This window comes from Nostoc sp., assembly GCF_036917935.1.
Taxonomy (GTDB): Bacteria; Cyanobacteriota; Cyanobacteriia; order Cyanobacteriales; family Nostocaceae; genus Nostoc.
The window spans coordinates 1-43,526 of record NZ_JBALEL010000023.1 but is presented as its reverse complement, the minus strand read 5'-3'; the positions used below and the strand labels follow the sequence as shown (position 1 = coordinate 43,526).

Below are 43,526 nucleotides of genomic sequence, written 5' to 3'. Positions count from 1 at the left end.
ATTTTGTCTTGCGGATAAAAAATAATTGTCAACTAGAATTTGAGGACTCAACTGGGTTGGTTAAAGTTGGTGCATCTGATGATGCTCAAGCCTATCCAACACCTTTAATTAGTCCACTCCCGAGATATTTCTCAATTCCGGTGAGAGTGGCTGGTTTGGTTTCTTGGTAATTGATGACTTGGAACTGTGGCCCAAACTGGGGATGATCACGCCAAAAACCCGTAAGTTGCAGAGTTTGACCTGGTTGAATATTAGCAAAGCTGCCGACAATTGTTGTGAGTTCAGTGCAACGGGGGCGGGTCAGCCTTGCAACGGTGTAGCCTGACTCAGCAGAGTAAAAAGTTAAACGTTCTACGACTCCGGTGATTGTTTCGTGTTGAGGAAAGGCACTTACTTGTTGAGGGGAAAGATTAGGGGGAGTGGACATTGCCTGTTAGAAGAGGCCGCACATTATTATAATATTGGAAGTCAGTTAATTATAGTACATAAATACTAACTGAGATGCCCGGTATTAGAAGTTCGAGATAAGAAATCCTCGAAACCCTTGATTCCTGATTGTTCGATCTGAAGCTCTGTTTTCACCTATTCTCAATAAGGCATATTGTTCATATTTGACAATTACCGCTCATACTGCAACATTTTACTCAACTACTTGATATAAGGTCACAGTCAATCCCCCAAATATTAGTGGTATAAGATCAAATTTTTTTATCAGTTTTAGCTAATTCATTTTTCTCAATTTGTGAAGTCATTTTTCATCAATACATCCAACTGAGCCAACAACTTCTCTAGCTTTGCTTTTTTTTTCGGATCATCCCATACCTTGGACTGCTTAAAACGGCGGAGTGTGTCCTCAACACGGTCTTTCAGAGATGTTGACTCTGTTTGAGTACGAGACTCTGATTCCGGCTTCTGCTCAATTTCTGGAATCTTCCGTTTAATTTCGCTCAATGAGAGATTGTAGGCGATCGCGTCTTCTAGTAGTTGAATTCTTGTTTTTTCATTTTTAACCTTAGCGATTGCCCGTGCTTTGGTGTACTCAATTTTTCCTAAACGCAATACTGAAAGCACATCCAGAGGGAGATTGAGTAAAGGCAAGCGATTGCGAACAAATGAATCCCACTTCATGCCTCCTAACGCTGTAAATATTTCCTCCACAAGTAGAGTTTGAGAATTACCCGTAACGTTACGGGTAATTTTTCCTTTAGCTTCGTTCTCCATTTTTTGAAGCAGTTTGACAGTTTCTGACGTACTTATTGACAACCGAAATGCCAATAGTTCAAGAATACCTTCAGTCTCTTCTAGTGGATTGAGGTCTTCGCGTTGCAGGTTTTCAACGAGGCGCACTTGGTACGTAGTCGCATCATTATGCGGACTACTACAGGAACCTCATTTAAAATAGCCATCAATGCCGCTCTGTAGCGTCTTTCCCCGGCTACTAATTCATAATCGCCCTCAGAGATCGGACGCACTAACAGAGGTTCAAGAATACCCAATTCTTTGATTGAGTGTGATAGTTCTTCAAGCTTCTGCTCGTCGAAATAGCGCCTTGGCTGTGAGGAAGGTAGCTTGATTTTGGCAATTGCAATTGTGTTAGTAGCGCTGGCTTGATCATCAGATTGTGACCCAGTTACAGTGCCAAACAGCAGATCGACAGGCTTTTTGATTGCAGCGTAAGGTTCGTTACGTTTGCTATTCACGGTTTTAATTCAAGTTTATCTATGCTATTAGCAATCTTTTTGAGTACATCCACGGCTGGATGGTTTTTATCAAATAATGCTAGTGGAACTCGGCGCTCAGAAGCATCGGCAAAGGCAATAGTTTTTGGGATTGGTGGGTATACAGGAGCAATCTCTGATAGTTGTTCTTGTACAGCTTTAAGTGTACGCGACTCCTGGGCAGTCCGACCATCGAACATTGTAGGAACAAATCCAGCAAATTGCAATCTGGGGTTGGTATGACTGCGGACTTGGGTGATCGTACTGAGTAAAAGTTCAGTTCCCTTAAATGACTTAAATTGACATTGGATAGGAACGAGAATATGAGTAGCAGCAGTCAGGCTGATGATACTAAGTAACCCCAAAGAAGGTGGACAGTCAATGAGAATGAAGTCGTAATTATCTGGCACATTTAAGAGTCCATTTTTTAGGCGATATTCTCTAGCGATCGCACTACTAAGTTGCATTTCACTAGCCGCAAGATTAATGTCAGCAGGGACAAGCGCCATACTATGAATCGGTTCAGGATAGATAGGTAATGGTCTGTTATCAACTATTGTTTGTTGAATACTGATACTCAATTCGTCTGGTTCGAGTCCCATAAATGTAGTGAGAGATGCCTGCGGGTCCATATCCACAAGCAAAACACGACGTTTTTTAAGTGCAAGGTGGTAGCCCAGATTTTGAGTAAGTGTTGTCTTGGCAACCCCACCACTTTGGTTAAATAGTGCAATAATCCGGGTTTGGCTCACTTTAATAAATTGTAGTTATCGCAAAAAGTACTTCTAATACAGGCAGATTGTAGCGCTTGATTAGGGGGAATACAACTCTTAGAGGTTGCAAGATTACTTTCCATTCCATACTGCCTAGAAGTTGCCTGTAGCAAGAGTATACAAGTTATCATTTAAATACCGCGAACGCGGATTGTATTTGGTGGCAGCAGAGAGAGTAGATGAACTAGAAGCAATTGTCTTAGATGCAGATACACGAACAAAAGGCGACTAACTTCTGCCAGTGTTAAAAAAATCCGAATCTGATTCTGATAGCTTATGCACGCTACCAATATTGCACTTTTTATTTCCAGCAACGCCAATGATTTGCACTGCTGACATCTGAGAAATTGCATGGGTAATCTTGCTTGAAAATACAACAGTACAACAAATATTTCTAGCCGATATCTGATGAAAGATATCTAAGATAAACGCTTTTTTGGTACTACCAACAGGGAATAAAAGTGCGAGTTTACAAAAGAGCTAGTAATGGGAGAATATAAAGAACATCCTTCACTGATTAAAGTGAAAGTCCAATACCCCAACTGTGAGCAGAGTGGTATCAGATTAAAAACAGGAGAAGTGATTTCGACAACAGCGATTCCTTCTCCTTGGCAGCAATGATGGCACACTCCCTTTTCAAGAGTGATTAGTAAGAGATATTTACGATTGATAATGCAAAAGTTGAAAATTTTACCCTCAATAATGACTGCACTAACGGCGCTCACACTAACTAGTTGCAGCACTACTATTGCTGAACAGTATGAAGCTACAGCACTCACCAGTTACACTTGGCAAGTTAAGTATGCGAATAACCTAACTAGTCAACCACAGCCACGAATTGAAACTTTTGCGAATACTTCAGTGTTGAATCGGAATGGTTTGAAACCGCCAGGAGCAGTTATTGGCCCAGATGACCGAGGGGTATGGTGGCCTACTTTACCGCCGCGACCAGGTGTTGATGAAGTTGAACAACGCAAAAGACCTCAATAAGAGGTAGGTAAACCTGAATTGGTGAAAGATGTAAAGTACAAACTGACCTATGGAGTGGGTAATACTCAGCAGACACTACCTACTAATTATGATGTTTATCGGCAAGTAGTAAAAGCGTACCCCACACGGCAGGCGTTGGAATTGACTTTGGGCGTGAATGATAATTCAGTTGAGAAAGCTGAACCTGTAAGCAAGTAATAACGCTAAGTTACGTAAGAAACAAGAAGTTATAGATCAAGACTGAATTGCTTTTCAACTACCAGTATTGACCTTATAAGCCCAAATGGCAATCTCAATTCTTGCAATAGCCTGTCCAAACGAGCAATTTATCGTAGGTAGATTGCAAGTCGATCAGAACCTTGGCTCGACATCTTGCAGAGAACTAAATTACTAAATTTGGTAATAAAAAATTGACAGTAAAAGTATAAATCCAATAGTCAACCATCTAAATTAATTTCTACTGTGTTGATAAAAAAGATTTCAAAAATTGTTAGTGGGGGCTATATGGGGGCTATATGTACCCCAAATATAGTCCAGGACTTTCGAGAGAAAATGACCCCTATATAGGGTATATATAGGGGCTATGTGGGGTATATTTGACTGTATTACATTTTGTACCCCACTTAGCCCCCAAGGGGTTATGATAAGCTCTTGAGACTGGAGAAAAAAGCAGGGGGGCGGAGGGGAAAATTTTATAGCAATTTATTTTTATCTGCCTTACTCTCTTGCTCCCCCAGTTCACCTGAACAGATAACTTTCACAAATCAAAGTGTATAGACTTATCCCTCATGTCAAACATTCACACATTGCAAAAAATTTTTCCTGCGGGTTTTGATAACGGTTACGGAAGCTTGAAACTTTTAGTCGAAGGGTTTGAAGTGGTTCGTGTGCCCAGTTATATAACCACTGCGGAAATGGAAGATGTGCCAGGACGGGTAGTTTTTAACGGCGCTGCTTACACAGTTGGAGAATCAGCTTACCGTACAGGAAATTATTTTGACCGCAACACCGACAACAATAAAAATAAAGTCAACAACGCATTATTGACATTATTGGGTGCATTGGCACATCTGCCACACCGTAAGGCTTGGCACTTAAAATTAGTCGTCAGCTTACATGATGTTGGTCTGGCTGATGAACTACAAAAAGTACTAAGTGGAAAATATCAGCCGATACTTGCTGGCAAGCAATCAGACGTGAAGGTAGAAGTGCTAAAAATTGTACTAGAAGGGATGGGTGCATTGTTCGGGCATCCACTACCGAAAAAGCTAACGATTTTAGACTTTGGCAATGGTACGACTCTATATTCTCGTTACAACCAAGGGAAACGAGAAGTTCACACCGCCTACCCGATAGGTGTAGAAGTTCTCATCGATGATATTTCCCAAAAGATGAAACATTTAAATGGCGGAAAAATCGGGGATGCATCCATTATCCGATTTTGCTTGGAAGTGGGGCATACCCGATACAGTCGTGACATCGATATCAAAGATATATACAGCGCGTGTTTGAAAGATTGGTATGAAAAATACTTGAAGAAAGTGGTGAATCTGACACTTGATGCCAAGCACCAGGGGGATGAAATCTGGGCGATAGGTGGAGGCTGCTTGTTATCAGGATTTAGGAAACTGTTAGAGAAGAACGGGTTTAAAATCCTGGACAATCCAGTAGAAGCCAATGTCTTTGGGCTTTTAGAGATGGCAAAAACTATTATGGGCAAAAATCCAACAAGCACATCTGGGAAACTATAGCAATGGCAGATAAACAAGATTTAGCACCGGAAAAAGTTCGCCTCAAAGATAATTACCGAGAGCGGATATTTGCAGAATCGCAACAACTAGGTAAAAGTTACCTGGAGACGCTTTACTTTATAGTTGATTGCTATTTTGTTTTCATCAAGGCTGGATTACCTGTACAACAAATAGCTTCCACCCCGATTAATACTGAGTCGAACAACTTGCGGGGGGACAAAATGGTTTAGAATGCTTATATTGCAAAGAGTGTAGCAATTTGTGGTAAAAGAAAAAGAGCATTCATTCGCAACAAGCTCTATTTAATGATAATATTACCAGAATTCTACGAAACAAACCTCAAGCGAGAATTGGGACGTGCAGAATATTTATTACTAAAAATTCTGATGAATTTATTACAATCAATAAAAACTGTAAGCCTTGAAGCATTGGCTACTGGTTTACCTATACCAATATTATTTGAAAGTAGAAGAAAGAAAATCCAACGATTCTTATCTTTAAATTATATAGATGTTGAAGAAATATGGTTCCCAATTATTAAAAGTTGGCTAAAAATATATTTTCCTTTAAATAAAGTTGTTTATTTAGTAATAGATAGGACAGAAACGTTGAATCCTGATACAAAACTTTACATACACAGTTACACTAACTCTCTTAAGCCTAAAATAGTCAACATGACATCATCTCCTCAAACCAATGAACATAACTGATTTTCTGACACATACAAGATTGTAAATAACGGAATTTATCTAATAGCGTATGTCCCCATTGTTGTGGGATAGATAATATCTGTAAAATTAGATAAGCTATTAAACTAATACCAATTTAATATGAAGCTGCATAGAAAAGGGCTTCTAAAATAAAGTTATAGGAGGAAACAGACATTACCTGCTCAAATGTAAGTTCATTGAACAATTGCTGTATGCGCTCGCGTAAATTTTGTAGAGAAGAAAATAGTTCATTTTTGAGTGGTTTTTTCAATAACTCCCAAAGCCTTTCGATCGGGTTAAGCTCGGGAGAATGAGGTGGTTGAAGCAGAGGAATAATAAATTCTTGCCAGCGAATCGCAGAACTTGTATGAGCGGGAGCTTGGTCAATCTGTAAAATTGCATAGTCGTCGCCTAATTGCTGAGATAACCAGTCTAAAAACTGTTGAAAATATTCACCATTGAGTTTGGGGTATTCATATTGAAAATGTTTTCCACTCATTGGCTCAATTGCACCATAAATCCAAAAATTGTCTCGTTGCCATTTAACCTCAACAGTGGGCTTAATTCCAGCAGCAGTAATTACTTTCCCCGTGAGGGTTTTCAGCCCAACCCTAGTTTCATCCTGACAGAGGTAGCGGACACACTTTCCTTGTGCCAGAAGCTTTCCCTTGACTATTCAGAATGACACCGAGTTTTTTTTTAACTCAGATACCAACTCTTCATCCTGCTTGTAGCTTTGAGGACGCGGTACTTTTAGTTTTGCTCCTAACCGATATCGAACCCATGCATAAACTGTTCCATACTCGATATCAAGTCCATGTTCTTTTTTCAACCACTCACCTATCGCACCATAGCTACTAAACCCTTTTCCTGTTTTTAACTCATCCTGAAGTGCTGTGATCGCTGCGTCATGAATTTTCCGTTTTGCCCCTGGTGCTTTTTTGATTTCTAATAAGCCTGACATCCCATCATTTCTGTACTTCTGCAACCATCTCGTGACTGTTGAAATATCTCTTGCCAAGCGTTTTCCGATTTCTTTCTGTTCCTTAACCTGCCCGCTTTTTATCCACCACAGCATCTGTAGTTTTTCTTTTTAGTTTCCTAAGTTGGCTGTTTGTAAACGTTTTTTAAGTTCTTCTTCGCTCTCTGCGATTTCAATCTTAAAAGGACGGCTCATGGTTATTTTAATTTATCGAGTTTGTTTTCTGTATTATATGCAGCTTCATATTAAATTGGTATAAGGTATTAAACAGCAACAGATGCTTCTTTACGTGGTCGTGTTACTGTTTTTTTAACAATCGGACATCGGTTTTTACGGTGACGCTTTTTTCCTGCTTCCCAACCAGGGGACTTTCCGCGAGGTTTGGGTGGAAGGGCTGGAGTACCAATCACCGCAAAAACTCCACCCATAGCTTGAGCGACTCGTCCAGCCAGGAGTCAAATTATCGAGTGACTTCTGCCAAGGTAAAGGATTATCAGTCACAATATCACGAGCTAACCACAACTCCCAAGTCATAAAAGACATTAAGTCACTCCACCGCTCGAACCGAATTACTCATTTCCACAGGAGAAGGTTAAAATCGGGCACCGCCATCCACTTCTATGACGCTACCAGTAAAGTAATCACATTCAATAATAAAACGCATCGCCTGCCAGATTTCATAAGGTTCAGCTATGCGGCCAATAGGTATTTTGGCAGTCATCTCTGCTAAGGCTTCTGGAGAGACGCGACTGAGGATTGGGGTATTCGTCAATCCAGGTGCTATGCCCGCTACCCTAAATCCGAAGGATGCCAATTCTAAAGCCCATGTCCGTGTGTCTGCATCTAATCCCGCCTTGGAGGCACTATAATTTGACTGTCCGGGATTGCCTGACCTAGTTACAGAAGAGATATTTACTATTAAAGCTGGGGAAATATTTTTCTCAATCGCTACAGCCGCAAATTCCCGCGACATGAAAAAAGCACCGGTCAAATTCACATCAATTACCCGCTTCCATTGTGCCGTCGGCAGTTTACGTAACCACCCCTCTTCGTCGCGTGTAACTAGTAACCCATCACGGAGGATACCCGCATTATTAACTAAGGTATTAGCATCTCCAATCTTTTCAAAAGCGAGAAGAATAAATTCTTTAACAATTGATTCATTTGCTACATCAAGCTGTAACCCGTAGATATTTCCTGGTAAACCAATACCTTCTGCTTCCAAGGCTTTCAGCCCATCCACATCCAAATCACCCCCAACCACTTGGGCCCCAGCACGAGCCAACTCTAGAGTGATGCAACGTCCGATTCCACTGGCAGCCCCGGTCACTATTGCTTTAACATTTTTTAACTGCATATAATTTTACAGAACATGGTATGATCAGCAAATAAAATGTCATTAGACATCTTGCAAAAGCCCAAAAATCAAAAATGGCATTGGGAGCCAGATATAAGTTAACAAAGAAAATCGCAAGATAATTTAACGTTTTGCACCAATCTAGGTTTAACTTCACGCTCTACATAAACATTCCAGCTTTTTGAGTATTTTTCCAAGAAGTCTATAAAAATATAAACAAATAAAATCAAGAAACAAGATACTGCAAAATGTTTTTTGAATCAAATCAGTTTGCATTTATCGCAGATTTAGAAGCCAACTGGCTACTAATCCGAAAAGAATTAGAGCAACTCCAGCCGAAAAATTTTATTGATTGGCCAGAAAAAAATATTTATAACCAAGGATGGGAAGTTTTTGGACTATATGCTTTTAGCAATAAAATTGAGGAAAACTGCCAATTGTGCCCTGATACAACTCGGTTAATTGAGATGATACCAGGGATGACAACGGCGGGGTTTTCTTCTTTAGCTCCAGGAACCTATATCGGGCCACATTTTGGCGCAACTAAAGCTGTTTTGCGCTGTCATTTGGGCTTAGTTGTGCCCGATGAATGTGCGATTCGGGTAGATAGTGAAACTAGAAGTTGGCAAGAAGGTAAGTGTTTAGTTTTTGACGATACATTTGAGCATGAAGCTTGGAATAAATCTGACAAAACTAGAATCGTCTTACTTATCGACTTTAATCGACCAGAGTCAACTTTAACCGAGCTGTTGGAACTCAACCAAACTGTTGATGAAGAGTATTGGTTAAAGATTTTATCCCAAAGTGAAACCTCCGCTAATTATTAATATTAATTCTGTTCTTCGCAAACGAATTTGATTTATGGAAGTTTATGTATTGCCTCTATCTCTCTCTCAAAGGCAACTCTGGTATCAGGAAATAGTTTCTTCTGGTAACATTGCATATAATATTCCGATCGCCTTGGATTTATTGGGTAATCTTGAACGAGTATCGCTGGAAGATTCTTTCCGAGAAATTATCAACCGTCATGAAATTCTCCGAACAACGTTTGCTCTAGAAAATGGGGAACCTGTTCAATTAATTCATCCAGAACAGGAATTTAATCTCGAATATAAAATAATAGAATCACTTTTAGATAAACAAGCAGAAAACCTCAAAATAATCTTAGAAACAGAATCGCGTCGCCCCTTCAACCTCGTCAAAGGGCCATTGATGAGAGCGATTTTGTATCAGATATCAGCACAAGAGTATATTCTCTTGGTGAATCTGCATCATATTATCAGTGATGGCTGGTCTTTAGGGATATTTGTTAAGGAACTGACCGAATTTTATAGTGCTGCTGTTCAAGGTTCACAAGTTTCTTTGCCAACATTACCAATTCAATACGGTGATTATGCTGAATGGCAACAAAATTGGCTGCAAGCAGAGTCAATCCAACAACAATTAGCTTACTGGGAACAAGCACTAAAATCACCTCTACCGGTGCTTGATTTACCTCTAGATAAATTACGTCCAGCATCACAAACTTTTAATGGCGCAGTGTTGCGCGAACCTCTGTCAGCATCTCTTACTGCTTCTGTAGAGGCATTAGCGAAATCAGAAGGTGCTACCTTTTTTATGGTAGCATTGGCAGCTTATCAAATTTTACTATTTCGTTATTCTGGTCAAACCGATATTATAGTCGGTAGTGCGATCGCTAATCGCAAACGTAGTGAAATTGATCACCTCATTGGTTGTTTTGTTAATACTTTATCCCTACGCGGCGATCTTTCTGGACAACCTTCATTTTGCCAATTTCTGCGCCGAATATCCCAAACCTGCGTTGAAGCTTACACTCATCAAGATGTCCCTTTAGAACTCCTGGTAGAGAAGCTGAAAATTAAGCGCGACCCTAGTCGTTCACCCATTTTTCAAACCCTTTTCGCCCTGCAAAATGCACCCATCGGCAAAATTCAGTTACCAGGAATCACTGTTACACCTATCTATATAGATAATGGTGGTGCTAAATTCGACCTCAGTTTGATGTTAGAACCTGCTGCTGAGGGATGGTTAGTAGCACTGGAATATAATAGCGACTTGTTCACACCGGAAACAGCCCAGCGGTTACTAACTCATTATCAACAAATATTAATCGCTGCCGTTAATACCCCTGATATTAGCATTAACGCTTTACCTCTGTTAACAACCAGCGAACGACAGGAACTTTTAGCATTAGGTTATACATCAGAATATACAAAATTCGAGCCAACAAATTTAGTTGAACTTTTTATTAAAAGCGCCCACACTCATGGCGATAGAATTGCTCTGATTGCATCAGACAAAAAATTAACTTATCAAGAATTAGACCAACGCTCCAACCAACTAGCTGCTGTTTTACAACAAAAAGGAGTAACTACCGAAACACGAGTAGGCATTTTTCTAGAACGGAGTGCAGAGTTAGTAATTTCCTTACTTGCAGTCCTCAAAGCAGGTGGTACTTATGTACCGCTAGACCCTCAATATCCGAGCGATCGCCTACGTTTTATTGCGGAAGATAGTGGTATTATTTTGTTGTTAACAGCAGAAGCTTTGGTATCTGCAATTCCGGTGGTGGGAACCGAATTATTGGTGATTGACAAGATAGAATTCTCACCAAATTTAAACTTTGCTTCCCAAATTTTCCCTAATCAAGCAGCCTACATTATTTATACCAGCGGTTCCACAGGAGAGCCAAAAGGTTGTGTAGTAACTCACAACAACGTTGTCAGACTCATGCAAAATACAGCAGCGTGGTTTGACTTTAATGAAAATGACGTATGGACACTGTTTCACTCCTTCGCTTTTGACTTTTCCGTTTGGGAAATTTGGGGAGCCTTGGTATATGGTGGCAAACTAGTTGTAGTTCCTTATTTAGAAAGTCGTTCTCCCGAAGCCTTTCGCAACCTTTTACAACAAGAAGGCGTTACCATCCTCAATCAAACTCCTTCCGCCTTTCGCCAACTTATTCGATCTGATAGAGAATTTGCAGATAAACTCGCCTTACGAGCAATTATTTTCGGTGGGGAAGCATTAGAATTACAAAGCCTCAAGCCGTGGATAGAACGCTATGGCGTTCGCGGAGCGTCTCTGCAGGAGAATCGCAATCCGCGTTTAATCAATATGTATGGGATTACAGAAACCACCGTTCACGTTACTTATCGTCCCATTCTAGAAGAGGATATTTTACAAAATCGCGGTAGCGTCATTGGTGTAGCCATCCCAGACTTATCTCTATATATACTAGATGATGCCCTAGAACCCTCACCGTTTGGTGTCTCAGGAGAAATTTATGTAGGTGGTATGGGTGTCTCTAGAGGATATCTCAACCGCACAACATTGACAGCAGAAAGGTTTATTCCCGATCCATACAGCCAACAACTGGGAGCTAGACTCTATCGTACAGGGGATTTGGGCCGACGTTTGCCCAATGGCGATATTGAATATTTGGGACGCTGCGATTTGCAAGTGAAGGTACGCGGTTTTCGCATTGAATTAGGGGAAGTTGAAGCCGCTTTAGCCGCACTCCCACAAGTAACAGAAGCGGTAGTTATTGTCTACTCAGAAGCTGAAAAAGATCAGCGTTTGGTGGCCTATATTGTACCGAATGACCAAACGGATCAAAATCAGTTGCGGACAGCCCTAAAAGAGCGTTTACCCGATTATATGATTCCGGCGGCCTTTATGTTATTGGATGCTATGCCCTTGACCGCCCAAGGGAAGATTAACCGCAAAGCATTACCTGCACCAAATTGCAATCAAGCTACTGCTAGACGCAGTTTAATACCACCACAAACTGATGCTCAAAAGGTAATTTGTCACGTTTGGGAGCAAGTTTTAGGTTTAGATTCTATAGGGATTGAGGATAATTTTTTCGATTTAGGTGGTGATTCCATCTTGGCGTTGCGAGTCGTCACCGAAATGCGTCGCCAAGGGTGGATATTAACGCCAAAAGAAATATTTCAAGAACAAACAGTCCAACAGTTGGCTATTGTAGCGCAAATGATGCGAACGCCAGCACTACTAACGGCGATCGTTGCAGGTGAAGTTCCCCTCAGTCCCATCCAAAAATGGTTTTTTAACTTCAATCTTCCCAATCCTCACCATTGGAATCAAGCCATACTTTTGGAAGTCCATCAATCCCTAGAAGCGCCAACAGTTGCAGCCGCGATTCAAGTTATTTCCTCACATCACGATAGTTTGCGATTACGGTTTCAAGAAGACAAAGGAGTTTGGCGACAATTTCATACAGAAAACGAAGCCGCCTTTTCTTGGGAAATAGTTGATTTAGCTCTCGAAACAGAGTCTGAACAAAATATTACCATGCGGGAAGTTGGGGAACGAGTACAGCGATCGCTTGATTTGACTAACGGCCCCCTGGCTCGTGCTGTTTGGTTTAATCTGGGACAAAATCGCCTATCTCGACTCTTAATCGTTATTCATCACTTGATTGTTGATGGCGTTTCTTGGCGGATTTTACTTCAGGATTTAGTAGAAGCAATTAGTGGTAGCCAAATTTCATCACCTCCAACATCTTTCCAACAGTGGAGTCAATTTCTCCACACCTTTGCCAACTCAACAGATATCCAAGCAGAAACACAGTTCTGGCTAGATACTATCAAAGGAGAAACTGCAAAATTACCGCTAGATTTCGCCAACTCTTTAACAGACAACTTAGAGTCATCTGTTAAAACAGTTTCCTTGAAATTAACCAAAGAACAAACTCAGATATTTCTTACTAAAGCCAATAAAGCTTACCGCACCCAACCCCAAGAATTATTAATTGCCGCTTTAGGTAAAACTTTGAAGAATATTACCCAAGGGCAAACATTGCAAATTCTCATGGAAGGGCATGGTAGAGAAGAATTATCCTCAGATTTAGATATTACTCGCACCCTTGGCTGGTTTACTACTCTTTATCCTCTGCGTTTAAAATTGCCAGCCATTAATCTAGAGACAGATATAATTAAAACCGTCAAAGAACAACTGCGTTCCATTCCCCAGCGAGGGTTTGGTTATGGTCTTTTAAAATATCTCAATAACGAAATTGCTAATAGTTTTACTGAAACTTTCCCAGCACCCATTAGCTTTAATTATCTTGGTCAAGTACGAAGCGAAAGTGGCAAAAATACGTTATTCCGCTTACTGAATGAAGACACGGAAGTAACACGAAATCCAGAAGGTTTGCGCCCCCACATCATTGATATTAACAGTATTGTCGTTGAAGGAGAATTGCGCGTTGATTGGTTGTATAGTTCCAGCTTGCATAACCAAGAAACAATTGTTAAATGGGCTGGTGAGTTTCAACAAAATCTGCTAGGTATTCTCAACCATTGTAGAGAAATAGGTATAGGTGGATATACACCATCAGATTTTCCTTTAATTAGGATTCCCCAATATTATATAGACATTCTGCAAAAGAAATATTCCAAATTAGAAGATATTTATCCCCTATCTCCTTTGCAGGAAGGGATGCTATTTCACACTATATATAACCCAGAAGATGGAATTTACTTTGAACAAGTAACAGGCAAAATCATTGGTAAATTCGATATTGAAAATTTTAATTTTGCTTGGCAAGCCGTCGTAGATAGACATCCAATTTTACGTAGCGCCTTTGTTTGGGACAATCAAGATTCGCCACTACAAATTGTTAGTAAATTTATCCAATTCTCCATTTTACAACAAGACTGGCGCGATTTATCACCTGCACAGCAAGAAGATAAACTTCAGCAATATCTGATAGAAGATCGTCAAAATGGATTTTTATTGGATAGATGCCCATTGATGCGGTTTAGCGTCATTCAGTTAGATAATTTTACCTGGCAATGGGTTTGGAGTCATCACCATATCATCCTTGATGGCTGGTCATTACCATTAATATTTAAAGAAGTTCTCGCTATTTATCAATCAACCTGTCAACGAGTTCCCCATTCCCTACCTCCCGTTCCACCTTATCGCAATTATATTCAGTGGCTAGCAACTCGAAATCGTGAAGAAGCCAAGCAATTTTGGCAGAAAACGCTGGATGGTATCACCACATCAACTAGCCTATCTTGGCAACTACCAGAAGAGGAATTAGTAACTAATTTAACTGCCTATGCGGAAGTAGAATTACGCCTAAGTCAAGCAGAATTTGGCAAATTACAAAAGATGGCAAAAAACCATCGATTAACATTGAATACTCTAGCTCAAGGTGCTTGGGGACTTTGTTTACAAAAACATGGTGCGGGAGAAGATGTACTATTCGGTGTAACCGTTTCTGGACGACCGCCGGAACTTGCAGAAATTGAAAATATGGTGGGGTTATTTATCAACACCTTACCAATGCGAGTTCGCCTCAATCCAACAGTAACCGTCGCCGCTTGGTTAGAAAACATTCAACAGCATCATGTGCAGATGCGAGAATACGAATATAGCAAACTGACGGTTATCCAAAAAGGAATTGCGCTGGCGGCGGGAGAATCATTATTTGAAAGTATTTTAGTCTTTGAAAATTACCCCGTTGACCAAAGTTTAAAAGAACAGGGACAGAATTTCCGAGTTGATGATATCCAGTTTTATGAACGAACTAATTACCCCTTGACAGTCGGTGTAATTCCAGATGATGGATTGCTGTTAAAGCTGAATTACCAAACAAAATTCCTGTCTGTAACAGCCGCAAAAATTCTGCTGTCACGCCTGCGAAATATTATGATTAATCTGGCTGAAAACCCGGATTTTGTGTTAGGAAAAATCCAGGCTTTATCAGCACAAGAGTGGATGATAAATCAAGAGAATGCTAATGCTATTGCTTGGGGAGATTTCCGCACGGCTCATCAGTTGTTTGAAGACTCGGCAGATTTACATCCTAATGCTGTGGCGTTAGTTTGTGGCGATGATGCAATTACCTATGGTGAATTAGAAAAACGTGCCAATCAATTAGCTGCTACCTTAATCTCAACCGGCATTGGCTATGAATCAATTGTCGGTTTATATTTTCACCCTCACCTAGACTTTATTATTGCCCTGCTGGCCGTGTTGAAAGCGGGGGCGGCTTTTCTCCCCCTGGATCGCAGTTATCCCAAAACGCGGCTGCAATTCATTGTAGAAGATAGCCAAACTCGTCTGATTCTCACAAAAGAAGCCCCACCACCAGGATTATTTCCAGGTGATATTAAAGTGATAATTATTGGAGATGAGGGGAAATTATCAATACTTCATGCTACTAATCGTCCTAATTTAAAAGTTAGGCCAGAGAATCTCGCCTACATTATTTACACCTCTGGTTCCACAGCTAAACCGAAAGGCGTTTTAGTGTCTCATACAGGTATTCAAAATCTGGTATGCAATCAAACTGCGAGTTTCGGTGTCACAGCCGAGAGTCGCGTTTATCAATTTGCTTCTCTGAATTTTGATGCTGCAATTTCTGAGATTTTTATGGCTTTGGGTAGCGGCGCAACTCTATATCTGCAAGAAAAGGCAAATCGTTCTCCTAGTTCTGTTCTTTGGGAAGCGTTAACCAATTGGCAAATTACTCATGTCACCCTTCCCCCATCGCTGCTAGCCGCCATTGAAACTGCAAATTTACCACAATTGCAAACCTTGATTGTGGCTGGGGAAGCGGCTTCTGGAGATTTATTCCGGCGCTGGGGTGGAGAGAAACGCGCCTGTTTTAACGCCTACGGCCCCACAGAAGCGACAGTCTGCGCCAGCTTGATGAATTGTTCCCATTTACTCGGTGAACCCAGCATTGGGAAAGCGATCGCTAATGTCGAAATTTACCTCCTGGACTCCTTTTTAGAACCAGTGGCTTTGGGTGTAACTGGAGAAATCTATATTGGGGGAATCAGTTTAGCACGAGGTTACTTACATCGCCCCAGCTTAACAGCAGAGGCATTTATACCCCATCCCTTAGCCAAAACACCGGGAGCTAGACTTTACAAAACAGGCGATCGCGGCGTTTACGACTTGCAAGGAAACATCCGCTTTATGGGTCGGCAAGATGCTCAGGTAAAATTTAACGGTTATCGGATTGAATTAGGGGAAATTGAAGCTGCTTTAACCAGATACGCCACGGTAGACAGTGTAGTGGTAATCCTGCGCCAAGACCTTCCAGGACGCAAGCGGATAGTAGCTTATGCTCTCACACCCAAGGAAAACCCACCGACTAGCAACGAATTACGGGATTATTTAGCAGAGGTTTTACCAGCTTATATGATTCCCAGTGCTGTGGTGTTAGTCACACAATGGCCCCTCACCCCCAACGGCAAAATTGATCGTCAAGCCCTTCCCGCACCGGAAATACCAACAACCCAAACCATACCCAAAACTGAAACAGAGGAGATATTAGCCCAAATCTGGACAGAAGTGTTGGGGTTAGAAACCGTCAATCCCGATGATAATTTCTTCGGGTTGGGGGGAGACTCGATCATTAGCTTGCAAATCGTTTCTCGCACCCGTGCTGCTGGCTGGGAGATTAGCCCCAAAGACATATTTGAAGCTCAAACCCTGTCCCGACTAGCGGCGAGAGCCAAACCATTAGCGCTAGGTGAGTCGCGCCGCCCTGATGAACCATTAACTGGTACTGTTCCCCTGTCACCCATCCAGCATTGGTTTTTTGCTAAAAATTGGACTCATCCGCATCATTGGAACCAAGCGATCGCTTTGAATATTAAAGAACCATTGAAAATCGATGCATTAGCGATCGCATTAAATGCTTTGGTTGCTCACCATGATGTTTTGCGATTAAAATTCTCTGAACATCAAGGACAATGGGATCAATCTTACTCTGATCTGGGCGAAAGTCCCCAGTTGCGGCTCGAAGACTTTAGCAACTATCCGCCCCAAATACAGCAAAATACTTTAACTGCGATCGTGGAAGCAGAACACGGGAGTTTCCAATTAGACCGCCCGCCGTTGTTACGAGTGCTATATGCCATAAATATCACCGAATATGGAAACGTTCTGTTTCTCTTCGGACATCATTTAATTGTAGACGGCGTATCCTGGCGGATTCTGCTGGAAGATTTAAACCAAGCCTACCAACAAGCTATAGATAACCAGCCTATTTCCTTACTTCCGAAAACATCCTCTTATCGAGAGTGGACTACATCTTTGCAAATTCTGGCTGACTCAAATGAATTCATTAAAGACATTCCATTTTGGCAAAATATTCTCTCTACTCCTGTTACCCGATTACCTGTTGATTATCCAGTCATCCCTGGAAGCAACACAGTAGATAGTACAGCCATAATATCTTGCCAATTGTCCCCAAAAGAAACAAATACTCTTCTCAAACAAGCAACCACCACCTATCATGCTGGCGTGCAAGAAATCATGCTAGCTGCATTACTAAAAACCCTAACCGACACTTACAAATCGGATAGTTGGCTGATCGATTTAGAAGGACATGGACGAGAAGAACTAGCTAGTGAATTGGATCTTTCGAGAACAGTTGGCTGGTTTACATCTCTCTATCCAATTATTCTGAAACAACCGATCACAAATGCAGATCAGGATGTGTTGCTTAAAGAAATTAAAACCCAATTACGAGGAATTCCCCATCATGGTATCAGCTTCGGGTTGCTGCGTTACATCAGCCAAAATCAAGCTTTACAGGAAATGCTAGACACTGTACAACCAACTGCCATTAGTTTCAATTATTTAGGGCCAACTGACAACGTATCAAAAAGCAATAGCCTATTCAATATCAGCAATGCTCCCACAGGAACAGGATTATTTGCTGAACAAGAACGTCCCCACCTATTAGCAATTAATGCTCGTATCCAAAATGAATGCTTGCAAGTAGACTGGTCTTACAGCCAGCAGATTCATCATCGACAGACTATCGATAACCTTGCAGAAACTTATCTGAACAATCTCCGCTTATACCTAACAGATTCAATATCTACGAATTCCTCATTTTATAGTGCTACCGACTTTCACTTAGTTGATTTATCGGAAAATGAACTAGATTCAATTTTAGAAGATTTAGAATAACCGCTCCGCATCTACATAAAAAAGAATCCAGTTCAGTAAAGTATTATTTTCTTATTAAAACAGGATTATTATATGAGCTTAAAAGATAAAATCGAAGATATTTTCCCCCTCACACCCTTACAAAAAGGATTATTATTTCATTCCCTATATGAACCAGAATCTGGTGTTTACTTTGAGCAATTTCATTGCCGTTTAGAAGGAAATGTTTCTGTAATTGCAGTCCGCCAAGCATGGCAAACTTTAGTTGACCGCCATCCAATTTTACGGACTGCGATTATCACCAAAGGGCAAACTGAACCCGTACAAGTTGTATTCCGCAATCTCATATTTAAGATAGCAGAAGAAGATTGGCGTGGTTTAAGTAATTCCGCCCAAAAAACCCGCATGAGAGAATTTCTGGAAGCAGATAGACGACAGGGATTTATTCTTAATCGTCCGCCTTTGATGCGGGTAACCTTAATTCGTCTAGGCGAAGACTGCTGGGATTTAGTTTGGAGTCACCACCATCTAATTTTGGATGGTTGGTCTTGGCCAATACTACTACGTGAATTCTTGATGTTGCACAAAGCAGCTAAAGAAAATGTAGAAATTTCCCTGCCAAATGTGCGCCCTTACGGTGATTTTATTGCTTGGTTAAAACAGAAAAACCCCCAAGATGGCGAATCATTTTGGCGTGAATGTATGAGTGGTTTTGAAAGTGCTACTCCCTTGTTTATGTTGTCCAAAGCAAAGCCAGGTAGTGCTTTTGAAAGTGGAGAAATCAAACACCAATTATCGCCCGAAAAGACTGCTTTATTACAGAAATTAGCCCGTAATTGTAGTGTCACGCTCAACACTGTGATTCAGGGGGCTTGGGCGATATTACTTAACCGTTATAGCCGCAACACAGACATAGTTTATGGAATTACAGTAGCGGGACGACCCCCAGAACTACCAGAAGTAGAAGGGATGATTGGCCCTTTTATTAACACCTTGCCGTTTCGCGTCTTAATATCTGGCGAAAAAATCCTTGATTCTTGGTTGCAAAACCTGCAAGCACGCACAGCTTTAATGCGTCAGTTTGAACATTCCAGCCTATCAGATATTCAAGGATGGAGTGATGTTCCACGAGGACAACCACTATTTGAAAGTTTGCTGGCTTTTGAAAATTTTCCGGTTGATAAATCGTTAAAAACAGCAGATTTTGGGTTGAATGTTCCTGAGTCGTCTTTCTTTGAAACTACCCATTATCCCTTGACCCTAGTGGTTGTTCCGGGGGATGGACTCTCACTCAAATTAAGTTTCAATGCGAGTCGCTTTGATGCGGTGGCTATGAAATTATTGCTAGAGCAATTCTGCCATCTACTGTTTAACATGGCAAATAATGCTCAAGCACCTTTGCAGTCTTTATCGTTAATTGGTCATAAGGAATCGGTAATTGATAACAGGCTAATTACCAATTACGAATCACCAATTACCATCAGGGAAATGTTTGCAGAAACTCTAAGCAAATATCCAGACCGCATTGCTTTGACATTTGAGAATGAAAGCTTTACCTATGAAGAACTAGACCGCCGTTCTCACCATCTTGCTCGATATCTCCAAAAGCAAGGTATTGGTGCAGATAAACGCGTGGTGATTTGTCTGGAGCGCTCTGTTGAACTGATTATAGCTATGTTGAGTGTAGTTAAGGCAGGGGGTGTTTATGTTCCTCTTGATCCGACTTATCCTCGCGATCGCATCGAGTTTACCATTTCTGACTGTGAAGCGGAATTAATTCTCACCACAACTACCATCAGTCCCCAACTTCCAGAATCCACACTTAAAATTTGTCTGGATGGGGAAGATGCGCCCTATTTAACTGAAAGTAATGAACCTTTGATAGAGGATACTCTTGACCCTGACTCAGGAGCTTATATTATCTACACATCTGGTTCGACAGGGAAACCCAAAGGTGTATTAGTCACCCAGCACAATGTTACCCGACTATTCCGCAGCACCCAGCAATGGTTTGAATTCAACGAGCAGGATGTTTGGACATTCTTCCATTCCTTCGCCTTCGATTTTTCTGTTTGGGAGATTTGGGGAGCTTTGCTTTATGGCGGGCGACTGGTAATCGTTCCTTATTGTGTCAGCCGTAATCCCCAAAGCTTCCTTCAGCTGCTTCACAATGAGCAAGTTACTGTCTTGAATCAAACTCCCTCTGCTTTTGTTCAATTACTAGCAGCAGAATCGAGTGTGAGAGAGATTGTCTCTCCCCTACGGTACATCATTTTTGGCGGCGAAGCCCTGAATTTACCAAGTTTGCGTCCCTGGTTTGAACGTCATGAAGAAAATCAGACGCGCTTGGTGAATATGTACGGAATTACAGAGACAACAGTCCACGTCACCTATAGAGTTATTAGCAAAAAAGATATAGACGACTCATCTGGTAGCTTAATTGGTCAACCAATCCCCGATTTACGTCTCCATATCCTGGATTCTGATGGTAATCCCCTACCAACTGGAGTAATTGGTGAAATTTATGTTGGGGGTGCTGGAGTGGCGCGTGGTTATCTTAATCGACCAGAATTAACCGCAGAACGGTTTGTTGAAGATGCTTTTTCAGTAGATTCACTATCGCGCTTGTATCGCACTGGTGATTTAGGGCGTTTTATTGCTAACGGTGATTTGGAATATCTAGGACGCATAGATTATCAAGTGAAAATTCGCGGTTTCCGCATTGAAATTGGCGAAATCGAAGCCGTTATTTCCCAGTTCCCTGAGGTGCAGGAAACTATTGTTTTAGTTCATTCTGAAGCCCAAAGCAATCTTGACAATTCAGGTCATGTGGAAAAGCTAACGCGAAACCTAACCCCCCAGCCCCCTTCCCTACAAGGGAAGGGGGAGAATTCAAAGCCTCTCTCCTGCAAGAAGAGAGGTTTTCCAGAATCCGTGAAAAGTCTGGAAAGCAATCAACAACGCTTAATTGCTTATGTAGTTTGTACTCCTGGAAAGCAACCAACCATCGAAACACTGCGAAATTATTTGCAGCAGCATTTGCCAGATTATATGATACCGTCGCAGATTGTTTATCTGGAGCGATTACCACTGACAGCTAATGGTAAAATTGATCGCAAAGCGCTACCCGCACCAGAAATTAAACGGGAAAATCTCGAAGTTGCCTTTGTTCCTCCCGCTACACCCATCGAGGAAATTTTAGCTGACATCTGGCAACAAGTTTTAGGTATAAATCGCATCGGACGATTTGATAATTATTTTGTTTTGGGTGGCGATTCTATCCGCAGTATTCGCGTTGTTTCGCTCGCACAAACTCAAGGATTGAACTTAAAATTAGAGCAAATTTTTGCCCATCCTGTGCTGTTGGATTTAGCCACATTGTTGGCAAAATCAGAAGTAGTAGACAGCGATAAGATTGATGAAGAACCCTTCGCTTTAATTTCACTAGCAGATAAAGAAAAGCTCCAAAATTGGGCTGAAGATGCCTATCCTTTGGCACAACTGCAAGCAGGAATGCTCTTTCATGGTGAATATTCACAAAGTTCTACAACTTACCATGATGTTTTCAGCTTCCGAATTCGTATACCTTTTGATCTCAAAGTTTGGGAAGCAGCTTATACCCAAATGTTTGCCAGACATCAGATATTACGGACGGCATTTTATTTAGCTGAATTTAGTCAACCGATTCAGGCAGTTGTTAAAGAAGTAACTGCTAAAATTGTTTTTGAGGATTTAACTAATTTATCGCCCTCTGCACAAGATGATTATGTAAAAACATTTATTGCCAAAGAACGGGAAAATCGCTTTGATTACAAGAGTGCGCCATTAATGCGTTTTCATATTCACCTGCTGGATAAAAATGTGATGCAAGCATCTTTTACTTTGCATCATGCCATCATGGATGGATGGAGTTTAGCTAACTTTTTATCAGAATTAACAGGCTTATATCTATATCTACTTGATCGGGGTGTACCTATGCCACCAAATCCACCAGCTTTGAAATACTCTAGGTTTATTACCTTAGAAAAGCAAGCTTTGGTTGATAGTAATCAGCGAGAGTTTTGGCAAAATAAACTGGCACAAATGCCCTTCACTAGACTACCAAGGTGGCCGGGTGTGCTTCCCCTAGAAACAAAAATGGGGAAATTTGATCTCACTTTATCAGAAACAATTTCCCACAACTTAAAAGCTTTATCTAAGCAATTGGGTGTTCCTCTAAAAACGTTATTACTAGCAGTTCATCTCCAAGTTATTGGTTTTTGCTCTGGCGACACAGAAGTGGTTACTGGATTGGTGAGCAGTGGTAGACCGACAGAAACTGACAGCGATCGCGTTTTAGGACTATTCTTAAATACATTGCCATTACGCTTTTCATTACCAAGAGGTTCTTGGGCTGATTTGATTGCAGAAACTTGGCGGTCTGAACAAGAGTTAATGCCAAATCGTCGGTTTCCTTTGGCAGAATTGCAAAGGTTAAATGGGAATCAACCTTTATATGAAACATCTTTTAATTTTGTTCATTTCCACGTTTATCAAGGACTGCTCAATTGGCGGGAAGTAGAATTAATCCAGGCGGAATCTTTAGATGAAACAAATATTCCTTTTGCTGTCAGTTGGAGTGAGGAAGTAGGTGCAGGACTTCTTTCGTTTAATATCACCTATGATCGTCAACAATTTGATGATGAGCAAATCAAGAATGTTGCTAACTATTACCAAAGAAGTTTAGAGTCGCTAATTGCAAATCCACAGGATCATCGTGAATTAAGTATAGATAGTTCAATTCAAAATCCCCAATTCCCAATCTCCAATTTTCAATCCCCAATACATGAATTTTTCGCCCAACAAGCAGCAGAAAATCCTGATTTTATCGCTGTTATTTGTGAGGGAGAAAGTTGGACTTATGCCCAATTGAATCAAAAAGCCAATCAGTTGGCGCGATTTTTGGGTGAGTTTGGTATTAGTCTAGAACAGCCTGTAGGTATTTGTTTGGAACGTTCTTTAGACATGGTTTGCGCTATGTTGGCGGTTCTGAAGGCAGGTGGTTGCTATGTGCCAATTGACCCTGATTATCCATCTGTGCGTATTCAGTGGATGTTGGACGATGCTAATGTTAGTTTGCTGCTGTCTTGTTCTGATTTAGAAATGTGGAATGGGAAAAACGAACCGCAGAGTAACGAGAGTAAAACAAATTTTTTGGATGATTTTTGTCAAGTTATCTGTGTTGATATTTATAGGGAAGAAATTGCAGTTCAATCTGTTGAAGATTTACAAATTCAGGTTTTGGCTGACAATATCGCCTATATCATATTTACATCTGGTTCTACTGGACGACCGAAAGGTATTGCGATTTCCCATCAAGCTTTAGCCCAGCATCAGGCTTGGTTTTTAGAGACTTTTGGGGTGAATTGTGAGGATGTAGTGTTGCAAAAGACACCATTTAGCTTTGATGCTTCGGTGTGGGAATTCTGGACACCTTTGATGGTGGGGGCTAAACTCGTGATGGCGAAGCCGGGAGGTCATAAAGATCCGGCGTATCTAGTCAAAACTATTCAGCAAGAAAATGTGACTTTGCTGCAATTGGTGCCGAGTCTTTTAGAAATGCTCCTTGGTGAACCGGGATTTTCTGAATGTTCATGCCTGCGTTTAGTTTTCAGCGGTGGTGAAGCACTGAAAAGACGGGTGTGGGATGAGTTTAGAGAAGTTGCATCTAAATTGGTGAATCTTTATGGCCCGGCGGAAACAACTATTGATGTTGCTTTTCATTGTTGTGGAGAAAAGGAAATTACTGAGGTTATTCCCATCGGCAAACCAGTCAGCAACACTCGTTTATATATCCTAAATTCTCATCTGCAACCTGTGCCTATTGGTACACCGGGAGAATTATTTGTGGCTGGCTCCCAATTAGCCCGTGGTTACTGGAATGCCCCAAGCATGACCGCCGCGAGCTTTTTACCCGATCCTTTTGTTGAAAATGCAGGCAGTCGGATGTACCGCACAGGCGATCGCGCCCGGTATTTACCTGATGGTAGTATTGAGTTTCTAGGACGTGCAGATCAACAAGTCAAAATTCGAGGTTTCCGCATCGAAACTGGCGAGATTGTGGCAGCTTTAGAAAAACAAGCTTGGGTAGTTCGGGCTGTCACCAAAGCTATTGCTACTCCTGGTAAACCCAATCGACTAGTTGCTTATCTGGAACTGAAAACACCACCAACATCCTGGCAAACAGTTTTGCGATCGCAATTATCTGCCCTGCTCCCTGATTATATGATTCCTTCGGTGTTTGTCAGTCTCGATGCTTGGCCGTTACTGCCTAACGGGAAAATTAACCTTAACGCTTTACCCGCTCCTGATGAAGAGAATATCATAGCCCGTGAGGAATATATCGCCCCACAAACCAAAACTGAAGAGATTTTAACTAAACTTTGGCAGCAAGTACTACAAGTATCCCGTGTGGGAATTAAAGATGACTTTTTTGAACTGGGAGGAGATTCGATTCTTGCCCTGCAAATTATTGCTAAAGCACGCGATGCTGGACTTTCTTTCACGCCACAAGATTTGTTTAAAAATCCCCAAGTTGCAGCACTTGTACCTCATATTAAAACAACAGCAAAATTACCCAATGCTTTATCAATTTCTGTAGGTAGTGAAGTAGCGCTAACTCCTATTCAGCAATGGTTTTTCCAACAATCCTTAGAACATCCTGAATACTGGAATCAGACGGTTTTATTGGATGTCAAACCGGGATTTAATGCGTCACATTTTCAAACTGCATTAAGTCATATTGCCGCAAGTCACCCAGCTTTTCGCCTGCGATTCCGCCAAACTGAAACTGGGTGGATACAATGGTTAGATGATGATAGTCATGTTTTAAATTTTGATATTGTTAACCTGACTGCTATTTCTCAAACAGAATTACAAAAAATTGCCAGTCAATTTCAAGCACAACTTAATTTAGCCACTGGGCCTCTCTTTCGCGCCGTCTACTTCTATAATTATGAGCATAAATCCGATAAATTACTGCTAATTATCCATCACCTCATCGTTGATGGTATTTCGTGGCGCGTCATTTTGCAAGATTTAGCGATCGCTTGTGATGCTTTACAAAAGGAACAGGAAATTTCCTTATCTGCTCATAGTGTCGGTTTCCCACAGTGGACTCAACATCTACATACCCTAACTGAAAATTCTGATTGGCAAGAAGAAGTAGCTTTCTGGAAAACCCAACAAGTAGCTAATTCAGAATTCCCCCTTGATTTTCCTGATGGCATAGCAGAGAACACAGAAATTTCTGCCACTCAAATAGAATGCAATTTCAGCGAAGATCAAACTGATAGTCTCCTTTATGAACTACCACGCACTCACAAAGTTAGGATTCAGGAAGTTTTGCTGACAGTTCTTTTAGAAGTGGTGACAGAATGGACAGGTGAATCAAAAATATTAATTGCCCTAGAAAGTCACGGACGAGAAAGCGATTTTACTGCCATTGATGTCTCTGATGCTGTGGGATGGTTTACATCTCTTTTCCCCTGCAAATTAGAGAAAACTCAAAAGAGCAAATTCAGCAATTTAGAAAGCGTCAAAGAACAGTTGCGTAACTTGCCAAATAATGGCTTTGCTTACGGTATCCTCTCTCAAAACTCAGAATTCGCATCTATCTTACCGCCAATTCCCCAAGGCATCCTGTTTAACTATTTGGGGCAATTTGATGAAAACCTTTCCCAAGCAGCACCCTTTACTCCAGCTAACGAAGATGTCGGACTATCCCGACACCCACAAAATAGGCGGGCTTTTCAACTAGAAATTACTAGTTTAATTGCTAATGGCAAACTCCAAATGCGGTTTTGTTTTAGCAAAGCTTTACATCGAGAAGAAACGATTCGCCGTTTAGCAGATAGTTTTTCTAAACATTTACAGACTTTGTTAGCAACTAGCCGCCATCAAGAATACAGTTTAACATCTGCTGATTTTCCCCTCGCTAACCTTAATTCAGAACAACTGGTTATTGCTTTGGCGCGAACTACTGATGTGGAAGATATTTATCCTCTATCCCCTGTTCAGGAAGGAATACTTTTTCATGTAAATTATGAATCAGAAAAAGATATTTATTTGCAACAGGTGAGTGGTGAAATTGAGGGTTTTCTGGAAGTAGAAACTTTTAAAAAAGCTTGGGAATCTTGTATTAAGCGCCATCCTAGTTTACGCGCTTCCTTTGTCTGGCACGATTTACCTCGACCGTTGCAACGCATTCACCGCCGGGTGAATTTGCCTTTTGTCTATGAAGACTGGCGCGGATGCGATATTAATGAAGTAGCAATGAAATGGTCAATTCTGTTAACAACAGACCGTCACCAAACCTTTTCAACAGAAAGGCCCCCACTGATGCGGATGACGTTAGTGAGAACCCAAGAACAGAAATGGCAATTTCTCTGGACTCACCATCATCTCCTTTTGGATGGTTGGTCATTACCGCTAGTTTTCCGGGATGCGATCGCATTTTACCAAGCTAAAACAGAACGCCCAAATTTACCACAACCACCCATCTTCCGAGATTTTATTGCTTGGTTGCACAAACAAGAATCTGGTTTGGCAGAATCTTTCTGGCGCAAAGAATTAAGCGGTTTCCGGGAAGCAACTACTTTTGGTATTAAAAAACACTCTTCTGATGATTACCAAACCTTACAAACTACTATCCCCAAAGAAATTTACACTCAACTGAAAGCCTTTGCTCAAAAGAATCAAATAACATTAAATACTTTAGTGCAAGCGGCTTGGGGCATTCTTTTGAGCCGATATAGTGGTTCTGAAGATGTGGTTTTTGGTGTCACCGTGTCGGGACGTACTACCGAATTATCGGGTTTTGCAGAGATGGTGGGTTTATTTATTAACACCTTACCCTTGCGTCTGAAATTAGATGCAGCCACACCCTTGAAGCCGTGGTTAATAGAATTGCGCGATCGCATCTCGGCAATTAATCAATATTCCTTCACTCGTTTAGTAGATATTCAAGGATGGAGCGACATTAAGAGAGGAGAACCGTTGTTTGAATCCATTGTGGTTTACGAAAATTACCCAGTGGAAGAAAGTCTACGTCAAAATCCCGGAGAACTGGCGATCCATTCTGTTGAATCTTTGGAAAAAAACCATTACCCCATCAGTCTATATGCCTTACCAGGAGATGATTTGACGCTGAAAATCGCTTTTGGGCAGCAGATTGGGAGTGCAAAAACACGAGGAGATATATTACATCATCTAACCCAGATATTGACCAGTTTTGTTACCGAAAAACCGCAATTCATTGGTGAAATTGGTTTGTTATCGAAAGCCGAATTAGGTAAGGTAAATTACCCATTACCCATTACCCATTACTCCAATACTCCAATACATGAATTATTCAGTCAGCAAGCCGCTCAAACTCCCAATGCGATCGCTATTTTCCCCTCCCTAACCTACGCAGCTTTAGAACGCAAATCTAACCAAGTTGCTCACGCACTACTGCAACTTGCTGTGACGCGAGAAACCTTAGTGGCGGTTTGTTTAGAACGTCATGCAGGTTTGCTAATAGCATTGTTAGGAATTATGAAAGCAGGCGCGGCCTATGTACCACTAGATCCTACCTTCCCGCGCGATCGCCTGGAGTGGATGCTTGCAGATAGCGCGGCGGCTGTAATCATCACCGAAGATCAACTTGTGTCAACGCTTCCAGCATCATCAGCAAAAGTTCTGTTACTAGATTCGGTTTCGACCCAACCAGATACCGCACCACCTGCGGTTGCTGGTAACAACCACTTAGCTTACGTTATCTATACATCCGGTTCCACTGGACGACCCAAGGGAGTACAAATTCAGCATGAATCTTTGGTGAATTTCCTCCTCAGTTTCCAAGAAAAACTGCGACTGACTGCTGCTGATACCCTGGTTGCAGTAACTACAATTTCTTTTGATATTGCTGGACTAGAACTTTTCTTACCATTAATTAGCGGTGCAAAATTAGTCCTAGCTGACAAGGAAACTACCAGAGATGGATTTAAGTTAGCTCAACTAATGCAAACATCCCAAGCCACGGTGATGCAAGCCACTCCAACTACCTGGAGATTGCTCTTGGCTACTAGTTGGCAACCAAATGATAGTTTTCGCATCCTCTGCGGTGGAGAAGCTTTGCCAGTTGATTTAGCCGCCTCTCTTCTCAACTCTCAGGTGAATCTGTGGAATGTTTACGGCCCGACGGAAACCACAATTTGGTCTACCGTCAAAGAAATTAAGCTGCAACAGGATGCACATTCCATAGGTAGGGGAATTGCCAACACATCAATTTATATTTGGGATAATGCTGGTAATCCTGTTCCAGAAGGGATTGTAGGTGAGTTATTGATTGGGGGAGCCGGATTAGCACGAGGTTATCGCCAAAGGCCAGATTTGACGGCGGAAAGATTTGTTCCCAATCCCTTAGCCACAAATCCCGGTGAGCGATTATATCGGACTGGTGATTTGGCGCGTTGGCTACCCAATGGTGAAATTGAATTTTTGGGACGCATCGATTACCAGGTTAAAATCCGTGGTTTCCGCATCGAACTAGGTGAAATTGAAACCGTTTTAGAAACTCATCCTGCGATCGCCCAAGCTATTGTCCAAGCTATTGACAACACTGTAGCAGGTAAAAAGCTTGTTGCATATCTAGTTTTCAAATCTGAAGCTGAAAAACCTACTCTTGAAACTTTGCAATCATATATGTTGGCAAAACTGCCAGATTATATGCTGCCTGACTCTTGGATATTTCTAGATGCCATGCCTCTAACACCTAATAATAAAGTTGATCGCCTTGCTCTACCGTTACCAAATCAGTTTGATCATCAAGTTGATTATACAGCGCCGAGAAATGCGATCGAAGAAGCATTAATCTATATTTGGCAAGAAATTCTGCAAGTCGATAGGGTAGGAATTCTGGACAACTTTTTCCGACTTGGCGGACATTCTCTATTAGCCTCCCAAGTTCATGTTCGCATTAGAAAAGTATTTTTGATTGATTTAGAATTACGAGAACTTTTTGATACCGTAACAATTGAAAAAATGGCACAACTTTTATTGGCGCGAGAACCTCAAGTGGGACGCACTGAAAAAATAGCGAAAGCGTTTTTACGCCTCAAAAAAATGACACCAGACGAAAAGGCTCAACTTCTAGAAACAAAGCGAAAAATCAATTAAACATCATCAGGACATGGAGAAAATGGTAATAGATTGCTTTCCCCATTCCCCCAAATGAAGAAATTACTTGTAACTGGCTCATCGGGATTAATTGGCTCTGAAGTTTGTCTATATTTTGCCCATCAAGGTTGGGCAATTCACGGCATTGATAATAACCAAAGAGCTATTTTCTTTGGACCTCAAGGAGATACTCGTTGGAATCAAAAACGTTTAGTATCTGAACTTAAAGGCTTTATCCATCACGAGATAGATATTCGCGATCGCACTGCTATTTTAGACTTAATTGATAGTCTCCGACCAGATGCGATCGTTCATACAGCAGCCCAACCCAGCCACGATTTAGCGGCATCAATTCCCTTTGATGATTTTGAAACCAATGCTGTAGGAACACTAAATCTTTTAGAAGCAACTCGTCAATTTGTCCCAGATGCGCCTTTTGTGCATATGTCTACCAATAAGGTATATGGGGATGCGCCCAATGAAATCCCAATGGTAGAGTTAGCAAGCCGTTGGGATTATGCTGATTCTGTATATGAGCATGGTATCTCGGAATCGTTTCGCATCGACCAATCAAAACACTCTCTTTTTGGTGCTTCTAAAGTTGCCGCCGATATCATGGTGCAAGAATATGGGCGCTATTTTGGCCTAAAAACTTGTTGTTTGCGCGGCGGATGTTTGACTGGTCCTAATCATTCTGGTGTGGAATTGCACGGCTTTCTCAGCTATTTAGTAAAATGCAATTTAGAAGGTCGCACTTATCAGGTATTTGGTTACAAAGGTAAGCAAGTCCGCGACAATATTCATTCTTATGATGTAGCCCGCTTGATTGAGGAATTTATTAAAGCACCCCGTAGCGGTGAAGTTTATAACTTAGGAGGCGGAAAAGATAATACCTGTTCGATATTAGAAGCTTTTGATATCGTGGCTTCATTGACTAAGAAAAAAATGATTTCTGTGTATATACAAAAAAATAGAGAAGGGGATCACATATGTTACTATAGTAACTTACAAAAAATAAAAAATCATTATCCTAATTGGTCTATAACTAAGCCATTACAATTGATATTTCCAGAAATGGTTGCTGCTTGGTCTGATAAATTTATGTTGTTAAATAAGAGATAAGTAAGTAGGTACAATAAAAATAAAATCAAACTATGTGAAGAAAAATGAACTAAGCTAAAATCCTATTGCCTTATTCCAACGACAATTATTTACTCCGACTTACTTAACAGCAACTTTGATGTTATTCAACCAGTCTGCCTGATTCCAGAAAAAATCTACAAATAGGAATTTTTTGATGAGCAAGAATGATTTAACCGCAGTGAGGCACATTGAACGGGTTGAACAACCGACAAGAGAGGAATTTGAAAGGAATTTTCTCTCTCCCAGAAGACCTGTCATCATCACTGGTGCTATTAATGATTGGAATGCTCTCTCTTTATGGACTGCTAATTATCTCACTACTTTATTCAGTGATAAAGAGGTTGATATAAGTGTTTCTCAAAATAGTATTTTTACAGGAAACTTGGAAAATGGATTTGCTAATTTGAGACAGAAAATCCAATTTAGTGACTTCATCAACATCCTGGGTTCAAAAAATAAATTTGATAAATTCTATTACCTGCAACAACAGTCAATCCCCAGAGAATTTCCAGAACTATTGCAAGATATTAAGTTTCCAGAATATTTTGATGAAAAGTTATTTATCGATCCAACTATTTGGATTGGTTCTGGCGGTAACACATCTCCATTGCATTATGACGCAATGGATAACTTATTTATTCAAATTAGCGATCGCAAGCGTTTTCTGTTGTTTGACCCCCAACAAACATCTTCATTATATCCTTTTCCGGCTGGTTCAAAAATCCCCCACATGAGCCAAATAAATATTGAAAAGCCAGATTTGGATAAATTTCCCAATTTCCAAAAAGCCAAATATTTTGAGTGTATTGTTGAACTCGGTGAAATTTTATTTATTCCTGCTTTTTGGTGGCATCAAGTATACTCACTAGAAAATTCAAATCACGAGCTAAATATCTCTGTAAATTTCTGGTCTAAGCCACCTATTAGTCAATTTTTAACTCCTCCTGGGCGGAGATTGGCAGCACAAATACCCACTATTTTAAAGAGAGCTTTTAGTCGATGATTCTATATTAAAATGGTATAGTAAGCAATTTTTTTCAACCTCAGCACATTTGTTAATTTCCCTCCTGAAACCTTACAAGCCAAAAAATATACATCTAATTTATAAAATATGTATGTAACTAAACTAATTGAACTAATTCGGGAACTGCGTAATTTTACCCTCTTTTGGCTGGGGCAGTCTCTGTCTGAAATTGGAAATCGCCTAACAGGATTTGGTTTAGGTATCTGGGTTTATCAGAATACTCATGCTGTTACACAACTTAGCCTAGTTATATTTTTTACAACATTGCCCGGTGTATTGATCACTCCCTTTGCCGGTGCATTAATAGATAGATGGAATCGAAAATGGACAATTATTTTTAGTGAAATAGCTGCAGCTTTAATCACACTCACACTTGCTGTACTGTTACTGACTGGCAATCTGCAACTTTGGCATACTTATGTTTCTGCGTTTTTTAGCTCAGTCTGCGGTTCTTTTCAAATGACTGCCAAAGGTGCTGCTTTACCTTTGATGGTTCCTAGCAATCAGATGGGGAGAGCTAATGGCTTGATTCAGTTCAGCACAGCATTAGGACAACTGGTTGCACCAATCTTGGCAGGTCTACTCATTGCTAATGTACAACTTCAGGGCTTGCTGCTGATTGATTTGTCTACTTATTTAATTGCATTGTTAACCCTACTATTTATTCATATTCCTCAGCCGGAATCTAGTATTCTGTCAACAATGGGAATATCTACCATCATCAATGATATTGTTTATGGCTGGAAAAATATTTCTTCTCGCTTTTTCTTGCTGATTCTACTGTCATTCATGACAATTTATTTTTTTGTGAACGGCATGACTTCTGTCTTGATTAATCCCTTAATATTATCTTTCTCTTCAGCTACAACATTTGGTAGTGTAATGTCAATTGCCGGCTGTGGAATGGTTGCTGGCAGCATCCTTATGAGTATTTGGGGAGGAGGCAAAAAATCTATCTCTGCTCTATTTATATTTTCGGCATTAAATGGAATAGGTCTACTAATCACTGGCATTAAACCCTTTATTCCTACCATTGCCTTGGGCATTTTTATTTCATTTTTTACCTTGCCCATTATTCTAAGTACTAATAGTACGATGTTGCAAACTAGCATCCCCCAAAATGTTCAGGGACGTGTTCTTTCATTGTTCTACACTTTGGCAGGCTTGGGTGGGGCTTTGGGTAATCTTAGTGCCAGTCCCTTAACCGATGGATTTCTGGAACCTATGCTATCTAATGATGGGCTACTTGCTAGTACTGTAGGCCGGGTAATTGAAACCGGTTCAGGGCGTGGAATCGGTTTTTTGATGGTTCTTGAAGGGCTACTTCTTTTAATCATCTCAGTCATTCTGTACAGTTATTTGGGATTAATGCACATAGATGATAAGCTGTTAATAGTTGATGGAGAAACATTAGAAGACAAAATAATTAATCCTTGAGCAATGAGCTTCAATTAAGACTAAAAATCAACCACAAACCTAATCTAGAGATGCCATTAATCGCATCTGTCTCTACATCTGTAAAAATAATTCTGGATAGCATGAAAAATTTATATTATTGGTATTGGTCGAACAAAATTGAGGTTGCAAAGCAATCCTTTTTCCACTGTGCGGGACATCTATCACGGACAAGAATCGCAATTAAAGGAGTCAATAATCATCTGCAAATTTCGGAACACACAAAGATCACTAATTACGATATTGTGATCGCAGGCAGCGGTAATAGCTTAGAGATTGAAAACGATTGCTCTGCTAATGGCAATCATGTATCCCTCACAATGGGGAATGAAGGAGATTAAGACATCGATGAATAAGATATTGAGTGAATTCTTGCATTGGGGAGAGGGAAAGCGTCACTGGTCTGACAAAGTAGTTGTTCATAAACGAATCGAGATTAAAGGAACTAATAATCACATTGTCATAGGAAGTGGGACAAATCTCTATAATCTGCAAATTGTCATTCATGGGAACGACAATATATTATCGATTGGCAAGAATTGTGATATTGATGGCTTTGTAGAAATTTTGGGTAATAGTAGTGAAATGACGATTGGCAATCGAACCCACATTTCCAATGATGTGCGTCTCATTGCACATGGAGGAAAAAGCATCAGAATTGGTGAAGGCTGCATAATTGCTGATTTGACTGACATTCGTACAACAGATAGCCATTCAATTTTGAATACGGAAGGCGATCGCATTAATCCTGATGAAAATATTGAGATCGGCGATCGAGTTTGGCTCACCCGTGAAGTGATGGTGTTAAAAGGTGCAATCATCGGTTCTGATGTGGTGATTGGTCCAAGATCAATTATTACTAAAAAAATCCCACCTAACACACTTGCCATAGGAATTCCTGCCAAGGTGGTGCGGACAAATATCACTTGGTTGGTTAAATCAATATAGTGTTATTCCCTTCACATATATACAATTTCAATCAGTTTCTACAGTTGTTTTGTATTGAGTGAAATAGATGATAAATTGTTAAATACTTATGGAGAGTAAAGCGACGTGATCTGTTATTTAACAACTTCATAACCGCAACATCTTTCCCTTAATAGCTGTTGCTAGTATGTGATAAACAAATTCTGTTTTAGCATCATTGAGGTATCTTTAATGAATAAAAATTTCCTATCGACATAGCATAGGGGGTAACCACAGCCAAGCCCCGAATTCACCTATAGCGACCAATCAGGTGCAATCAATGGACAAGCCGCAATTACTATCAAAAGCAAATCCCCCGACTTGGTTAAAAATCTTAGTAATAATCCTCATCGGGTTAGGTATTTTCTTTCGCTTTGCCCATCTAGGACAAAAAACATACTGCTGTGACGAATCTTGGACATCTGTAGCAATTTCTGGTCACACTGTAGCCGAGCTAAAACAGGAAGTTTCTAATCATCAAGGCACAATTCCTATTACCATCTTCGACAAATATCAACACATTAATCCAGATCGGGGTGTGGCTGATACAGTGAATTACTTAATCACCTCAGACCCGCAGCATCCGCCCTTATATTACGTAATGGTGAGATTGTGGGCGCAAGTATTTGGAGATTCACCTACTGGGGTCAGGAGTTTATCAGCACTCATCAGTCTGTTGATATTTCCCAGCGTGTATTGGCTGTGTTTAGAGTTGTTTGAGTCTCCAATTGTGGGATGGGTGGCGATGGCGTTGATTGCCGTTTCTCCTTTGCAGTTATTTTTTGCTCAAGAAGCACGTCAATACAGTTTGTGGATGGTGGAGATTTTAGTATCGAGTGCTGCTTTATTGCGAGCTATTAGACAAGAAAATAAAAGAAATTGGGCTGTTTATACCCTGACATTGGACTTAGGATTATACACCCATTTATTCACAGTTTTGGTAATGATAGCTCATGGGATTTATGTAGTTATTCAACAAGAGTTTCGCTTCACCAAGACCTTACTCAATTATCTGCTTGTTAGTATTGCTGCCCTTTTAATGCTTTTACCCTGGTTGATTGTGATCATCACCCACATTAGCACAGCACTAGAGCTAACTTCAGGGTTTGCAGTCAAATGGATAAATAATCCCTTCGAGCTAATCGCTATCTTTCTGATTCGAGTTACCCGAACATTTTTCGATCTTAATTTAACCTCAGATATATTTACGTTTAATAGTTTTATTCTTGAAGGCACTTTATTTTATAGTATTACTGCGTTAATATTCAGTTTCAGCGTGATTATTTACTTAGGATTTTTTCTCAGAAAATTCCCAATTAATAAAACCAGTCTATTGATTTTTATATTGGGAGGATTTCCTAGTCTATTGTTAATAATATATGACCTAATTTCTGGAGGGACTCGCTCCATTCAAGTTCGCTACCAACTGCCTTTGTATCTCAGTCTAGAAATTATTGTAGCCTATATTTTAGCTTTTCATATTTTCCAAGAACATAACTGGCAGACAAAAATCCCTCAATTCCTAATAGTCGGATTGCTCATAGCCGGTTTAGTTTCTGATGCCAGATTTTTTCAAGTAGAGAATTGGTGGATGCAATCGGATGGAAAAGTTATCAGAGAAACTGGTCAAGTTCTCAATCAATCAGAGAGACCTTTACTGATAATTAATGATTCTCCTATTAATTTGGGAGGAATCCTAACCTTAAGCCTTTATTCACCAAAAGTTAGCCTACTTCCAGTAGCAAATGATAGTCTGTTGCTGATTTCTCCGAAATATAGTCATATTTTATTTATGCAAAATAATAGTAGTTTATTTCATCAAATAGAGCAAGATAAAACCTATTTTTTGAAAGTTATTAAAGTGCTTAATCTACCACCTGGAGGTTTATGGCAATTCGATAAAATTGAGCAATCGTAAACAGTAGAACTTGAGACTGTATAAGTAGTAAAAACTAAAACACTATAAGCCGAATGAACCAATGTCTTGAGATTAATATTCTAATAAATCGACTGCGCTTAAGTCTTCCTTGGCTGGTTGTGAATAGACTGGTTCGTTTCGCCATAGTAGGGTTAAGTGGTGTATTTGTAGACTTAGGAGGATTCTATATTCTGCATACTCTATTGGGTTGGATGTTAACTCCGAGTGCAATACTTTCAACAGAGGTAGCAATCATTAATAATTTTCTCTGGAATGATGTATGGACTTTTGGTGATGTATCTGTTCAGAAACAATTAGACAAGCGGTTGCGACGTTTTTTCCAGTTCAACTTAATTTGTTTTTTTGGACTGATTTTTAATAGTTTAATTGTAAATTGGCTCTTTTATAAATTCGAGATCAATGAATATATTGCAAAAATAGTAGCAATCGTTTGTGTAACTTTTTGGAATTTTTCGCTCAACTGGAAGGTGAATTGGCAAATAAGTGAGACAGAAGTAGATGTTTTGAGAGATAAGTCCATCACCTGAGCTAACTTGTTTGCTAACTCACCATTTTTAATTCGTAGGAATGCTCTATGCGTTATTTTGACGAATACTGTGAAGTACATTTAGACCCTAGCACAGCACCATATACTTGGGTGTTTAGGAGTGATGAAAAAATCTCCATCAGATTTGGTGTTCACTTATTTAAAAATCCAGATTATGGTCAGATAGTTTATGAATTGAATGATGGACAAGGATATTGCGATTCAGATCGAATTACGGCACAAGCTGAAAGCGTTATAGAAAATGGCTTCCAAATGTTCTCAGGCATCCTACCGCCTATGAGTAGCGGGGGAGGATATCGTTACAGTTTAGGTTATGTCGATACATTTGGTAATGAACATACAAGCACGCGATCGCATTTTTTGTTAGTCTGTGATCAAGCACCCCGCTCAATGGCTGAAATCCCATCTGTATTTCTGGGCTATGTAGATAATCAGCCTTTATATGGACTAAAACCAAAGGTTGCAATGACATCTAGTCCCGATGATTGGGAAGCACGTTTATTTTACTCAATCATGATTGATCGATTTGCTCGCAGTGCAGACAGCAACTACACTGGTCTAAGTGCAGTCAAATATGATCCGACTTCACCCTATACAAGTCATGGTGGGACGATTCGGGGTGTAATTGAGCAGATAACATACTTGAAGTCATTGGGAATTCGAGCCATTATCCTCAGCCCTGTCTATGTCAACGCTGCTGATGGCTATCATGGCTATCATCCCATCCACCTATTGATGGTTGATCCACGTTTGGGTACACTTATGTGTCTGCGTGAACTGGTGAAAACTGCTCATGAAGCTGATATTGCTGTCATTTTAGACGTTGTTAACAACCATATTGCAGATAGTATTAACTGGGAAGAGTATGGGGGGCCACCAGGGGGAGAGTTCAAGTATGTGCAAGGTGATGGCTCTGCGGTTATGCCTTTTCCTATAGAAGCCTGTAACACATTACTCTTCCACGGGCCTGAATACACTGATATGGTAAATCAAAGGCTCTTTGGCTTCTTAGAAGATTGGCGAACAGAGACAAGCTACGTCCGAAAATTACTGATTCAACACCTAAAATACTGGATTGCAGAAACAGACATTGATGGTTTTCGATACGATTCAGCACGTCACGTTGGTCTTGATTTCTGGGAGCCTTGCGTTGAAGAGATATCAAGGTATGCTGCCTATCTTGGAAAAAAGCAGTTTCTGCAAATAGCCGAACACGCTGGTAGTACTCACGAAGAAGTAATTGCCTACAATGGAGCGAAATTTTCAAATCTGATCGACTACCCAACCTATTATGCTATCAGGCGTTCTTTGGCTGATGGTAATTGGCTAGGGGGTTTTGCAGATTATTTTTGTGGTTTTTTAGAGCCATCGCACCCATATTATGCTGGTTGGCGGAATAATATTATGTTCCTCGATAATCAAGACACAAGTAGAATTTTCCATCACTTCTTAAGTTGTCTAGGAAATCAGGATGAAGCGCGAGTCCGGTTATATTTTGCACTTGCTTGCTTAATTTTAGGGCCGCAAATACCTTCTATCTATCAAGGAACAGAGCAAGAATTTTCTGGCGCTTTAGGGATACATCAACACCAGGATACAGGTGAGTGTATTGGTCATGATTGCTATGTGCGGGAAGATATGTTTGATAACCCTGCATGTGTATGGGAATTTGGGCCGATTAACCGCAAAAATTTTGAACCATATAATAAAAACCACCCAAGTTTTTTACTAATTCGACAGCTTGCCGAAATTAGGTTTCAAAATAGACTAATTCATAGTGGAAACCGCACTCTCTTATGCTCTAGGAATAATGGTCTCTGGTGTGTACTCATTCATGGTGCAGAGGATGAACAGCCGCTTTTTGTTGCGATGAACCTGGGGTCTACACCAGTAGTTGAGGAGGCTTTAAAGATTCCTAATTGGTACGGCAAGTTCTGCGGAGTCGATATGTTGATTGCTAGATCGGGGGGAGTATTCTATCTTGTGGAAGGTGGTATGCGAATTAAACTTCCACCATTCACATTTGTCTTAGGACGACTATTACAGGTGACAAGTAAAGCTCAAGAATAGAAGCAAGTTTTATTACCTTTTTAATCCCTACATGGGGGTAACATTGCCTGCTGAAGATTCAAAATCAGGTACATTATAGTTCCAAGTCTCGGATGCCAGGGTATTGGGAGCCAATAAATGCTGTCATTAATATAAAACACCCGATGATTACGAATAATAGTCCAATCCCCCGACCAGGCCCAGAACCAATTATTTGGCCAACTAGCACTTGAGACCAAACTCCATCAAAAGCCATCAGTGGCTCGAAAACATAGTCAGCTAGGGGGCCTGCAACGATCGCAGCGAGCGGTATAGCCGCCCCCCACATTGCTCCGGTTAATGCAAATACTCTTCCCTGTACCGACTCGGCAACTTTTGTCTGCAAAATAACTTGCACTGAGCCATTGATGAAAGGCGCAGTCAGGAAGAAAAGTAAAGTAGCGATCGCAATTTGGATAATAGAAGGCCGTAAACCCGCAAGGGCAATGCACACCCCACTTACCGACATAGTGATTAGAACAGGGCTGATTAAGTTATGCCAACTATTCTTCCATGTGCTCATTACTATAGCCCCCACGAACATACCAAGACCGCTAAGAAATGCAATCTGTCCTAAGCTAGTTGGCGTAGTTAATGAAAGAATTAGGGGAAAGCTTAGTACACTCACGAAGCCGACCAAGAATTGATAAATGGTGAACAGAAGCACAAAGCTGAGTAGTCCAGGACGCTCTGTTAAATAAGTCCAGCCGTAGAGTGTTTCTCGCAAAAATGAGGCAGGCGGAGTGGACTCATTCGCTTCAGTAGCCGGGCTGATCTCAGGGAATCGCACCAACAGAAGCGGAACAAGGGCAACCAGTAAAGTTGCGAAGTCGATGATCAGAATGCCTTTTTGCTTAACAATAGCCAGTAAAATACCTGCTAGTAAAGGCGAAATGATTTGCTGAATGCCCATGCCCAATTGAATCATACCGCTCACCCGTGCTAAATCCTCTTGAGGCACCAAAGAGGTAATGGAAGCTTTATAAGCAGGCGTATGGAAAGCACCGATGGTGGAAGTTATGATATTTCTGAGATAGATGTGCCAAATCTCTAATTGACCAATACTGATTAGTAGTATCAGAATTAGGGTACACAGTCCTTTACAGACATGACTAATAATCATGATCCAGCGACGATCCCAACGATCGACTAATGTGCCTGCTATTGGCGAAATGACGATGAGCGGTATCGTACAAGTCAGGGTAAGGAAAGCAAATTGAGTGGCAGAGCCAGTTTGCTGAAATACCGAGATATCCAGAGCAAACCCGGTCATAGACACGCCAATCAGAGAAATTAGTTGTCCTAACCAAATAAATGTGAAAATACGCATTTTTATGTATAAAATTATGATTTAGTTGTCGTTCTGTATTATATGTATACTTGGTCAAGTTGAAATGAAAGTATTACTTATTTTAACTAAGACGAAGTGCGTAAACTCTAGATCACGGAGTAGATATACATAGATAAAGTTAGCGATCGCTAGTAGGGGGTAAATTTTCTTTTGAACCTGTATCTGATTAATTTCTACCGCAATAAATAGAGGGCGTAGTTATGAAAATCCTTAAAACTATAAAAATTTATATAGTCTACAAATGAATCGATTCAGCTTGAAAGCGGTTAAACGGTTTTGGGCGATCGCTCAACTCTATTGGTTAAGCAATGAAAAACGAGGTGCTATAGGTTTACTTGTGCTTCTCGGAGTTTTATTGTTAGCTACCACTCAAGTCAAGGTTTTCTTAAATACTATACAGGGAGATTTAATTTCTGCCCTTTCCGCCCATAATAGTACTAAATTCTGGCAAGGTATACTAGTTGCCTTCGGGGGAATAATTGTTTTTGGTTTCCTGAATTCTGGCTATGGTTTTCTGCGAGAGACAATCGGCATTTATTGGCGACGATGGTTGACCCATCATTTACTCAATCAATATTTCCAAAATCGCGCTTTTTATGATCTGAGTAACTCTCATAAAGAGATTGATAACCCAGACCAACGTATTTCTGAAGATGTTGCCAATTTCTGCCAGCAATCTATTCAGTTGCTGGTGAATTGTCTGGAATCTGTTTTTGTAGTAATTGCTTTTAGTGTCATTCTCTGGTCTATTTCCAAAAATCTAGTTATTGCTCTGGTAGTTTATTCTATTTTAGCCTACGCCATAACTATTGGGTTCTATGGCAGAAAATTAACGCAACTGAATTTTGAACAACTAAAAAAAGAAGCTGATTTTCGCTTTGCTTTAGTCCGCATCAGAGAGAATGCTGAGTCTATTGCCTTCTATAACGGCATCCTTCAGGAAGCTAATAAAATTAAACTTATATTTAATGCAGTTTTTCATAACTTTAAGCGATTGATATTATGGTCAGAGGTGTATTTAAACATATTTAAGTATCAGTTTGGTTATCTCCCCTGGATCATACCAGCATTTATTTTAGGAAACCAAATTCTGTCAGGTGAGACGGAGGTGGGAAAAGTCACAGAAGCTGGTGGTGCCTTTGGGCAGGTTGCTTTTTCTGTGAATTTGATTATGTATCAGTTTGAAAAATTTACTAAATTTGCTGCTTCAATTAATCGCCTATACGTATTTTATGAATATCTCAAACAGCCAAGCAAAGCAATAGCTAATTCTAGGACTATTGATATAGTCATAGACAGCCGTTTAGCCTTGGAAAATCTGACTGTCGAAACACCCAATTATCAAAAAACTTTATTTAGCAACCTTTCTGTAGCACCGCCAACAGGACAGGGATTACTAATTATGGGAGATAGCGGTTGTGGCAAAAGTTCTTTGTTGCGTGCCTTAGCTGGTTTATGGAATTCGGGAACAGGTGTGATTGTTCGTCCAGAATTAGAAGAAATGCTATTTTTACCGCAGCGTCCTTACATGATTTTAGGGACTCTTCGGGAGCAGTTAATCTATCCTAACGCCAAGGTTAATCTGAGTGATGAAGAACTTCATCAAATTCTCCACAGAGTAAATCTGTCAGACTTAGCAGAACGGTTTGGTGGTTTTGAGGTCGAGCAAGATTGGAGTGATGTTCTTTCTTTGGGAGAACAACAAAGATTAGCTTTTGCTCGGCTTTTAGTTACGAAACCAAAATATGCAATTTTAGATGAAGCGACTAGTGCTTTAGATATTAACAACGAAGAACATCTTTATAGTCTTTTAGTAGAAACAGAGACAACCTTTATTAGTGTTGGTCATCGCCCTACTCTCAAAAAATATCATCAGGTCATTGTTAATCTTTAAATTTGTCTAACTAGCAGGATATTTTCTATGAGTCGTGTTATATTTATGAACGTTTCCGCTGTCGGGCACGTTATTCCAACCTTTGGATTAGTGACGGAGTTGATGAAGAGAGGTGAAGAGGTAATTTATTACGAGGTTCCCCATTTTCAACAAGAAATCGAGTCTTTTGGAGCTGCTTTTCGTTGCTATCCTCAACTCAATCCTCAGACAGCACCACCATCTGAAAATGAAATGTCTCTAGTGCCCTCTCTAACTTGGTGTACTCGTGAGATGCTACCAGCACTCTTAGAATCAGTGCGTGCAGAAAAGCCAGATTATATTATTCATGACTCTCTCTGTCTCTGGGGAAGGCTAGTAGCACAGTTGCTTAATATTCCTGCTGTTAATTCCATTGCTACAGCCGCTTTTACTCCCGAAAGTTTCTATGAATGTCCTTGGCTGAGGAAGAAACTACCACGATTCTTAAAAGAGGCGGCTGTCGGGATGAAGCACTATCGTCAACATCAACGTGAGTTACGAGCAACTTATGGTGTACCTCCAATTAAATTTGTTGACACCTTTACTAATATTGAACCTCTCAACATTTGTTATTTACCCCTAGAACTCCAACCTTATAGCGGTAAATTTGATGAACGCTTTCATTTTGTTGGCCCTTGTAATCCAGTACGGGCAGTGGAATATGATTTCCCAATGGAGAAATTGAATTCATCCAAGCTCATCCTGATTTCATTTGGGAATATTCACGACCCAGGTTTGGGATTTTACCATAAATGCATTGAGGCTTTTGCTAACACAGATGCTCAGGTGGTAATGGTGTTGAGTCCAGCAATAGAAGTCACACTTCTAGGAGATATCCCAGAAAACTTTATCATTCGACCTATGGGAACTGTTCCCCAATTAGAAATATTAGAGCGTGCCAGTCTATTTATTATGCATGGTGCAGGCGGTGGAACACGGGAAGCTGTCTGGTATTCGGTGCCAATGATTGCAGTACCACAAACTTATGAGCAAGAAATCATTTCCCGCCGCATTCAGGAGCAGGGTGCAGGAATTATGATGATGTTAGAAGATATAACTTCAGAAGGCTTGCGCCAAACGGCGAAGCAAATTTTTGATAATAACTCCTTCCGAGTAAATAGTGGTCGTTTGGGTGACGCTTGTCGTGCGGGTGGCGGAGTAAAGCGAGCGGTAGATGAAATTCTGCGATATGTTTGTGAACAGAAATCTTCACAGACATTAGAATCTATATCGAATGGCACTAAGAAAAGCTGAAACACTTGCGGTTTAAGCGGTCTGTAATTGCTTACGTAATTCATGCCGGGGTTTGGTCCTTAAGGGGTAAGCTTTCGGGCGACGTTTACGAACTCGTGGTTCATTTCTAGCAGGACGGTTGGGAACAGGCTTGTGAGCAATAACTTTCAGTAAAGTGCGATAAAGTTGGTAACGTTTTTGAGAAGAAGCAGCCTCTAATTTGGGAATAAAGTTAATTAAATGATGACGAGTACCTTGCAGTGATAGGCGATTTGGAGGGGTATTATAAGTAGTGCCAGCCGACCACATCAAACTACGAGGGGTAAATATAGCGAAGCTGTCATCAGGGGCAAGATAGACTGAAAACTCTTATTATATATAGGTTTCAGCGATGTTTGAGTAAAATTGACACC

At 40.6% G+C, this 43,526-nt stretch carries 25 protein-coding genes and 4 pseudogenes; 18 read left to right on the top strand and 11 right to left on the bottom strand.

The genetic code is table 11. From position 1 onward, the window contains the following. Positions 1–94: 94 nt before the first annotated feature. The 4 genes and pseudogenes from V7K62_RS10425 to V7K62_RS10410 form a co-directional block, all read right to left on the bottom strand. Positions 95–427, bottom strand: a pseudogene (locus V7K62_RS10425) (YrrC family ATP-dependent DNA helicase); the annotation flags it as partial. A gap of 308 nt (positions 428–735) precedes the next feature. Then, the gene (locus V7K62_RS10420) at positions 736–1,347 is read right to left on the bottom strand and encodes a hypothetical protein (RefSeq protein WP_334863859.1); all 612 of its coding nucleotides are present in this window, start codon (positions 1,345–1,347) and stop codon (positions 736–738) included. After that, complete coding sequence (locus tag V7K62_RS10415; protein ID WP_334863858.1) at positions 1,302–1,700, bottom strand: ParB N-terminal domain-containing protein; 399 nt, start codon at positions 1,698–1,700, stop codon at positions 1,302–1,304. The genes V7K62_RS10420 and V7K62_RS10415 overlap by 46 nt, the downstream gene beginning before the upstream one ends. Next, entirely contained in the window at positions 1,697–2,470 is a 774-nt protein-coding gene (locus V7K62_RS10410) for a ParA family protein (RefSeq protein WP_334863857.1), read from the bottom strand. Before V7K62_RS10410 ends, V7K62_RS10415 begins: the two co-directional genes overlap by 4 nt. 507 nt (positions 2,471–2,977) lie before the next feature. On the opposite strand from V7K62_RS10410, the gene V7K62_RS10405 reads away from it, so the two are divergent. The 5 genes and pseudogenes from V7K62_RS10405 to V7K62_RS10385 form a co-directional block, all read left to right on the top strand. After that, positions 2,978–3,112, top strand: a complete 135-nt coding sequence (locus V7K62_RS10405) for a hypothetical protein (RefSeq protein WP_334863856.1) — start codon at positions 2,978–2,980, stop codon at positions 3,110–3,112. Between the two features lie 81 nt (positions 3,113–3,193). Beyond that, a pseudogene (locus tag V7K62_RS10400) lies at positions 3,194–3,679 on the top strand (hypothetical protein). Positions 3,680–4,269: 590 nt separating this feature from the next. After that, positions 4,270–5,232 carry a ParM/StbA family protein gene (locus V7K62_RS10395; protein ID WP_334863855.1) on the top strand — a complete coding sequence of 321 codons (963 nt, stop codon included), beginning with the start codon at positions 4,270–4,272 and terminating at the stop codon, positions 5,230–5,232. A 2-nt stretch (positions 5,233–5,234) separates the two neighbouring features. Continuing rightward, complete coding sequence (locus V7K62_RS10390; protein WP_334863862.1) at positions 5,235–5,462, top strand: hypothetical protein; 228 nt, start codon at positions 5,235–5,237, stop codon at positions 5,460–5,462. An 81-nt stretch (positions 5,463–5,543) separates the two neighbouring features. Then, positions 5,544–5,834 (top strand): annotated as a pseudogene (locus V7K62_RS10385) (IS4 family transposase); the annotation flags it as partial. Between the two features lie 67 nt (positions 5,835–5,901). On the opposite strand, the pseudogene V7K62_RS10380 reads toward V7K62_RS10385, so the two are convergent. From V7K62_RS10380 to V7K62_RS10360, 5 genes and pseudogenes are all read right to left on the bottom strand, one after another. Then, a pseudogene (locus tag V7K62_RS10380) lies at positions 5,902–6,057 on the bottom strand (IS4 family transposase); the annotation flags it as partial. After that, a complete protein-coding gene (locus V7K62_RS10375) occupies positions 6,058–6,600 on the bottom strand; it encodes an IS630 family transposase (RefSeq protein WP_334863860.1) in 543 nt (180 codons plus the stop codon). Between the two features lie 18 nt (positions 6,601–6,618). After that, positions 6,619–7,020 carry a helix-turn-helix domain-containing protein gene (locus V7K62_RS10370; protein WP_334863854.1) on the bottom strand — a complete coding sequence of 134 codons (402 nt, stop codon included), beginning with the start codon at positions 7,018–7,020 and terminating at the stop codon, positions 6,619–6,621. A 234-nt stretch (positions 7,021–7,254) separates the two neighbouring features. Beyond that, a complete protein-coding gene (locus V7K62_RS10365) occupies positions 7,255–7,467 on the bottom strand; it encodes a hypothetical protein (RefSeq protein ID WP_334863853.1) in 213 nt (70 codons plus the stop codon). A gap of 49 nt (positions 7,468–7,516) precedes the next feature. Then, positions 7,517–8,281 (bottom strand): SDR family oxidoreductase, encoded by a 765-nt coding sequence (locus tag V7K62_RS10360; RefSeq protein WP_196510156.1) that lies wholly within the window; start codon positions 8,279–8,281, stop codon positions 7,517–7,519. A gap of 248 nt (positions 8,282–8,529) precedes the next feature. Here V7K62_RS10360 and V7K62_RS10355 point away from each other — a divergent pair, with 248 nt between their 5' ends. The 11 genes from V7K62_RS10355 (at position 8,530) to V7K62_RS10305 (ending at position 38,599) form a co-directional block, all read left to right on the top strand. Next, the gene (locus V7K62_RS10355; protein WP_334863851.1) at positions 8,530–9,108 is read left to right on the top strand and encodes an aspartyl/asparaginyl beta-hydroxylase domain-containing protein; all 579 of its coding nucleotides are present in this window, start codon (positions 8,530–8,532) and stop codon (positions 9,106–9,108) included. Positions 9,109–9,142: 34 nt separating this feature from the next. Beyond that, entirely contained in the window at positions 9,143–18,277 is a 9,135-nt protein-coding gene (locus V7K62_RS10350; protein ID WP_334863850.1) for an amino acid adenylation domain-containing protein, read from the top strand. A 72-nt stretch (positions 18,278–18,349) separates the two neighbouring features. After that, positions 18,350–29,455: an amino acid adenylation domain-containing protein gene (locus V7K62_RS10345; RefSeq protein ID WP_334863849.1), complete on the top strand. Its 11,106-nt coding sequence runs from the start codon at positions 18,350–18,352 to the stop codon at positions 29,453–29,455. Between the two features lie 54 nt (positions 29,456–29,509). Further along, entirely contained in the window at positions 29,510–30,577 is a 1,068-nt protein-coding gene (locus V7K62_RS10340) for an NAD-dependent epimerase/dehydratase family protein (protein WP_334863848.1), read from the top strand. Between the two features lie 175 nt (positions 30,578–30,752). Beyond that, positions 30,753–31,601 (top strand): cupin-like domain-containing protein, encoded by an 849-nt coding sequence (locus V7K62_RS10335; RefSeq protein WP_334863847.1) that lies wholly within the window; start codon positions 30,753–30,755, stop codon positions 31,599–31,601. A gap of 108 nt (positions 31,602–31,709) precedes the next feature. Then, the gene (locus V7K62_RS10330) at positions 31,710–33,059 is read left to right on the top strand and encodes an MFS transporter (protein WP_334863846.1); all 1,350 of its coding nucleotides are present in this window, start codon (positions 31,710–31,712) and stop codon (positions 33,057–33,059) included. Beyond that, positions 33,056–33,418: a hypothetical protein gene (locus V7K62_RS10325; RefSeq protein WP_334863845.1), complete on the top strand. Its 363-nt coding sequence runs from the start codon at positions 33,056–33,058 to the stop codon at positions 33,416–33,418. The genes V7K62_RS10330 and V7K62_RS10325 overlap by 4 nt, the downstream gene beginning before the upstream one ends. A 7-nt stretch (positions 33,419–33,425) precedes the next feature. Continuing rightward, positions 33,426–34,025 carry an acyltransferase gene (locus V7K62_RS10320; protein ID WP_334863844.1) on the top strand — a complete coding sequence of 200 codons (600 nt, stop codon included), beginning with the start codon at positions 33,426–33,428 and terminating at the stop codon, positions 34,023–34,025. A gap of 298 nt (positions 34,026–34,323) precedes the next feature. After that, the gene (locus V7K62_RS10315) at positions 34,324–35,961 is read left to right on the top strand and encodes a glycosyltransferase family 39 protein (protein ID WP_334863843.1); all 1,638 of its coding nucleotides are present in this window, start codon (positions 34,324–34,326) and stop codon (positions 35,959–35,961) included. A 119-nt stretch (positions 35,962–36,080) separates the two neighbouring features. After that, a complete protein-coding gene (locus tag V7K62_RS10310) occupies positions 36,081–36,509 on the top strand; it encodes a GtrA family protein (RefSeq protein WP_334863842.1) in 429 nt (142 codons plus the stop codon). Between the two features lie 47 nt (positions 36,510–36,556). Continuing rightward, complete coding sequence (locus V7K62_RS10305; RefSeq protein WP_334863841.1) at positions 36,557–38,599, top strand: alpha-amylase family glycosyl hydrolase; 2,043 nt, start codon at positions 36,557–36,559, stop codon at positions 38,597–38,599. A gap of 73 nt (positions 38,600–38,672) precedes the next feature. Here the strand turns inward: V7K62_RS10305 and V7K62_RS10300 are convergent, their stop codons facing one another. After that, complete coding sequence (locus V7K62_RS10300) at positions 38,673–39,947, bottom strand: MFS transporter (protein ID WP_334863840.1); 1,275 nt, start codon at positions 39,945–39,947, stop codon at positions 38,673–38,675. 262 nt (positions 39,948–40,209) lie between these two features. Here V7K62_RS10300 and V7K62_RS10295 point away from each other — a divergent pair, with 262 nt between their 5' ends. Together V7K62_RS10295 and V7K62_RS10290 are read left to right on the top strand one after the other, a co-directional pair. Then, a complete protein-coding gene (locus tag V7K62_RS10295; RefSeq protein ID WP_334863839.1) occupies positions 40,210–41,862 on the top strand; it encodes an ABC transporter ATP-binding protein/permease in 1,653 nt (550 codons plus the stop codon). A 27-nt stretch (positions 41,863–41,889) separates the two neighbouring features. Next, positions 41,890–43,134 carry a macrolide family glycosyltransferase gene (locus tag V7K62_RS10290; protein WP_334863838.1) on the top strand — a complete coding sequence of 415 codons (1,245 nt, stop codon included), beginning with the start codon at positions 41,890–41,892 and terminating at the stop codon, positions 43,132–43,134. Positions 43,135–43,146: 12 nt separating this feature from the next. Here the strand turns inward: V7K62_RS10290 and V7K62_RS10285 are convergent, their stop codons facing one another. Beyond that, complete coding sequence (locus V7K62_RS10285) at positions 43,147–43,422, bottom strand: hypothetical protein (protein ID WP_334863861.1); 276 nt, start codon at positions 43,420–43,422, stop codon at positions 43,147–43,149. Positions 43,423–43,526 lie beyond the last annotated feature (104 nt).

What these genes read in the sequence shown, in the direction of transcription:
- V7K62_RS10405 (WP_334863856.1), top strand. Translation starts at nt 2,978, where the DNA reads ATGGGAGAATATAAAGAACATCCTTCACTGATTAAAGTGAAAGTCCAA.
- V7K62_RS10395 (WP_334863855.1), top strand. Translation starts at nt 4,270, where the DNA reads ATGTCAAACATTCACACATTGCAAAAAATTTTTCCTGCGGGTTTTGAT.
- V7K62_RS10390 (WP_334863862.1), top strand. Translation starts at nt 5,235, where the DNA reads ATGGCAGATAAACAAGATTTAGCACCGGAAAAAGTTCGCCTCAAAGAT.
- V7K62_RS10370 (WP_334863854.1), bottom strand. Translation starts at nt 7,020, where the DNA reads ATGCTGTGGTGGATAAAAAGCGGGCAGGTTAAGGAACAGAAAGAAATC.
- V7K62_RS10365 (WP_334863853.1), bottom strand. Translation starts at nt 7,467, where the DNA reads ATGTCTTTTATGACTTGGGAGTTGTGGTTAGCTCGTGATATTGTGACT.
- V7K62_RS10360 (WP_196510156.1), bottom strand. Translation starts at nt 8,281, where the DNA reads ATGCAGTTAAAAAATGTTAAAGCAATAGTGACCGGGGCTGCCAGTGGA.
- V7K62_RS10355 (WP_334863851.1), top strand. Translation starts at nt 8,530, where the DNA reads ATGTTTTTTGAATCAAATCAGTTTGCATTTATCGCAGATTTAGAAGCC.
- V7K62_RS10350 (WP_334863850.1), top strand. Translation starts at nt 9,143, where the DNA reads ATGGAAGTTTATGTATTGCCTCTATCTCTCTCTCAAAGGCAACTCTGG.
- V7K62_RS10345 (WP_334863849.1), top strand. Translation starts at nt 18,350, where the DNA reads ATGAGCTTAAAAGATAAAATCGAAGATATTTTCCCCCTCACACCCTTA.
- V7K62_RS10340 (WP_334863848.1), top strand. Translation starts at nt 29,510, where the DNA reads ATGAAGAAATTACTTGTAACTGGCTCATCGGGATTAATTGGCTCTGAA.
- V7K62_RS10335 (WP_334863847.1), top strand. Translation starts at nt 30,753, where the DNA reads ATGAGCAAGAATGATTTAACCGCAGTGAGGCACATTGAACGGGTTGAA.
- V7K62_RS10330 (WP_334863846.1), top strand. Translation starts at nt 31,710, where the DNA reads ATGTATGTAACTAAACTAATTGAACTAATTCGGGAACTGCGTAATTTT.
- V7K62_RS10320 (WP_334863844.1), top strand. Translation starts at nt 33,426, where the DNA reads ATGAATAAGATATTGAGTGAATTCTTGCATTGGGGAGAGGGAAAGCGT.
- V7K62_RS10315 (WP_334863843.1), top strand. Translation starts at nt 34,324, where the DNA reads ATGGACAAGCCGCAATTACTATCAAAAGCAAATCCCCCGACTTGGTTA.
- V7K62_RS10305 (WP_334863841.1), top strand. Translation starts at nt 36,557, where the DNA reads ATGCGTTATTTTGACGAATACTGTGAAGTACATTTAGACCCTAGCACA.
- V7K62_RS10300 (WP_334863840.1), bottom strand. Translation starts at nt 39,947, where the DNA reads ATGCGTATTTTCACATTTATTTGGTTAGGACAACTAATTTCTCTGATT.
- V7K62_RS10295 (WP_334863839.1), top strand. Translation starts at nt 40,210, where the DNA reads ATGAATCGATTCAGCTTGAAAGCGGTTAAACGGTTTTGGGCGATCGCT.
- V7K62_RS10290 (WP_334863838.1), top strand. Translation starts at nt 41,890, where the DNA reads ATGAGTCGTGTTATATTTATGAACGTTTCCGCTGTCGGGCACGTTATT.
- V7K62_RS10285 (WP_334863861.1), bottom strand. Translation starts at nt 43,422, where the DNA reads ATGTGGTCGGCTGGCACTACTTATAATACCCCTCCAAATCGCCTATCA.